Here is a 55728-nt window from a genome sequence, read left to right as displayed (position 1 = left end):
TGAAGAAAAAGTCGATCACCATGGGTAAAGGATGTTAAAAAGTGTTCACCATGTCCCCGAACACCTGTCTACCATGTCCCCGGACTGTACACCCACGGGGAGAGGGAGAAAACATTAAAAAAGGCAACTTTCGTTGCCTTTTTGCTTTTACCTACAGCTTCGGACCCGCGCTCACCAGCGCAGCGCCCGCCGGGGTATCGGTGTACTTCTCGAAGTTCTCGATAAACAGCTTCGCCAGAGATTCCGCCTTCTCGCGCCACTGTTCCGGCGATCCGTAGGTATTGCGCGGGTCGAGGATACGCGTGTCCACACCCGGCAGTTCCGTCGGAATGGCCAGATCGAACATCGGCAGCGTGAAGGTTTCGGCGTTATCCAGAGAACCATCCAGAATGGCGTCGATAATGGCGCGGGTATCTTTGATAGAGATACGTTTGCCGGTGCCGTTCCAGCCGGTATTCACCAGGTAGGCCTGCGCGCCGGATGCCTGCATGCGTTTCACCAGCACCTCAGCGTACTGCGTCGGGTGAAGCGACAGGAAGGCTGCACCGAAGCAGGCGGAGAAGGTTGGGGTTGGCTCCGTGACGCCACGCTCGGTACCCGCCAGCTTGGCGGTAAAGCCAGAGAGGAAGTGGTACTGCGTCTGGCTGGCGGTCAGGCGGGAAACCGGTGGCAGCACGCCGAACGCATCCGCCGTCAGGAAAATCACCTTCGTGGCATGGCCCGCTTTTGACACCGGCTTCACGATGTTGTCGATGTGGTAGATCGGGTAAGAGACGCGGGTGTTTTCGGTTTTTGACGCATCGTCGAAGTCGATAGAGCCGTCGGCACGCACGGTGACGTTTTCCAGCAGCGCGTCGCGGCGGATCGCGTGGAAGATATCCGGCTCGGCCTCTTCAGACAGGCGAATGGTCTTCGCGTAGCAACCGCCTTCGAAGTTAAACACCCCGTCATCGTCCCAGCCGTGTTCGTCATCGCCAATCAGACGGCGTTTTGGATCGGTGGAGAGCGTAGTTTTCCCGGTGCCGGAAAGACCGAAGAACACCGCTACGTCGCCTTTCTCGCCGACGTTCGCCGAGCAGTGCATAGAGGCAATACCGCGCAGCGGCAGCAGGTAGTTCATGACCGAGAACATCCCTTTCTTCATTTCGCCGCCATACCAGGTACCGCCGATCAGCTGAATACGTTCGGTCAGGTTGAAGGCAATGAAGTTTTCGGAGTTCAGACCCTGCTCTTTCCACTGTGGGTTAGTGCATTTCGCACCGTTCATCACGATGAAGTCAGGTGTGAAGTCCTGCAGCTCTTCGTCGGTCGGACGAATAAACATATTCTTAACGAAATGCGCCTGCCAGGCCACTTCGGTAATGAAACGCACGGAAAGGCGGGTATCGGCGTTAGCGCCGCAGAAAGCGTCGACAATGAACAGACGCTTACCGGAAAGTTGATGGGTGACGAGCCCTTTCAGATGCTGCCAGGTTTCCGGGGAGAGCGGTTTGTTGTCGTTCTTCCCTTTGCCCTTGTCAGCCCACCACAGCGTATCGCGGGTAGTTTCGTCTCGGACGATATACTTATCTTTCGGCGAACGACCGGTAAAGATACCGGTATCGACGGCGATAGCACCAAGGTTCGTCAACACACCGCGCTCGTATCCTTCCAGTGCTGGATTGAGCTCTTCCTGATACAGCGTATCGTAATCGGGGTTGTAGACGATTTCCTGGACGTCGTGAATACCATAAGCCTTGAGATCTTGCGGGGTTAAACCAGTAACACGCATATCACTGCTCCTTAGCCAATATGTACTGCCTGAAATTGTAGGGTTTTTCTGGGGATGTTAACCGCGACGGGGCTCATAGATTTGTGCATCTGGATAAAACCCTTACTAACGGAAAACGCTGCGACTCCAGTCACAGTGCAGGCGGATTATCGCAGGAATCGCTTTTTGGTTGGGGAAAATGTTCCGAAAAGGTTAAGAGGTGGTGATTTTATCGGAGAGAATGTGAATGTAATCGCATACATGTAAGTAAATTACGTAAGAGTTACACAGGGAAAACGATTCAGCTTTTGGGGGATTTTTGCCCCTCACCCTAACCCTCTCCGCAAAGGGGAAAGGGCAGGGTGAGGGGTAGCGTATTAATGAACCTGCGGATCCGCCGGAGAGGCGTTATTGCGGATTTCAGCGATATCCATTGAATTGAACACGTAGTGCGTACCGCAGTAGTCACAGTGCATATCAATTTCGCCGTCTTCAGCCATGATGCTGTCGATCTCTTCATCCGGCAGAGTTTTCAGTGCGCCAGCGCAGCGCTCGCGCGAGCAGGTGCACTTAAACTCCACGGACTGCGGATCGTACACGGTCACTTCTTCTTCGTGGTACAGACGCCACAGCACGTCGGTCGCCGACAGGTTGAACAGTTCTTCCGCCTTGATGGTTTCGGTCAGCGTCGCCAGATGCTCAAAGTCATTGGTCTGCGCGTCCTGCGCTGGCAGAACCTGCAGCAGCATGCCGCCCGCAGCAGGCTGGCCGTCCACTTCACCGGTACGGATGAACAGACGCGTCGGCAGCTGTTCGGAGCGCATGAAGTAATCTTCCAGGCAGGCTGCCAGGGTATCGCCTTCCAGACCGACCACGCCCTGATAGCGTTCACCTTCCTCCGGGGAGATGGTGATCACCAGGTAGCCATTGCCCACCAGCGTTTTGAGATCAGCATTTTCAGGAACGTCGCCCTGAACGCGCGCTACGCCGCGCATCTGCTGCTGGTTATTGCCGTTGATCACTGCCAGCGTCATCGGGCCGTCACCCTGCAGCTGCACGGTGATATCACCTGCAAACTTCAGCGTTGCGGTCAGCAGGCTGGTGGCAACCAGCAGTTCGCCCAACAGGGTCTTCACCGGCAGCGGGTAGTTGTGGTTTTCCAGAATCTGTTTCCAGGTTTCGGATACGGTGACCAGCTCGCCGCGCACGGCGAATTGTTCAAACAGATAGCGGTGTAATTGGTCGTGTTGGGCCATTTTCATCTCTCGTGCGGGTGAGGGTTACTCGCTCTCACCGTGTTTAAATTTCATCAGATCGCGGCGCTCTTTTTTATCCGGTCGCCGGTCCGGGTGGGGCATGGTCAGCGCATTCATTTTGCGCGCCAGCGCGGTCTTCTCTCGCTTTTCAACGCTTTCAGCCGTCTCTTCGTAAAGCAGTACGGCTTCCGATGCGGGCCGCCGCTGTTCGGTAATGGCTTTAATCACTACCGTACGTTCGTCGTTGCCCTGGCGCAGCGTTAAGATGGCGTTCAGCTCAACCAGCTTGCTCGGCTTGCTGCGCTGGCCGTTGTAATGCACTTTACCGCCATCAACCATTTCACGGGCAAGGGCGCGCGTTTTATAAAAACGGGCTGCCCACAGCCATTTATCCAGTCTTACCCCATCTGAGGGCTTTTCTTTCATGGCGTCTCCTTCACGGCCAGTGAGGGGATCATCTGGCGGTAGTCGTTCAGTCCCGGATGGCGCAGATAGCTTTTTTCAGCCAGGCCAGAGTCAGGATTAGTGACGCCCAGACAGTAGCGAATGCCAAACGTTGCCGCAGAATCCAGAATAGGCTCGCTGTCGTCAATGAACAGCGTGCGCTCCGGCTGCAGGCCGGTCTCTTCCTTCACCGCATGCCACAACCGCTGATCCTCTTTCGGATAACCAAATGTGTGGGTGGAAAGTAATAAATCAAGGTGCGACGCCAGTCCCGTATGCTCCAGCTTCACGGCCAGGTTATGTGGATGCGCGTTAGTCAGCAAAATACGGCGCTTGCCGCTTGCTTTCAGCGCGTCCAGGAAGGGAACCGTATCTTCGCGCAGCACGGCGCGTGGTCCCTGGGCAGTGGTCATGGCACAAATATCCAAACCGAGGCGCTCGCTCCAGTAGTCCAGACAGTACCAGTTTAGCGTATGTTGCACCGCGCTATATTGCGAACGAATGAACGCCTGCGCTTCTGCCGGGGAGATACCCTGCTGCTCACCATAGGTTTCCGGCACCAGCTTTTGCCAGAAATAGTTATCAAAGGCGAGATCGAGCAGCGTGCCGTCCATATCCAGCAGAACGGTGTCGACCTGCTGCCAGTCGATATCAAGATGCATAGGGGGGAACTCCAGCCAGAAGAAACGTGCGCGACAGGGTAGCACATCTTGTCGCGCAACGACGTTATCAGATCAGGCTCTCAGAGGAGGGGATCAGCTTAGGATTGAGGCAATTCTCATAATATTGCTGGATCTCCGCCAGACGCGTGCGGGAGCGCTGGTAGCGGCGCAGGGCCATAAAACCGTTCCAGAAAATGGCGATCAGCATGGCGATCATCAGCAGAGAGGTGCCAATGTAACGCCACAATCCTGCGCTGTCCGGCATCCGGTGCAGGCCGATATGGCGCGTGCCGTTGGCGTCGGTGTAGATGCTTGTGACAATCCCTTCGGCACTGAACGGCGTTTGCATCAGCATCTGCGCCAGACGCTGGAACTGGCTCCACTGCTCCTGGGCCGGGTAGTCATAAAGCGCTACCTGCGGGTAAGGCTGATCGACCAGGTCGCTGCCTTCATCGCTGGCAATCACAAAGCCGCCCGGTGCCGGACTGTTGAGCGCCTGAGCCGCCCGGGTGGTTTCGCGCATCATAAACGGCGATGTCGAGGTGGCGACCAGGTTATCAAGCGATTCCGCGCTGACCGGACGCAGCAGCACGTTGACGCCATCCAGTCGTCCCGCCTCGGCGCGTTTCACCAGCGAGTCCCAGTCTTTACTGTTCCCGAGGTTAACCAGCGCGTTCTTGAGGCGTATGCACTCATCCTGCGAGGAGCATAAGTCCTGGGTTTTCAGGACAATGTCGCCAAAATCATCCAGCAGAATCATGCCTGATTTCTGAATAGCGGAACGCAGCGCGGGGCTGACGCGTGAATCATCGTCCGGTTTAGGGTGCAGCTGGCGGTTGACCGTCTGGGTCAGCGCCGTGGCTTTATTCACTACTTCGGATTCCGGCAGCGGCAGCGGCGGGGCGTCGTTCCAGATAATTTGCGAACAGTCGAACGGCGTGAACGGTGAATTCTGGCGCGTGTTCCACGCCCCCGGGGTATGGATATTACACATTCCGGTGCCTTTCAGGCGCAGCGTATCGCCCACCCGTACACCCGCTTCATCGAGCTGGTTGACGCTGGTCGCCTCGATGGTCTGCGCGCCTTTGATCCACGACAGGGTAAATTTGATGGGCATATCCAGCGGCACGAAAAGCAGCAGCATGATAAACACCAGCCCGGCGCCGGCGGCGATGACCGTGCTGCGGAGCCAGTGCTGAAGCGGGAAATTTTTCACTTCATCATGCAGAGAAAGGAAGCGCCCCTGTCGCACAACGTGGCGGTCAAGATAGATATCAATATCGGTTTTCTGCCCTAAATCCTGCGCAATCCACGGTTGCCAGTGGCGCGGGTAGATCAGGTCGATAATCCCGAGTGAGATATTGTTGAGATGCTCCTGATCGTTCTCACCGAACAGGCCCCAGCGCTTTGGCGTGCCACGCAGGCAGTGGATCTCCCGCAGCGAGGTTTTGGCCGGTGGGGCAAAGAGCCCCCACAGCCCGGCCGCAAGAAGCAACACCGCGCCACCCGCCAGCCATGGGACAAAGACGTCCGGCGTCAGCAGGCAGACAAAAAAGAGCAGGAAAGCGGCAACGATCAGGATGGCTTCACGAATACCGTCCGGACGGCTCAGGGCGTACTCTTCATGCGTCTCCTGACGAATATTCAGCAGCTCAATCTGCTCGGTCTCTTCACCACGAATAGAGGCCTGCGTTGAACTCGCGCGTTCCAGCGCAAAGCGCGGGGCTTCGTGAAGATAGTCATTCAGGGTATGGCCGTTGAGCGAGATTACCAGCGGCAGCGAATCGGTGTGAATCAGCTCAACGCTGTTTTCGTCGTTAATGTACTGCTCCCAGGACGGAGGCAGATGCACCTCAACCGAATCCAGGTAGTAGCGCCACTTGTTGGGGTCGTCAGTCGTAATGCCGTAGCGCGTGATGGAGCGCGTCACGCAGAGCACGGTGTCACTTTGCGCGTTAAGCTTAAGCGCCACAGGTGCAGTCGTGGCTCCCGTCGGCCCAGGCGTTAACTGAGAACGGTTCAGCGTTTCGAGATAGTTTTCAACTGCATCGCGCTCGTCTTGCGTCAGTTTACGCGTTGTCGCACCCGCGAAGGCATTTAAAAAGGGCAGCCGGTAACGGCGCTGTATGCGTCGCCTGTACAGCCACCCTGCAATCAATGCGCTGACCAGCATAGCAGCGAGAACAATCAAAATGGTGCTCATGCTTTCCCCATCTTACTTATCTTACAGGTGTAGTCAGTAGCACCTTTACATTGAATGAGAGTCTGTGGCTGGCTATCGGCAAGTATGGAGTCGAACTTGAGCATTCTAAAGCGCATCCCAGTGACCGGTGATGATAGCAAAGCCTGTCATGGCGCGATATCAGCAAATTCCTGGAAACATTTCAAGCTCTTGACATTTGTTTTGAATTGAGGATTGAACCCTGCTGCGTTGCATAAATGTAAATAAAGAACAATTGACATTGCCGAAACCGTGCGGCATATCGCACAATAAAGCCAGTTCACACTGCTAAGACCCCATCAAGATGAGCAAACCACTACAAAAACCCACCATTCTGCACGTTGAAACTGTCGCCAAATCGCGCCTGTTTAACGTCGAGAGTGTGGATCTGGAGTTCAGCAACGGTGTGCGTCGTGTTTATGAGCGTATGCGCCCCTCTTCGCGCGAAGCGGTGATGATTGTCCCTATCGTCGACGATCATCTGATTTTGATCCGCGAATACGCCGTGGGGACGGAATCTTACGAGCTTGGGTTCTCGAAAGGGCTCATCGATCCGGGTGAAACGGTCTTTGAAGCAGCAAACCGCGAGCTGAAAGAAGAGGTGGGTTTTGGCGCGAACGAACTGTCGTTCCTGAAAAAACTGAGCATGGCGCCGTCCTATTTTTCCAGCAAAATGAACATTGTGGTGGCTGAAGATCTCTATCCTGAATCGCTGGAGGGAGATGAACCAGAGCCGCTGCCGCAGGTTCGCTGGCCGCTGGCGCATCTGATGGATCTGCTTGAAGACCCTGACTTTAACGAGGCTCGCAACGTGAGCGCGCTGTTCCTGGTTCGCGAGTGGCTGAAGGGGCAAGGGCGGCTGTAGGCCATAAAAAAGCCGGGTGGCGGCTTCGCCTTACCCGGCCTGCAATTCTTTGCCCGGTTTTTACCGGGCATTTTTATGCTTAAAACAGCTCGTGCGTCTCGCCGTTATCAATAATCTCTGTACCCACCTCATGCACCGCCTGTGTGGTTGGCTGCGTACCTTCGATGAAATACTCGGCACGGCTATTACCGCCGTTAGCGAGCTGGCCGGTGCTGCGGTCAATATTGACCGTCACCACGCCCGGTGGCGGCGTCAGCGGCTGCTCCGGCACGCCTTCAAGAACGGATTTCATGTAGGCATCCCAGGCTGGCTGCGCGCTTTTGGCGCCGCCTTCGTAGCCGGAAATCTGATCTTTAATCGCGCCGGATGCCGTGGTACGGCCTAAATCACGGCGATGATCGTCGAAACCGATCCAGACTGACGTCACCACACCCGGCCCATAGCCGGAGAACCACGCATCCTTCGAGCTGTTAGTTGTCCCGGTTTTACCGCCGATATCATGGCGCTGCAGATCGCGCCCTGCTCGCCAGCCGGTACCCTGCCAGCCGGGTTCACCGAAGATGTTGGTGTTCAGCGCGCTCTTGATCAGGAACGCCAGCGGCGTGTTGATCACGTGCGGGGCGTACTCCTGCGCGCCGGTCTGCGCCACCAGCGACTGGTTAGCCTGCTCCAGCTGCGGCTGCGGCAAGACGATATTTGGCTGCTCCTGAGAAACGGCAGGGTCTTCCATGTCCTTGTTTTCGAGCACCTCGGATTTCGGCGTGTTGCCGTAAATGACCGGAATATCACACTCAGGGCAGGCAATTTTCGGCTTCGCTTCAAACAGCACGCCGCCCTGGTCGTTCTCGATTTTGCTGATGAAGTACGGGTCAACCAGGAAGCCGCCGTTGGCCATCACCGAGTATCCGCGGGCGACCTGAAGCGGCGTAAAGGAGGCTGAGCCCAGCGCCAGCGACTCGGTGCGAACGATGTTCTGCGCCGGGAAGCCGAAGCGCTGCAGGTACTCTGCCGCATAGTCGACGCCCATCGCGCGCATGGCACGCACCATCACCACGTTTTTCGACTGCCCCAGACCCTGGCGAAGACGAATAGGACCGGCATACTCCGCAGGAGAGTTCTTCGGCTGCCAGTCGGAACCGGCACCGGCATCCCAGCGGGAGATCGGCACGTCGTTGAGGATGCTGGCAAGGGTCAGTCCCTTATCCATCGCAGCCGTGTAGAGGAACGGCTTGATGTTGGAACCCACCTGACGCAGCGCCTGCGTGGCGCGGTTAAATTTGCTCTGGTTGAAATCGAACCCGCCGACCAGCGCCATTACCGCCCCGTTCTGTGGGTTGATGGAGACCAGAGCCGAGTTCACATCCGGTACCTGCGCCAGCCACCAGGCATCGCCTGACTTGCGCACCCAAATCTGCTGCCCGGCCTGTACCACGTCGGTCACCTTGCGCGGCGTTGGCCCCTGCAGGGTGTCCGAACGGTATGGACGCGCCCAGCGAATACCGTCCATGCGCAGGGAGACGGACGTGCCGTCCGCCAGCGTCGCAACGGCTTCCTGAGGATCGGCCTGCGTCACTACGGCTGGAAGGAGCGGACCATAGGTTGGCAGCGCTTTCAGCGTGCTGGTGATTTTTTTGCTGTCCCATGCGCTTTCGCCCACTTTCCAGAGCACGTTCGACGGTCCGCGATAGCCGTGACGCATATCGTAGTCCATCACGTTATTGCGCACCGCGTCCTGAGCCGCCTGCTGCACTTTACGGGTAACGGTGGTGTACACGCGATAGCCATCTTCATAGGCCTTGTCGCCATAACGACTCACCATCTCCTGGCGCACCATTTCGGTCAGATAAGGGGCAGAGAAGGCGATCTCAGGGGCGTGATAATTGGCGTCAATGACGTCGTTACGCGCCTGGTCGTACTCGCTCTGGCTGATATAGCCTTCGCTCAGCATACGTGACAGGACGACATTACGACGTGAGGTAGCGCGATCGAGCGAGTAAAGCGGGTTAAACGTGGACGGCGCTTTTGGCAGACCGGCAATGGTTGCCATTTCGCTTAGGGTGAGTTGTTCAACAGGCTTACCGAAGTACACCTGCGCGGCTGCCCCCACGCCATAGGCACGGTAGCCCAGATAGATTTTATTGAGGTACAGCTCAAGGATCTCGTCCTTGTTCAGCAGTTGCTCAATACGGATCGCCAGGAACACCTCTTTGATCTTACGCGTCAGCGTCTTTTCAGGGCTGAGGAAGAAGTTACGCGCCAGCTGTTGCGTAATGGTGCTCGCCCCCTGGGAGGCGTGACCGGAGAACAACGCAATGCTTGCGGCACGGAAAATCCCGACCGGATCGACACCGTGGTGCTCGTAGAAACGGCTGTCCTCCGTGGCGATAAAAGCTTTCACCATCACGGGGGGAATTTGGTTTAAGGTCAGCGGGATACGACGCTTCTCGCCATACTGCGCCATCAGCTCGCCATCGGCGCTATAGACCTGCATTGGGATCTGGAGACGCACATCGCGGAGCGTGGCGACATCAGGTAGCTGTGGCTCAATATATTTGTACAAACCGTAAATCGAGCCTGCTCCCAGCAGAATGCAACAGACTGCAAGGATGAATAAATACTTTACGAACTTCACCGGAGATTTCCCATTTGGTTTCACTTGGGCAGTTTCTAAACAATCGCGCGGTAGTATAAAGGCAAGCCTGATTCATTGATATAGCCGTCAAGGCGACGGGCGATAAGGAGATCGTGAAGCATGGCTTTCAAAACATGGCAAACGGGCGTTCATATTCAACAGGATAAGGTCCTGATTACGGCACTGGTCCGGGAGAGAGGCGGCTGGTGCTTACGCCGCTGGTGGGCCATTTCTCTGGCCGAAGGCATCATTCGTGACGGCAAAATTTGTCAGCCAGAAGCGCTGGCCGATGCCTTACGCGACTGGCGAAAAGCGCTCCCGCACTACCACCGGGTATTTCTCTCCTTTCCTGCTGCACGGACTCTGCAAAAAACGTTGCCCCGACCGGCTCTTGCATTGCGCGACAGCGAGCAGCTCTCGTGGATGGGGGCTGCGCTTTCGCGCGAACTGGAGATGTCGACAGAGTCCCTCTGTTTCGACTACACCCAGGACACCTTCAGCAATACGTTTCACGTGACTGCCGCACAAAACAAAGAGGTTGAAACGCTTCTTGATCTGGCGAAAACGCTACGTTTGCGGCTGGCGACCATCACCCCGGATGCCAGCGCGCTGACGAACCTGCTGCCTGCGGTAGCGCCGACGCAGTGCGTCGCCTGGCGAGATGCGCACCACTGGCTGTGGGCTATGCGCCATCAGTGGGGGCGTCGTTATACCACTGAAGCAGAAAACATCACTGAGCTGGCGGCGCTGCTGGCCCTCAACCAGAATGACATCGCGCTCTTTGATGCCGAACGAACCCCATGGGAAACGCTGCAGCGCTGGCATGCGCCTCTTCCCGAATGCGGGGCTGACTATACCGTCGCGCTGGCGCTGGCCATGAGCGAGGTGCCTGAATGAACGTGACCAACCTCCTGCCCTGGCGTCAGCAGCGGCGCGCGCGATGTCTGCGTTTCTGGGGCGGCGTATTTGTCGGCGCATTGCTGCTCATGCTGATGGCCGTTTTTAGCGTAAGGATGAATCATCTGATAACGCTGCGCGCGCTACAGGCTCAACTGGCGGGTACGCAGTCCGTGCAGCGTGGTCTTGTGTCTCGCCAGCGGCCCACCCCAGAGGTGCAGAACCCTGCGGGCACGCCGCAACGCCGCGCATGGCAACCGGTGCTGGAGTCACTTTCTGAGGCCATGCCTGCGCAGGTATGGCTGACAGAGCTGCGTTATCAGCCTCCTGCTCTGATGTTGATCGGCTATGCCACTACCCTGCAGGCGCTTTCTGCCTTGCGTAATGGGATGGAGCACATAGACGGCTTTACGCCCGGTTCTGAGGGGGAACTCCGGCAGGATAGCCAGGGGCGCTGGATGTTCACTCTGCACCTGAAAAGCGAGGGGTAATGCGTGGAGACCTTGCTAGAACGCTGGTGTGAAAGTCGTCCCTGGTGTCGGCTGGTCTGCGGGGGGCTGGGTATTCTCCTGATGGGCCTGACAGCATGGGGTGTATTGCTCCGGCCAGCAGAGAGGCAGTGTGCGGATCAGCGGCAGCAGGTGAGCCAGGCGGCGCGGACTAACGCGTCGCTGTGGCCCACCGCCAGTCAGGTGCCGTTTAGCCCGCAAACCCGGACGGCACTGGAGGTAAAGCCCTTTTCACCGCTCGATTTTCAGGGGGAGGGTACAAGGCTCCTTCACTGGAAGCCGTTGCAAAACGGTGGTGAACTGGCGCTGGAGGCGCAGTGGCAGGCGATCCCGCCTCTTTTTTCCCGGCTGGCGCAGCGGGATGTGCGGGTCGCTGCTTTCACGCTTGCGCCACAAAGTACGGCGTTACGCCTGAGGCTGGAGCTGGAACATGCGAAATAGCGCGAGATACCTGCTGGTTTGCTCGGCGCTGCTGTTGACCGGCATGCGCGATCCGTTTCGCCCGCCGGACGACCCCTGCGCCACAGCCGAACTGGCACAGTGGCACTACCGCGGAATGGTGGGAGGGCAGCAGCGCGTTGGTATTTTGCTGGATGGGCAACGGCGCTGGCATCGTCTGAAAGAGCACGAACGTTTCCCGGCGGGCTGGCGGATAACGGCCATCAATGAAACGGAACTGGTTATTGATGTGGGTGACACATGCGATCCCGAAGAATGGGCGTGGCAACGAGAAGGAAAGGATAAAAATGAAGTTAAGGATAGTGCTGTTGCTGCTGGCGTTCAGCCGCCCGCTGTGGGCCGCCGCGCCAAAGCCGGTCACGCTGGTGGTGGATGACGTGCCGGTGGTTCAGGTGCTACAGGCGCTGGTTGCGCAGGAGAACCGTAATCTGGTGGTATCGCCGGATGTCGGCGGCACGCTCTCGCTTAACCTGACGCGCGTTCCCTGGCGGCAGGCGTTACAGACGGTAGTCACCAGCGCCGGACTCGTTTTACGAGAGGAGGGCGGTATTTATTATGTCCATACCGCGGCCTGGCAGCGTGAACAGCGGGAACGTTTAGAGCAGGAGCGAGCGCGTCGACAGCTTGATGCTCCGCTGGTCTCGCACAGCATCCCATTTTCTTATGCGGATGCCGGAGAACTGCAAAAAGCGGCTGAAAAGCTCCTGAGCCCAAAGGGGAGTTTATCTGTCGACAAACGCACCAACCGTCTGCTCATCAGGGATAACCAGGCGGTGCTGGAGGCGCTGCAGCAGTGGGCGGCTCAGATGGATATTCCCGTCGAGCAGGTCGAACTGGCGGCGCACATTGTCACCATTAATGAAAAAAGCCTGCGAGAGTTGGGGGTGAAGTGGAATCTTGCCGAGGCCACTGAGGCGGGCAAGGTTGGACAGCTCACGACGCTTGGCAGCGATCTTTCCGTGGCCAGTGCTACCACGCATGTGGGGTTTAACATCGGGCGGATTAACGGCAGGCTGCTGGATCTGGAGCTCTCTGCGCTGGAGCAAAAACAGCAGGTCGATATCATTGCCAGCCCGCGGCTGCTGGCCTCGCACATGCAACCGGCCAGCATTAAGCAGGGGAGTGAGATCCCGTATCAGGTTTCAAGCGGTGAAAGCGGGGCGACCTCGGTGGAGTTCAAAGAGGCGGTACTCGGAATGGAGGTCACGCCGGTAGTATTGCCCGGTGGGCGCGTGCGCCTGAAGCTACACATCAGTGAAAACATGCCGGGACAGGTGCTGCAGCAGGCCGATGGCGAAACGCTTGCCATCGATAAGCAGGAGATAGAAACCCAGGTGGAGGTAAAAAGTGGAGAAACGCTGGCGCTGGGGGGAATTTTCTCGCAAAAGAACAAAACCGGCAGTGACAGCGTGCCCGGGCTTCGGAGCATCCCCTGGTTGGGACAGCTTTTTCGCCATGATGGAAAAGATAATGAGCGGCGTGAGTTAGTGGTGTTTATTACGCCACGTCTGGTCGGTATTCACTAACGGGTAACGATCCCCGCAATGATTTTGCATTCAGTTTGTTGCAGATGTTTGACGTGGGGCATGAATTAGCATACAAGGAGTACCGATTTGAGTTGGACTTACGTCTTATTACCTTATGCGTCCGGCGCGGTGATTTAATCAGTTGCCAAACAAGCCGGAGTATTGAGATAATTTTTAGTCTGACTCTCGCTCTATTGCATATGAGGTTTCAGTTCATGTCCTGCTACGCCGGGTGTCTGCGAAGCGGGGATTACCATTAACGAATAGTCTTAGTAGTACCGATAAAATGGCAGAGAAACGCAATATCTTTCTGGTTGGGCCTATGGGTGCCGGCAAAAGCACTATTGGGCGTCAGTTAGCTCAACAACTCAATATGGAATTTTACGATTCTGATCAAGAGATTGAGAAACGAACCGGAGCTGATGTGGGCTGGGTTTTCGATGTAGAAGGCGAAGAAGGTTTCCGTGACCGAGAAGAAAAAGTGATCAACGAACTCACGGAAAAACAGGGCATCGTACTGGCAACAGGCGGCGGCTCTGTGAAATCTCGCGAAACCCGCAACCGTCTCTCCGCCCGTGGCGTAGTGGTCTATCTTGAGACGACCATTGAGAAACAGCTGGCACGTACGCAGCGCGATAAAAAGCGCCCGCTGCTGCAGGTTGAAACGCCACCACGCGAAGTTCTGGAAGCGTTGGCCGACGAACGCAATCCCCTGTATGAAGAGATTGCCGATGTGACCATTCGTACTGACGATCAGAGCGCTAAAGTGGTTGCAAACCAGATTATTCATATGCTGGAAAGCAACTGATTCTGGCTTTATATACACTCGCCTGCGGGTAAAAGCATTAAAGGTGGATGTCGCGTCATGGAGAGGATTACAGTTACTCTCGGGGAACGTAGTTACCCTATCACCATCGCGGCTGGTTTGTTTAACGACCCAGCTTCCTTTTTACCACTAAAAGCGGGTGATCAGGCGATGCTGGTCACCAATGAGACGCTGGCTCCGCTTTATCTCGACCGCGTGCGCCACCTGCTTGAGCAGGCAGGCGTAAAAGTCGACAGTGTGATTCTGCCCGATGGCGAGCAGTATAAAAGCCTGACGGTACTCGATACCGTCTTTACCGCATTGCTGCAAAAACCGCACGGTCGCGATACAACACTGCTTGCCCTGGGCGGCGGTGTTGTGGGCGATCTGACCGGCTTTGCGGCCGCAAGCTATCAGCGTGGCGTCCGTTTTATTCAAATCCCGACCACGTTGCTGTCTCAGGTCGACTCCTCTGTCGGTGGCAAAACGGCAGTCAACCATCCCCTCGGCAAAAACATGATTGGCGCGTTCTACCAGCCTGCGTCGGTGGTGGTGGATCTCGACTGCCTGAAAACCCTGCCGAAACGCGAGCTGGCCTCTGGCCTGGCTGAAGTGATCAAATACGGCATTATTCTGGATGGCGAGTTCTTTAACTGGCTTGAAGAGAATATGGATGCGCTGCTGCGCCTGGATGAGGCGAAACTGGCATACTGCATTCGTCGTTGTTGTGAGCTGAAAGCAGAAGTTGTCGCGGCAGACGAGCGTGAAACCGGCTTACGTGCTTTACTGAATCTTGGGCATACGTTTGGCCACGCCATTGAAGCCGAAATGGGTTACGGCAACTGGCTGCACGGTGAAGCCGTCGCGGCTGGCATGGTCATGGCAGCCCGCACCTCTGAACGTCTTGGGCAGTTTAAACCGGAAGAGACGGCACGTATCATTGCGCTACTTGAACGTGCAGGTTTGCCGGTAACCGGGCCGCAGGAGATGTCGGCGCAGGCGTATTTACCCCACATGATGCGCGATAAAAAAGTATTGGCAGGTGAGATGCGTCTTGTACTCCCGCTTGCAATAGGGAAGAGTGAAGTGCGCGGCGGAGTGTCGCACGATGTCGTTCTTGGCGCCATTGCTGATTGCCAGCAGGCGTAACAACTAGAAAGGTCAGGCCACTGTTATCGGTGGTCGTTTAGCTTCAGGCGAAATGCAAAGACGTAGGCATAAGCCTTTGAGTGGGGTGTTAAATGGATGAATTCAAACCAGAAGACGAGCTGAAACCCGATCCCAGCGATCGTCGTACTGGTCGTTCTCGTCAATCTTCAGAACGTGATAACGAGCCGCAGATCAACTTTGACGATGTTGATCTGGATGCAGACGATCGTCGCCCTTCGCGCAGCCGCAACGCGCGTGATGAGCGAGAAGAAGAGGATTATGAGTCCGAAGAAGATTCAATGGACGAACAGCCTGTAGAGCGTCGCCCGCGTAAACGTAAAAAAGCCGCTGCGCAGAAACCGGCCTCCCGTCAGTACATCATGATGGGACTTGGCGTTCTGGTGCTTGTGCTGCTGATTGTTGGCATTGGTTCCGCGCTGAAAGCACCGTCCACCAACTCAACCGAACAAACCGCCTCCGCAGAGAAGAGCATCAACCTCTCCGGTAATGATGCGACGGATCAGGCGAATGGTGCACAGCCAGCGCCGGGCACCACTTCCGCTGAGCAGACTGCCAGCAACACAACGACGCCGCAGGATGTTTCTCTGCCGCCCGTTTCATCAACGCCTGCTCAGGGCCAGGCACCTGTCACGCCCGAAGGCCAGCAGCGTGTTGAAGTTCAGGGAGACCTGAACAATGCGCTGATGCAGCCGCAAAACCAGCAGCAGGTTGATAACGTTGTGGTTAACTCTACGCTGCCAACTGAACCTGCAACCGTCGCGCCGATCCACGGTGCTACCGCGCAGCCGCAGACGGCAGCAACGGAAACTAAACCGCGCCAGACGCAAACTGCGACGCGTCCTGAACGTAAGCAGGCGGTCATTGAGCCTAAGCGTGAAACCAAGCCTCAGGTCGTGGTAAAAGCGCCTGAAGTGAAAGCCGCACCGGCACAGCCGAAACGCACTGAAACGGCTGCCGTGAGCGAGCCGGCCAAAGCGCCAGTCACGCAGACTGCGCCGAAAGCGACGGCAACCACAACGGCACCTGCTGCCACCGCTGCGCCTGCCGCAACGGCGACGGCTTCCAGTGCTGCAGCAGGTAAAACAGCTGGCAACGTCGGTTCGCTGAAATCTGCACCGTCCAGCAACTACACGCTGCAGTTGAGCAGTTCGTCTAACTATGACAACCTCAACGGCTGGGCGAAGAAATCGAATCTGAAAAACTACGTGGTTTATCAGACAACCCGTAACGGACAGCCGTGGTACGTGCTGGTGAGCGGTGTGTATGCTTCCAAAGATGAAGCGAAGCGCGCCGTGGCGACACTGCCAGCAGACGTTCAGGCGAAAAACCCGTGGGCGAAGCCGATTCATCAGGTGCAGGCCGATCTGAAGTAATGTTTAAAGCGCAGGATGCTGTCGGAGCTTTCTCCACAGCCGGAGAAGGTGTAATCAGTTAGTCAGCATGAAAAAAAATCGCGCTTTTCTGAAATGGGCAGGGGGGAAATACCCCCTGCTCGATGATATTAAAAAGCACCTGCCAAAAGGCGAGTGTCTTATCGAGCCCTTCGTGGGTGCGGGATCGGTGTTCCTGAACACCGATTTTTCTCGTTATATCCTGGCGGATATCAACAGCGACCTTATCAGCCTCTATAACATCGTTAAGCTGCGTACAGATGAGTATGTGGAAGAGGCGCGCAAGCTGTTTACGCCAGAGAACAACAGCCCTGACGTTTACTATCAGTTCCGCACGGAATTTAATCAGAGCCAGGATCCGTTCCGCCGCGCGCTGCTGTTCCTTTACCTCAACCGTCATGGTTACAACGGCCTGTGCCGGTATAATTTGCGCGGCGAATTTAACGTGCCGTTTGGTCGTTATAAGCGCCCGTACTTCCCGCAGGACGAGCTATATCATTTTGCGAAGAAAGCGCAGAATGCAGAGTTCCACTGCCTCTCCTATGAAGAGTGCATGGAACTGGCAGGCGTAAACTCGGTGGTCTACTGCGATCCGCCTTATGCGCCGCTGTCTGCGACGGCGAACTTCACCGCCTACCACACCAATAGCTTCAGCCCGGCCGAACAGGCCCGCTTGGCGGAGATGGCGGAAAAACTGGTCAGCAAAAGAATTCCGGTTTTAATTTCAAATCACGATACCCCTGATACGCGCGAATGGTACAAAGCCGCGAAGCATTTTCAGGTTAAGGTGCGGCGTAGCATTAGCAGCAACGGCGGCACACGTAAAAAGGTGGACGAACTCCTGGCTCTTTATCGCCCCTGAGCCGTTTTGCCCGCCGGTAAACACATTTCAAGGAGATGCGGATGAAACAGTTTTTGATTGCCCCCTCAATTCTGTCGGCCGATTTTGCCCGCCTGGGTGAAGACACGGCGGAAGCTCTCGCAGCTGGCGCAGATGTCGTCCATTTCGACGTTATGGATAACCACTACGTTCCCAATCTGACCATCGGTCCGATGGTGCTCAAGGCCCTGCGTAACTACGGCATTACCGCACCGATTGACGTTCACCTGATGGTGAAGCCTGTCGACCGCATCGTGCCTGACTTCGCCGCAGCGGGCGCCAGCATTATCACTTTCCATCCGGAAGCCTCCGAGCACGTTGACCGCACGCTGCAGCTGATCAAAGAGAACGGCTGTAAGGCGGGGCTGGTGTTTAACCCGGCAACACCGTTGAGCTATCTCGATTACGTGATGGACAAGCTGGACGTGATTTTGCTGATGTCCGTCAACCCGGGTTTTGGCGGCCAGTCGTTCATCCCTCACACGCTGGATAAGCTGCGCGAAGTGCGCCGTCGCATTGACGAGTCTGGCTATGATATTCGTCTGGAAGTGGACGGCGGTGTGAAAGTGAATAATATTGGCGAAATTGCGGCAGCGGGCGCGGATATGTTCGTTGCAGGTTCGGCAATTTTCGACCAACCGGATTACAAAAAAGTCATTGATGAAATGCGCCGCGAGCTGGCGAAGGTAAGTCATGGATAAATTGCAGGCAATTCGGGGTGTGGCATTCGACCTCGACGGCACGCTGGTGGACAGCGCGCCGGGCTTAACGAGCGCCGTCGATCAGGCGCTGTATGCACTGGAACTGCCCGTTGCGGGCGAAGATCGTGTGATTACGTGGATTGGCAACGGTGCCGATGTCCTGATGGAGCGCGCGCTGACGTGGGCTCGTCAGGAACGCGCGTCGCAGCGTTCCGCGCAGGGGAAACCAAGCGTCGATCATGCCGATATCCCGCAGGATGAGCAGCTGCGTATTCTGCGCAAGCTGTTCGATCGTTTCTACGAAGAGGCCGTCGAGGAGGGGAGCTTCCTGTTCCCGGACGTCCAGGAAACCCTGAGCGCGCTGCACGCAAAAGGCATCCCGCTGGGACTGGTGACCAACAAGCCGACGCCGTTTGTTGCGCCGCTGCTGGAAGCGCTCAATATCGCGAAATATTTTTCCGTGATTGTAGGCGGGGATGACGTGCAGAACAAAAAGCCGCATCCGGAACCGCTGTTGCTGGTGGCAGGAAAATTATCCTTAACGCCTGCGGAGCTGCTCTTTGTCGGGGATTCGCGTAATGATATTCTGGCTGCCCGAGCGGCGGGGTGTCCTTCCGTCGGTTTAACCTATGGCTACAACTACGGTGAGGCCATTACGCTGAGTGAGCCGGATGTTGTGTTCGACCACTTCAAAGATTTGTTGCCCGCACTCGGGCTTTCGCACAGTGAACATCAGGAATTGAATAATGACTAAGCCCATCGTTTTTAGTGGCGCACAGCCTTCAGGTGAATTGACCATTGGTAACTACATGGGTGCGTTGCGTCAGTGGGTCAGCATGCAGGATGACTACCATTGCATTTACTGCATCGTAGATTTGCACGCTATCACCGCGCGTCAGGATCCTGAGAAGCTGCGCAAAGCCACCCTGGACACCCTGGCCCTCTATCTGGCCTGCGGTATCGATCCTGAAAAGAGCACCATTTTCGTTCAGTCTCACGTGCCGGAGCATGCGCAGCTGGGCTGGGCGCTGAACTGCTATACCTATTTCGGTGAGCTGAGCCGCATGACCCAGTTCAAGGATAAATCTGCCCGTTACTCTGAAAACATCAACGCTGGCCTGTTCGACTATCCGGTGCTGATGGCGGCCGACATCCTGCTGTACCAGACCAACCAGGTGCCGGTGGGTGAAGACCAGAAGCAGCACCTGGAGCTGAGCCGTGATATCGCCCAGCGCTTTAACGCGCTTTACGGCGACGTATTCAAAGTGCCAGAGCCGTTTATCCCGAAATCCGGCGCGCGCGTGATGTCGCTGCTGGAGCCAACCAAGAAGATGTCCAAGTCTGACGATAACCGCAACAACGTTATCGGCCTGCTGGAAGATCCGAAATCGGTGGTGAAAAAGCTCAAGCGCGCTGTCACGGACTCCGACGAACCGCCTGTGGTGCGCTACGACGTGCAGAACAAAGCGGGCGTCTCCAACCTGCTGGATATCCTCTCGGGCGTCACTGGCCAGAGCATCCCTGAACTGGAAAAACACTTCGAAGGCAAGATGTACGGCCACCTGAAGGGTGAAGTGGCAGAGGCCGTTTCCGGCATGCTGACCGAACTGCAGGAGCGCTACAATCGCTACCGTAACGACGAAGCCTTCCTGCAGAAGGTGATGAAAGAGGGCGCAGAAAAAGCCAGCGCGCGCGCGTCCGAAACCCTGAAAGCGGTGTACGAGGCGATTGGGTTTGTGGCGAAACCTTAAGCCGCCACCCGACAAATACGGACTCAATAAAAAAACCGGGAAATCCCCGGTTTTTTTACGCCTGAAAAACGCTTACTGCTGTGCCGCCGGGCCGCAACCGCCGATGATCTTCGAAATGGAGATCGCCGGGTGCAGCAGGTAATCGTAGCTGCAGTTATTTTTAGTATTTTGAACGTGACCGGTGCAGGCGGTCAGAGTCGATAACAGGCCAACCAGAACGGCGGCTTTTGCCAGCTTGAACATACGCATTCCTTGTCTAAAAATCTTAAATTGGATGTAACACGAGGGAATAAATGGAAAAGTTCCACTATGCGAGCGGTATGTTATCGACTGGGGTATGAAGGGAGTAGTCCGCTTAAGGACTACTCGAAGGGGGGAGAATATGCGTTAGTGATTCGAGAACCAGTTCAGCTTATCGCGCAGTTCAACCACGCGACCCACCACAATCAGCGCCGGGCTTTCGACCTGCTGCGCCAGTTCACCGAGCTGCGTCAGCGCGCCATTCACCACGCGCTGCTTGATTGACGTCCCGTTTTCCACCAGCGCAACGGGCATATCAGCCTCCATGCCGTGTTCCAGCAGTTTCGCCTGGATGGTGGCGGCCTGGTTCAGCCCCATGTAGAACACCAGCGTCTGCTTTTCAGCGGCCAGGTTATGCCAGTCCAGTTCGCTGCCGGTTTTCAGGTGGCCCGTAACCAGACGCACGCTCTGAGCGTAGTCGCGATGGGTCAACGGAATGCCTGAGTAGGCTGAACAGCCGGACGCCGCCGTTATGCCCGGCACCACGGAGAACGGAATGCCTGCATTGCACAGGGTTTCCAGCTCCTCGCCGCCGCGGCCAAAGATAAACGGATCGCCGCCCTTAAGGCGCACCACGCGTTTTCCCTTTTGCGCTTCACGCAGCAGGATCTGATTAATCTCCTCCTGCGGCACGCAGTGGTAGCCTGCCCGTTTACCGACGAAGACGCGGTCGGCGTCGCGGCGCACCAGGTTCATGATGTCATCGGAGACCAGGCGGTCATACACCACGATATCCGCCTGCTGGATCTGCTGGAGCCCTTTCAGGGTCAGTAAACCCGCATCTCCCGGACCAGCCCCGACCAGCACCACTTCACCTCGGTGATCCAGCGGCTCGCTCAGCAGCTGCTCGGTCGTCTCTTCAACCGCTTTCGCGTCCTGATTCGCCAGCGACTGCGCCAGCCTGTCGTTAACGAAAAATTTCTCCCAGAAGCGACGACGCTCACCCACGGTTGAGAAGGTTTGCTTCACGCGGGAGCGAAGTTGCCCAGCGTAGTGGGCTATCTGGCCGAGATGCTGCGGCAAAATAGCTTCCAGTTTTTCCCGCAGCAGGCGGGCAAGTACGGGCGAGCGGCCGCCGGAAGACACCGCGATCATCAGCGGTGAACGGTCGATAATCGACGGCATGATAAAGCTGGCCTCTTTCGGCGCATCCACCACGTTGCAGAAGATCCGGCGCGCTTCGCAGGCGTCGCTGACGCGCTGGTTCACTTCATCGTCATCCGTCGCGGCAATGGTCAGCCAGCAGGTATCCAGCAGGGACTCATCAAACTCCCCCTGCACCAGCGTGAGCATCCCTTCCTGCGCCCAGACGTCAAACTGCGGAGCGAAGGTGAGGGCATTGACGGTCAGTCGGGCTCCAGCATCCAGCAACAGGCGCGCTTTGCGTTCAGCCACATCGCCGCCGCCCACAAGCAGGCAGTCGCGATGGCGTAATTGACAGAAAATCGGCAGGTGGTCCACGACGTTACCTCACAGCATTCAAGGAGGGGGTAAGAATTGACGTCAGGATAACAGCAGGAATCGTACAGAACATACGGTTTTTCCTGCCGTTACCCATAAGGGGTCATAAGCCTTTCCTATTGGAAAGGCGGAGGTTTACGCTTTGAGCTGCACCTTGCCGTCCTTCACGCGGGCGTCGTAGTGCTTCACGGAGAAGCTTTCATCTTCCATGCAGTGCCCGTCGGTTAAGCGGAAACGCTGCTTTTTCAGCGGGCTGGCGACCCACAGCTCACCCTGGTGTTCAGCAATCAGACCGCGGGAGAGCACGCTGGCCTCAAAGAACGGATCGATATTGCTGATGGCAAAGACCTGTTCATCGTGGCGAGGGCGGAAAATAGCTACCTGCTCGTTACCCAGCAAAGCACAGACGCCGGTTGCTGGCAGAATGTCGTTAATGTTGCAGATGTTTACCCACTGGCTCATGCGTTTTCCTCCACCAGCATCACCGGAATGCGTTCATACGGGGTTGCAGGACGATGCTGTTCGCGCTCCGGCACCACCTGTACGTTCGGGTCGCGCTGGGTGCTGTTGATAAAGTGTTTGAAACGCGTCTGCGCCGCCGGGGTGTTGACGGTTTCGGTCCACTCGCAGATCACCGCCTCGCGCAGGCGAGCCATCTCGGACTCAAGCTGTTCGTTCAGACCCAGCTTGTCGTCAATGATGACCGACTTCAGGTAGTCGATACCGCCTTCGAGATTATCCAGCCAGGACGCGGTACGGGTCAGCTTATCGGCGGTACGAATGTAGAACATCATGAAGCGGTCGAGATACTTGATCAGCGTGTCGCGATCGAGATCCGCCGCCAGCAGATCCGCGTGGCGTGGTTTCATCCCGCCATTGCCGCACACGTACAGGTTCCAGCCTTTCTCGGTGGCGATGATCCCTACGTCTTTACCCTGCGCTTCCGCACATTCACGGGTACAGCCGGAGACGCCGAACTTCATTTTGTGCGGGGTACGGATGCCTTTGTAGCGGTTTTCCAGCTCGACGCCGAATCCCACGCTGTCGCCCACGCCGTAGCGGCACCAGGTGCTGCCCACGCAGGTTTTCGCCATACGCAGCGCTTTGGCATACGCGTGACCGGTTTCGAAGCCCGCTTCAATCAACTGACGCCAGATTTCCGGCAGATCATCCTTCTGCGCGCCAAACAGGCCGATACGCTGGGAACCGGTGATTTTGGTGTACAGATTAAATTCACGGGCGATACGGCCCACGGCGACCAGCCCTTCCGGGGTGATTTCGCCACCAGCGGAACGCGGAATGACGGAGTAAGTACCGTCTTTCTGGATGTTCGCCAGGAAGTTATCGTTGGTGTCCTGCAGCGGCGTGTGTTCTGGTTTGAGCACGTACTCATTCCAGCAGGACGCCAGCAGGGAGCCGACGGTCGGCTTACACACTTCACAACCGTAGCCCTGGCCGTGTTTCTCCAGCAGTTCGTCGAAGGACTTGATGCCTTCCACACGGATCAGGTGATACAGCTCCTGGCGAGAGTAAGCGAAGTGCTCGCAAAGGTTGTTGTTCACTTCGATGCCCTGTTTCGCCAGTTCAGCGTTCAGCACCTGAGTCACCAGTGGAATACAGCCGCCGCAGCCGGTACCGGCTTTGGTTTCGGCCTTCAGCGCCGCAACGGTGTGGCAGCCTTTGTTGATGGCGGAGATCAGCATGCCTTTGGTGACGTCGAAGCAGGAGCAAATCTGCGCGCTGTCAGGCAGTTTATCTACGCCGATAGATGGTTTACCGCTGGAGGCGTGCGCCGGCAGGATCAGCGCGTCCGGGTTTTCCGGCAGCTCAATGGCGTTCAGCACCAGCTGGAGCAGGTTACCGAAGTCGCTGGTATCGCCCACCAGCACCGCACCGAGCAGGGTTTTGTTGTCCTGGCTGACGATAAGGCGTTTGTAGACCTCTTTGCTTTCGTCCAGATAGACGTAGCTGCGGGAGTTCGGGGTGCGGCCATGCGCATCGCCGATACCGCCTACGTCCACGCCCAGCAGCTTCAGCTTGGCGCTCATGTCTGCGCCGGTGAAGGCGTTTTCGCTACCGAGGATATGGTCCACGGCGACCTGCGCCATTTTGTATCCTGGCGCCACCAGACCGTACACGCGGTTATTCCAGCTGGCGCACTCGCCGATGGCGTAGATATCCGGATCGGAGGTCTGGCAGGTATCGTTAATCATGATCCCGCCGCGCTGCGCTACCGCCAGGCCGCACTGAGTGGCGAGCTTATCGCGCGGACGAATACCGGTGGAGAAGACGATGAAGTCCACTTCCAGCTCGCTGCCGTCGGCAAAGCGCATGGTTTTACGCGCCTCTGTGCCTTCCTGCACGATCTCTTTGGTGTTCTTGCTGGTGTGAACCTTCACACCCATGCTTTCGATTTTACGACGCAGCTGGTCGCCGCCCATGTGGTCCAGCTGTTCCGCCATCAGCATCGGGGCAAATTCGATAACGTGGGTTTCAACGCCGAGGTTTTTCAGCGCGCCTGCCGCTTCCAGGCCCAGCAGGCCACCGCCAACAACCGCACCGCGTTTGCTTCGACGTGCGCAGGATTCAATGGCGTTGAGGTCTTCAATGGTACGGTAAACGAAGCAATCCTGGGTTTCCGACCCTTTAATCGGCGGGATCCACGGATACGAGCCAGTTGCCATGATCAGCTTATCGTAAAAAACCGTACGCCCGGCGCTGGAGTGGATCACTTTCTCCTGACGGTTGATGGTGATAGCGCGTTCGCCCACCAGCACTTTTACGCCATGCTTCTCGTAGAAACCTTCGCGCACCAGAGAGAGCTCTTCGGCGGTATGGTGAGAGAAGTAGGAAGACAAGTGCACACGGTCGTACGCCTTGCGGGGTTCTTCACAGAACACGGTAATATCGAACTGGTCAGCATCGGCTTTATCGAGAAGATCCTCAATAAAGCGGTGGCCGACCATGCCGTTACCGATGATAGCGAGTCTGACTTTGCTCATTTTTGCCTCGATTTCTTTTCTATTACTGCCTACCTTAACGATTCAGCAGAGGCACTTATTGATGCAAATCAAATACGCCTTCACCTACCCCTTAGTGGGTATATCTATGATTTGTCAGGTTTTTTATAAGTAACGGATATTGTTTGATTTTTGTGCTTGCTTGTTTTTCGCACAAATTTGACGGGGTTTTTTACGAATCGGCAGTCAGAGCGGGTAAGCAGGTTAAAACCCCTTTGCAGAACGCAAAGGGGTTTTGACGATTAGTGGGTAGTCGTTGCCGTATTGTGCTGGCGGTGACGGGTCACGAAGCCCAGAATGAAACACATGATAAACACCACGGCATACAGACCGTTAGCGGTGTGCAGCGCGGCCAGCGGGCCGCTGTGCGCCACAATCGGGCCCGTGACCACGAAGGTCAGCATGGTGCCGATGGTGCCGCAGGTCAGCACGAAGTTCACCAGCTTTGGCGAAGCCACTTTGGTCTGCAGGGAGCCCAGGGTGATGATTGAGGTGTAAATCGCGCTGGAGAAGAAGCCCAGGGTCAGGATGAACCATGGCATATGCTCCGGGGCACCGTTGATGAACAGATACATCAGCACGGTCGCCAGACCCGCCAGGACGGTCAGAATACGTTGCAGGTCGAAGAAGCGCAGGATGAAGCTAAAGGCCCACATGCCGAACATGTAAGACATCCAGAAATCGCTCACCAGTTTGCCCGCGTCGTTCAGGCTCATCCCCAGACCTTTGGCGTATTCAGGTACCCACGAGATAAAGCCCAACTGACCTAGGATGTAGCACAGGGCGGCAATGGAGAGGAACAACACGCCGATACCCCATTTTTCTTTCGCCACCGGCTCTGAGGTGGCCTGCGCTTTTTTGCCCAGCACCGGGAAGTCACAGCCGAAGGTCAGAATGAAGATCGCGACATAGACCAGACCGATACAGGCGTATACCCAGTACCATTCAATGCTGCGCGCGAGCAGATACGCGGCGACCATCGGGAAAATCATCCCGGCCATGCTGAAGAAGGAGTCGGTAAACAGCAGGCGCGCGCCGCGCTGGCGGCCTTCATACATGTGCGTAATAAGGAACGTACCGATCGACATCGTGATCCCGCTGACAAGGCCCAGCACGAACATGGCGGCGGAGAACAGGGCGATGCTGTGGCCCAACATCAGGCCCGCCACGGCGGCAACCATCAGCACGAAGCCGAAGCGCAGCTGGGTTTTCAGCGGGACGATTTCCATCAGCCAGGCATTCAGGAAGATTGAGATCAGGATCCCCGCGTTGAGGAAGGTGAAGGTGTTACTCATGCTGGAAACGGGCAGCTGGAAGTAGTCTGCGATATTTCCCATCACCATCCCGGTGACGATCACCAACGCGCCGGTCAGGGCGTAGGAGAAGAAGCTTATCCATGTGAGCTTGATGCGATTGCTGTTAGTCATGTCTGGCCTGTTCAGAAAAAGAAAAGCGCCGGTAGGGCGCTGAGAGCGGGCAGATTTTAGTCGCTAAAGTGATCTATTCCTATCTTTTAAGGGAAATGAATATGCCATTGCAGGTTTTAGTGTGATCTAAATCACATTAAATGGCGGTATAACCAATCGTTTGCGCAGTAATAATTGTTTCAATTTCGTAAAATTAGGTAAAAGGCTGGTCTCGGTTCATACTGCTCTTTAGAATCAAGCCATTCGCTTTTTATACTGCGCTTTGTTAAGGAATTCTCATGCTCAAATCAACACTGGCGGCTGTCGCAGCTGTGTTTGCTCTTTCTGCCGTTTCCCCTGCTGCGCTGGCAGCCAAAGGGGACCCTCACGTTCTGCTGACCACCTCTGCCGGGAACATTGAGCTGGAACTAAATAGCCAGAAAGCTCCGGTTTCTGTGAAAAACTTCCTCGACTATGTGAACAGTGGTTTCTATAACAACACCACCTTCCACCGCGTGATCCCTGGCTTCATGATTCAGGGCGGCGGCTTCAACGAGCAGATGCAGCAGAAACAGCCTAACCCACCCATCAAAAACGAAGCGGACAACGGCCTGCTGAACAAGCGCGGCACCATCTCCATGGCGCGCACGGCGGATAAAGACAGCGCCACCAGCCAGTTCTTCCTCAACGTGGCGGATAACGCTTTCCTCGACCACGGCCAGCGCGACTTCGGCTATGCGGTCTTCGGTAAAATTGTGAAAGGGATGGACGTGGCGGACAAAATCTCTCAGGTTCAGACCCACGATGTCGGTCCATACCAGAATGTGCCGTCTAAGCCAGTGGTGATTCTCTCCGCGAAAGTGCTGCCGTAATCGTTCTCCCACACGGGCATATCCTGCCCGTGTCTTTCAGCCCTCCCTGCGAAAGCGCGTTTTGCTGCTTATACTTGTGGCAAACGGACTATTCAGGGAGGCGTTAAGTGAAAAAACTCACCGATAAGCAAAAATCCCGTCTCTGGGAGCAACAGCGTAACGTCAATTTTCAGGCCAGTTGTCTCCTTGAAAAAGGTAATGGTCCTTCAGAGCCCGGCATTGAGACGCTGGAGCTTGGGCCCTCAGCGCCCGGGCTACCGCATCTGTGCCTCATTCATCGCCATCTGTATCACAGAGAGATGAAGCAGGCAGGCGAATTCCGTACCGACGATATTTTTAAGGGTGACATTCCCTTCTGCCATTTTGAGTACATCGAGACGATGGGTAACGAACTGATGGCGGCGCTGGAAAGTGATAAGTATCTTGTGGGTCTTGAAAAAGCGGCGTTTGTTGAAAAAGTGAGCCATTACTACTGTGAAATCAACATGCTGCATCCCTTTATGCGCGGTAATGGCATAGCTCAGCGCGTCTTCTTTGAGCAGCTGGCCATCCACGCGAATTACGCGCTGGACTGGCGGGATATTGATCCCGAGCAGTGGGTGGCGGCGAACCGAAGCGGGGCCACGGGCGATTTGACCGCGCTAAGCGCTATCTTTACCAAAGTAGTGAGCGAAGCGCGGGAATCTGAGTAGAATAGGGCGGCATTTTTTTCGGGAGCCGCCATGATTCTGCTGATTGATAACTACGATTCCTTCACCTGGAACCTTTACCAGTATTTTTGTGAACTGGGTGCAGAGGTGGTTGTCCGCCGCAACGACGAATTCAGCCTGTCTGATATTGAGGCGCTGGCTCCGCAGAAAATTGTCATTTCGCCGGGACCGTGTACGCCGTCGGAATCGGGCATTTCTCTGGACGTTATTCACCACTATGCCGGCAGGCTGCCGATCCTGGGCGTCTGCCTCGGTCATCAGGCGATTGCCCAGGCATTTGGGGCTACCATCGTGCGTGCCGCGAAAGTGATGCACGGCAAAACCTCGCCGGTCACCCACACCGGCACGGGCGTATTTACAGGGCTCAATAACCCGCTAACCGTGACGCGCTACCATTCGCTGGTGATTGACCCACCGACGCTGCCCGACTGCTTTGACGTGACCGCCTGGAGCGATACGCAGGAGATCATGGGGATTCGCCACCGCGAGTGGGATCTCGAAGGCGTGCAGTTCCATCCTGAAAGTATCCTCAGCGAGCAGGGGCACGCCCTGCTGGCAAATTTCCTCAATCGCTGAATATCTGTTGCCTTGTTGTGAGTTTTTATGCATATTTTGTGATTATATTTTCACAATGAATGTGACATAAAATGGATGGGCATGACATGGCAACTGAACAACCAGCAATTACCCGCGCGACATTCGATGAAGTGATTCTGCCGATTTATGCACCGGCTGAGTTTATCCCGGTGAAGGGGAAAGGCAGCCGCGTCTGGGATCAGCATGGCAAGGAGTATGTGGATTTCGCGGGCGGTATTGCGGTCACGGCGCTGGGCCACTGCCATCCTGCGCTGGTGGACGCGCTGAAAACCCAGGGCGAAACCCTGTGGCACACCAGCAACGTGTTCACCAACGAACCTGCGCTGCGCCTGGGTCGCAAGATCATTGATGCCACGTTTGCCGAGCGCGTGCTGTTTATGAACTCCGGCACCGAAGCCAACGAAACCGCCTTTAAGCTGGCGCGCTACTACGCCACCACGCGCCATAGCCCGTACAAAACTAAAATCATCGCCTTCCATAACGCCTTCCACGGACGCTCTTTCTTTACCGTCTCCGTTGGCGGCCAGCCGAAGTATTCCGACGGCTTCGGTCCGAAACCAGCCGACATTGTCCACGTGCCGTTTAACGATCTGCACGCGGTGAAAGCGGTGATGGACGACCACACCTGCGCAGTGGTGGTGGAGCCGATTCAGGGCGAAGGCGGCGTGACCGCGGCAACCCCGGAATTCCTGAAAGGGCTGCGCGAACTGTGCGACGAACATCAGGCGCTACTGGTGTTTGATGAAGTGCAGTGCGGGATGGGGCGTACCGGAGAGCTGTTTGCCTACATGCACTACGGCGTCACGCCGGATATTCTGACCAGCGCCAAAGCGCTCGGCGGCGGTTTTCCGGTGAGTGCGGTACTGACGACCCAGGAGATTGCCTCTGCGTTCCACGTCGGGTCTCACGGCTCGACCTACGGCGGTAACCCGCTGGCGAGCGCCGTGGCAGGTGCCGCGTTCGACATCATCAACACGCCAGAGGTGCTGAACGGCGTTAGCGCGAAGCGCGAGCTGTTTGTGCAGCATCTCCAGCAGATTAACAATAAGTACGACGTATTCAGCGAGATCCGCGGCATGGGGCTGCTGATTGGTGCGGAGCTTACGCCGCAGTACAAAGGCCGCGCGCGCGATTTCCTGCACGCAGCCGCCCACGAAGGGGTGATGGTGCTAAATGCCGGGCCTGACGTGATGCGCTTTGCGCCATCGCTGGTGGTGGAAGATAAGGATATAGAAGACGGGTTAACCCGCTTTGCCGCAGCGGTCGAGAAGATCGTAAAAGGCTAATACTCGGTTCGCTTTAACCGCCGCGTTAACCAAATGCCGTGATGCGGGCGCTGACGCCATGCCACCGACGAAATGGTGTGCATGGTGTTCAGATGTCCCAGCACGCGCTGCAAATGCTGCTCCAGGGTGCTCATCGGGCCGTGGGTCAGCGTCTCCGGTGCCTCCAGAATGTTCGAATCCCCCGACTCGCCCGGCGCGTCATACTCCAGACGTTGCTGACACCGCTGCAGGGCAATTTCACAGGACTGCAAATAGCGCTGCGCCAGATTCGGCGTCAGCATGGTGTGCTCGCGCGCCAGCGTGGTCATGGCGTTAATGTGCTCAACGATAAACTGGCTGTGCGTGACCCACAGCTTCATGTCCGCCAGATAATGCGCGTTAAAGCCCGGCTCCTGCATCGCCTGGTTGAGCGAGTTAAACAGGGCGTTGTGCGCCTGGTTGACCTTCATCCGCTGATACGCCAGCGGGGAAGGCTGCGGATCGTCGCTCAGGATCAGGCGAATGGCCTGCTGGTCGGCCTCCAGCGCGTCGTGGGCGTTCTGCCTCAGCAGCCCGCTCTGCCACTGCGGCCACAGCCAGACCATGCCGCCAAAGGCGATCAGGCAGCCAATCAGCGTGTCGATCAGGCGGGCAACGATGAACTGTTCGCCGTTAAGCGTCAGCAACTGAAGGGTATATACCGCCGTCACCGTAAAGCCCACCATCGCCCAGCCGTAGTTTTTGCGAATGATTAGATAGCTTACCAGGGTGATCGCCAGCATGCCCGCCAGGGTATAGCCCTCGGGCACGTGAAAATGCAGCGTCACGCCCGCAATAATCAGCCCCGCCATCGTGCCGCCTGCCCGGTGCAGAATGCGCACCCGCGTGGCGCCATAGCCGTTCTGGGTAACAAACAGCACGGTCATTAAGATCCAGTACGGTTTCGGCAGGTGGAGCGCCATGCCCATCAGGCTGGCGATACTGAGCATGACGCTAATCCTTGCAGCGTTGCGCAGAGCGGAAGATTTCAGAGACAGGTAGCTTCTCAGCGCCGGCAGCAGCGGCAGACGTTTCTGTTTATCCGCCATCAGGTCACGGGAATAAAGCGGGCGCTGGGTGCGCAGCACACGGGCGATGCGGCTGAAGTGCCAGGCGGCAAACTGGCCGACCGGGTTATCCGGGTGCTGACGGGCGATTTTCTCCAGCGCGCCGAGCTGTTTGTCCATGTTAAAGCGCGTGGGGTAGCGGTGGTAGAGAATATCATCGGCCAGCACCCGCAGGCGCGCGGAGACGGTTTGTGCGTTCCAGCGGATCACCGCTTCGGCATGGCTGCGCTCAACCAGCTTTTGCACCTCCTGCGGGTGGTGAAGGCTAACGGAGATATGCTCCTGAAGATCCAGCCCCACCTGAAAGGTGCGCAACAGCCGTTTATATTCGTGGTTCTTGTTGGCGGCGAGCATATGCAGCTGCTGATAGCACTGGCTTATCAGGTCTACCACCTTTTGCTGGCGCGTCAGCAGCGGCGGTAAGGATTTTTCCGGATCCGTATGCTGGGTGAGCAGGGTGTATTTGGCTTCACAGTAATCCGCAAGCTGCACGTAGAGCAGGCTCAGAGATTCGCGCAGCGGCTGCTCCCGCCACAGCCAGAACCAGAACCAGTTAAACAGCCCGTACCACAGCGTGCCGAGGGCGTAGATCAGCAGCGGCTCCCACACAGGCATATTACCGGCGAGGCTCAGGGTGAAGATGGCCGCAATGAGTGACGCGGGAAGCAGACGGGCATGGAGCGAGCTGATTTCGGCGGTGACGCCGAGGGTCATCGCCAGCACGGTCAGGATCAGCGGCAGGGGAATATCACGAGCCAGCAGAAGCTGCACCGCGAGGCTACAGCCAGCAAACAGCGAGCCGCCAATTATCAGACGTTTGAAAAAGCGTTTATGGGGCGTGTCCAGACCGGCAATGTTGCAGCAGGCGGGGACGAGAGAAAACAGCAGGCCCTGCTGAAGATGTCCCAGGATCAGGCCCACGGCCACGGGAAGACACAGCACCAGCGTTTGTCGTAGTGCGTAGTTAACTTCCGGGTGATAGATCAGCCTGCGCCACATGGGGAAAAGAGACAAAAACGGCGTGACACCTCGCGATGGCACGCCGTTTAGGCAGGATTAACGGGTTCCGTAAACCACGATGGTTTTACCGTGGGCGGAGATCAGGTTTTGATCTTCCAGCATTTTCAGAATACGGCCCACCGTTTCGCGGGAGCAACCGACGATCTGACCGATTTCCTGACGGGTAATTTTAATTTGCATGCCGTCCGGGTGGGTCATCGCGTCTGGCTGTTTCGCCAGGTTCAGCAGAGTCTGCGCAATACGGCCAGTCACGTCCAGGAAGGCGAGGTTACCCACTTTCTCTGACGTCACCTGCAGACGGCGCGCCATCTGGGAAGAAAGACGCATCAGGATGTCAGGGTTAACCTGAATCAGCTGACGGAATTTCTTATAAGAAATTTCAGCCACTTCACATGCTGTCTTTGCACGAACCCAGGCGCTACGTTCCTGGCCTTCTTCAAACAGGCCCAGTTCACCGATAAAATCGCCCTGGTTCAGATAGGAAAGGATCATCTCTTTGCCTTCCTCATCTTTGATCAGCACTGCCACCGAGCCTTTGACGATGTAATACAACGTTTCCGCTTTTTCACCCTGGTGAATCAGCGTGCTCTTCGATGGGTACTTATGAATGTGGCAATGAGACAAGAACCATTCGAGAGTCGGGTCTGTTTGCGGTTTGCCAAGCACCATGCGCTGTTATCCTCTGTTATAAGCTGTCACCAGAGTCATCAGATGCATCCGGACTCTGGGGTTGCAATCGAATTCTTACCCATACCCTGGGAAGTCGGCTGTCGTAACGTTTCGCAGCCAGTAAAGTTTGATGTCCTCTGCATACATGTGTAACGTCAATGTATTACTGTAGCATCCTGAGTGTTTTAGCATAGCTTTTGCCGCGTGTCTCCTGGTGTCTCGCTTCAGCATGATGCAGGTCGCCTTCCATTGCGAGAAATGTAACGCACGCGTAATCTGTCACCAAAAATGCAACGTTGGAGTTAATGAATATGCAAGCGCGCGTGAAGTGGGTTGAAGGTTTAACGTTCCTGGGCGAGTCCGCATCAGGACACCAGATTTTGATGGATGGTAACTCCGGCGATAAAGCTCCAAGCCCAATGGAAATGGTGCTGATGGCGGCAGGCGGATGCAGCGCGATCGACGTGGTGTCGATTCTGCAAAAAGGTCGTCATGACGTGACGGATTGTGAGGTCAAACTCACGTCAGAACGCCGCGAAGAGGCGCCACGCCTGTTCACCCACATTAATCTGCACTTTGTTGTCACCGGGAAAGAACTGAAAGACGCGGCGGTCTCACGCGCGGTGGATCTCTCTGCGGAGAAATACTGCTCTGTGGCGTTAATGCTGGAGAAAGCGGTAAAAATCACCCATTCGTATGAAGTGATCGAGGCTTAATTATTGGGGCATCGTGCGTGTTGATGCCCTCACCCTAACCCTCTCCCACGGGGAGAGGGAACATGTTCACGCGATCTGCTTCCCTTCCATCAGTCGCTCCACCAGCGGCGTCATGATCAGCTCCATTGCAAGCCCCATTTTTCCACCGGGAACCACTAACGTATTCATGTGGGAAATAAACGAGCCCTGCAGCATCGCCAGCAGCCAGGGGTAATCAATGCCTTCAAGATTGCGGAAGTGGATCACCACAAAGCTCTCATCCAGCGACGGGATGCTTTTCGCCGCGAACGGATTGGAAGTGTCCACCGTCGGCACGCGCTGGAAGTTAATGTGCGTGCGGGAGAACTGCGGCGTGAGATAATTGATGTAATCTTCCATGGAGCGCACCACCGAGTCCATTACCGCCTCGCGCGAATGGCCGCGCTCGCTCATGTCGCGCGTCAGCTTCTGGATCCACTCAAGGTTAACAATTGGCACCACCCCCACCAGCAAATCCACGTGGCGCGCCACGTCGTGCTGAGGCGTCACAACGCCGCCGTGTAGCCCTTCGTAAAACAGCACGTCGGTCGGTTCCGGCAGCGGCTGCCAGGGCGTGAACGTGCCGGGGACCTGGTTCCAGGGTACGGCTTCGTCGTAGGTGTGCAGATACTTACGGGACTGCCCGGTACCGCTCTGACCGTATTCGCGGAAGGTTTGCTCCAGCAGGCCGAAATCATTGGCTTCCGGGCCAAAGTAGCTGATGTGTTTACCCAAATCGCGTGCCTTGCGGATCGCCATGTCCATCTCAGGCCGCGTATAGCGGTGAAAGCTGTCGCCTTCGACCTCCGCCGAACGGAGATTCAGCTGGGCGAAAATCTTGCGAAAAGCGAGGCTGGTGGTGGTGGTTCCCGCACCACTCGACCCCGTAACGGCAATAATGGGATGTCTGGCAGACATAGCAACTCCCTGACGGAAAAGGTTGGAAGATCAGCCGTGAAACGCGTTGCGGGGCATGATATTGACCGTCTCATGCAGTTCTGACCACACCAGCACCACGTCGCCGCTTTTCAGCTGGCGTTTTACATCGTTGACCTTTTGCTCAAGCGAACGCTCATGTTCACCATAATCGGTGCCTTCGCGCAAGACAAAGCTTTCAATCAGATTATCGAGCGTTTCGGGAGCCAGATCCTGCCAGGGAATAATCATTATTTACCGTCCAGATATGCCGTTAACCAGTCGGGAATTCGCGTCTCAAGCCACATTTTTGGCCGACGCAGCGTGCCGCTAACAAAGCCGACATGTCCGCCGAATTGGGTGAGCTGATACTCCACGTTGGCCGGCAGATGATCGGGCGCCGGGATCGAGTGATGATCCATAAACGGATCATCTTTGGCGTGGATAATCAGCGTGGGTTTCGTGATTAGATTCAGTAAAGGCATGGCGCTGCACTGACGGTAATAGTCAATCGCATCGGCAAAGCCGTGAATTTTCGAGGTGATCAAATCATCAAACTCGCGCAGGCGCTTCACGCGTTTGAGCTGTTGCAGCGTCACAGGCAGCGTATCCGGATAGGCCTTCAGCTTGCGCGCGGCGTTGGCTTTCAGCAGGTTGAGCAGGTAGCGCTGGTAGACCCGCGAAAACCCCTTTTCCATATGATAGCTGCACTGCTCCAGCATAAATGGCGCAGAGACAATGACCGCCGCATCCAGCGGTACGGCGTCGCTCTCCTTCGCCAGCAGGCAGGCCAGCATATTGCCGCCCAGCGAATACCCCACCGCTGCCGTTGGCGCCTCGCCGAAATTGTCTCTTAGCCAGCGCAGGAACCAGGTGCCGTCCTCGGTTTCACCCGAGTGATAAATACGTTTCTGACGATTAGGCTCGCCGCTGCATCCGCGAAAATGCATCACCACCCCAAGCCAGCCGCGGGCTTTCGCCGCCTCAATGAGACCGTGTGCGTAAGGGCTGTGCAGGCTGCCTTCCAGACCGTGAAACACCACCAGACGGGGTTTATGTCTGGCCCGATCCGGATCTTCGCTCCAGGCGAGATCTAAAAAGTCGCCGTCCGGCAAATCCAGGCGCTGCCAGTGCGGGGTGAACTGCACCTTGCGGCGGATCAGGCGCGGCAGCATGGTTTGCAGGTGGGGGTTAGCCACGCCGCGCATGGGCACGAACTCTGCGCTCTCTTCGGCTGCAATGTCGAAGTCTGATGGAATGATTTGGGTCATAAGGGCGATGCTGATTCTTGTCAGAAATTTACTATACCTTCCGAATTGTACCCCGTTTAGCCCGTTTTTCCGAAGCATGAACTGATCCCGATCACAAATCTTTACCTTGATTATTACTCTCAGGCTAATGATTCCTCTCTACGCTTAATTGATGCCTTTCTCGCCAGAGCGCAGACTTTACTCAACGTTAAGCAAATCAGAATGATGTGCTGAATCAGGAGGTTAATAATGTTATCTGGGCAAACACCCACCCGGCAATGGAACACCCGACGCAGTGAGAAAGCGCGTCGTCTGGCATCCGTACCGGTGCAGGGCAAGGTACTGCCAACCGGCGATCTTGTCGCCATGCTGGAAAAACTGATCGCCCCGGGCGACAAAGTCGTGCTGGAAGGCAACAACCAGAAGCAGGCGGATTTCCTTTCCCGTTCACTGGCGGAAGTAAACCCGCAAATCGTGCACGATCTGCATATGATCATGCCGAGCGTGGGCCGCAGCGAACATCTGGACATCTTTGAGAAAGGCATTGCCCGCAAGCTGGACTTCTCCTTCTCCGGGACGCAAAGCCTGCGTATCTCTCAGCTGCTGGAAGACGGTCAGCTCGAAATCGGTGCGATCCACACCTACATCGAACTCTACTCACGTTTATACGTCGACCTGTCGCCAAACGTGGCGCTGATTGCCGGTTTTAAAGCGGACCGCAAAGGCAACCTCTATACCGGTGCGAGTACCGAAGATACCCCGGCGCTGGTGGAAGCCGCCGCGTTCCACGACGGTATCGTCATCGCACAGGTAAACGAGCTGGTGGACGACGAGTGCGACCTGCCGCGCGTGGATATACCGGGCTCGTGGATTGACTACGTGGTGGTTGCCGACAAGCCGTTCTTTATCGAACCGCTCTTCACCCGCGATCCGCGCCTGATTAAACAGGAACATATCCTGATGGCGATGATGGCGATTAAAGGCATCTACGCTGAACACCAGGTGCAGTCCCTGAACCACGGGATTGGCTTTAACACCGCAGCGATCGAGCTGCTGCTGCCAACCTACGGCGAACAGCTCGGACTCAAAGGCAAAATCTGTAAACACTGGACGCTGAACCCGCATCCAACGCTGATCCCGGCCATCGAAAGCGGCTGGGTGGAGAGCGTCCACTGCTTCGGCGGCGAACTGGGGATGGAAGAGTACATCCGCGCCCGTCCGGACGTGTTCTTTACAGGTGCTGATGGCTCCATGCGTTCTAACCGCGCCTTCTGCCAGCTGGCAGGTCAGTACGCGGTCGATATGTTTATCGGCTCGACGCTACAGGTTGACGGCTACGCCAACTCCTCCACCGTGACCCGCGGTCGTCTTTCCGGCTTCGGCGGTGCGCCAAACATGGGCCACGATCCGCACGGTCGTCGCCACGCCACACCGGCCTGGCTGAACATGATCACCGAGCCTGACCCGATGCAGCGCGGTAAAAAACTGGTTGTGCAGATGGTGGAAACCTTCCAGGCGGGCGTGAAGCCAACCTTCGTGGAAAAACTGGATGCCGTCGACGTCGCGAAAGCCTCCGGTATGCCGCTGGCGCCGGTCATGATTTACGGCGATGACGTCACCCACGTGCTGACGGAAGAGGGGATTGCTTACCTCTACCGGGCGAAAGATCTGGAAGAGCGTCGCGCCATGGTCGCCGCCGTGGCGGGTATCACCGATATCGGTCTGGGCGTTGACGCCAAACGCGTGGCGGAACTGCGCCAGAGCGGAAAGGTTGTGTATCCGGAAGATATGGGTATTCGCCGCACCGACGCCACCCGCTCTCTGCTGGCTGCGGGCAGCGTGGCTGACCTCGTTGAGTGGTCCAGTGGCCTGTATAACCCACCTGCGAAATTCCGGAGCTGGTAATGAAACTTCTGCCCCAGCTCCAGGTTGAAGGCGGTGCCGAATGGCTGGCGCGAACCGCCACGCAGTGTCTGATTGACGAAGCACGTTTAAGCCCGAAGCCCGGTCTGGTGGACAGCCGGGGGAACGGCGCGCACCACGATTTATCGCTTGCGCTGATGGAGCGCTCCGCTCACAGCCTGACCCCCACGTTTCAGGCGCTGGCGCAGCAGAGCTGGCAGCGTCCGGCGGATATTGCCCTCAGGCAAACCGTTGGCCGCCTGGGTCGCGAAGGTGAACGGCAGATGATGGCCGCTACCGACGGCGTGAACACGCACCGTGGCGCGATCTGGGCGCTGGGGTTGCTGGTGAGCGCGGTGGCGATGCTCGGCGGCGATGCCCGGGCGCAGGTCGTCGCGAACACCGCCGCTCAGCTGGCGAAGCTGCCGGATGATGCGGCGCCGAAGGTGTTCAGCAAGGGGTTACGCGCCACGCATCGCTACCGCGTGCCGGGCGCACGTGAAGAGGCGCAGCAGGCGTTTCCGCACGTTATGCAGCGCGCGCTGCCGCAGCTTCGCCGCAGCCGTCTCAACGGCAGCAGCGAAACGCAGGCCAGACTCGACGCGCTGATGGCGATCATGACCTCGCTCACCGATACCTGCGTGCTGTCGCGCGCTGGCATGGAGGGGCTGGACGCCATGCAGAACGGCGCCCGTGCGGTGCTGAACGCCGGAGGATGCGCAGCGCTCGCGGGGCAGCAAGCGCTGGCGCGGTTAGACCGTCAGATGCTGTCGCTCAACGCCTCGCCGGGTGGAGCCGCAGACCTGCTTGCCGCCACGCTGTTTCTTGACCGCGTCGAAACGCCCTATTCAAAGCATTAAGAGGATGTTATGGAAAAAATCACATTGACCGTGCCCGCCAGCCGCGAAGTAAGCGGCAGGGCGCTGGCAGGGGTAGTCGGTTCCGGGGATATGGAGGCGCTTTTCACCGCCGAACCGGGCCAGACCTTAACCATTGATATCACCACTTCAGTAGACAACAGCCGTGGACGCTGGGAGGCATTGTTCAACCGCCTGCAAACCGTCAGCAGCCTGCCCGCAGGCAAGCTGACTATCCACGACTTCGGCGCGACGCCGGGCGTGGCGCGCATTCGTATCGAACAGGTCTTTGAAGGGGTGAACCATGCGTGATGACAGCAGCTTTATCGAATTAAAAGCGCGCCAGCGTGCGCAGGCGCTGCTGGATGACGGCAGCTACCGCGAACTGCTGGATCCCTTTGAAGGCATTATCTCTCCGTGGCTTGGGCCGCAGGGGATTGTTCCGCAGGCCGATGACGGCATGGTCGTCGCGAAAGGCACCATCAATGGCCGGCCTGCGGTGGTGGTGGCGATTGAAGGCACCTTCCAGGGCGGCAGCATGGGCGAAGTATCCGGTGCCAAAATGGCGGCGGCGCTGGAGCTGGCGGCGGAAGATAACCGCAACGGCATTCCGACTCAGGCGGTGCTGTGCCTCGAAACCGGCGGCGTACGTTTGCAGGAAGCCAACCTCGGCCTGGCGGCGATTGCCGATATCCACGCCGCGATCGTTGACCTGCGCCGCTATACCCCGGTCATCGGGATTGTCGCCGGGACCGTGGGCTGCTTCGGCGGGATGTCTATCGCCGCGGCGCTGTGCAGCTACCTGATTGTGACCCGCGAAGCGCGACTCGGCCTCAACGGTCCGCAGGTTATCGAGCAGGAGGCGGGCATTGAAGAGTATGACTCCCGCGACCGTCCGTTTATCTGGAGCATGACCGGCGGCGAAGTGCGCTATGAAAGCGGACTGGTGGACGCGCTGGTGGGCGACGGCGTGAACGCGGTGAAAGCCGCGATGAACGAAGCCATTGCCAAAGGCGTACCGGCGAAACATCGCACCGATAACTACGACGATTACCTGAACCGTCTGACGAATTTCGACACCCGCAAACAGGCCGATGCCGAACAGATTAAAGCGCTTTTTGCCCGGGAGGTGAAATGATGAGTAATTCAAAAAGCCGTGGCGAGATCTGGCTGGAAAATCTCGCCCCGAACGCCAAACATATCGAGGGGCTATGCCCATCCGTCCGGGCGGCAGACGGCGAGCTTAACGGCGAAACGGTGCGCTTTGTCGCCGTGGTGCCGGATGCCAACAACCACTTCCCGCGCGCGGCGAAAGGGGAAGTCGGTCTGCTGGAAGGCTGGTGGCTTGCGAAAGTGGTCAGTGAAACCGTCGCGGCGGATGCTGACAAACCCGTGAAGCGCCCGATTGTGGCGGTGATCGACGTCCCAAGCCAGGCCTATGGCCGACGCGAAGAGGCGTTTGGTATTCACCAGGCGCTGGCCGGTGCGGCAGCAGCCTATGCAAATGCCCGCCTGGCCGGTCACCCGGTGATTGGCCTGATCGTCGGCAAGGCGATGTCCGGCGCGTTCCTGGCGCACGGCTACCAGGCTAACCGCCTGATCGCCTTTAACGACAAAGGCGTGCTGATCCACGCGATGGGCAAAGAGTCTGCGGCGCGCATCACGCTGCGTACCGTCGACGCGCTGGAAAAACTGGCGGCGACCATTCCGCCAATGGCCTACGACATCAGCAACTACGCCACGCTGGGGCTGCTCTCTAACCTGCTGGATATCAGCAACCCGGATGCCCCCTCCGATAACGATCTGACGCTGGTGAAATCCACCCTGCAACAGGCCATCAGTGACGCTCGTCAGGACACTACGTTGAAAAACCGTCTGGGTGCTGACAATCGCCGCAGCTCGGCGCTCGTACGTGAACGTATGCGAGCCAGCTGGTAAGTAAAAAGAGACCTGCCAGATGCATCACCCCGTGGGCGCGCCCGCTGCGTCCACGCGGGAACCTGCATCCTGAAAATAATAAACATCGCGCCAGTGCTTAAACTTTTTTACTACAGGTGATTTATGACTTACGTAATTGTTCATGCTCTTGCACCGATTTTCGTCATCATGCTGCTGGGATTCTGGGCCGGCAAGGCAAAGATGGTCGATAACAAAAATGTTTCCCTGCTTAATATCTTCGTAATGGATTTTGCACTGCCTGCCGCGCTGTTTAGCGCCACCGTGCAAACGCCGTGGACCGGCATCGTGGCCCAGTCGCCGCTGATCCTGGTGCTCACCCTGGCGATGTGGATCACCTATGCGGTCATCTACTTCCTCGCCACTCAAGTCTTTAAAAAATCCCCGCAGGATGCGGCTGTGCTGACGCTGACCGTCGCCCTGCCAAACTATGCGGCGCTTGGCCTGCCGATTCTGGGCAGCGTGCTGGGTGAAGGATCTTCCACGTCACTGTCCGTCGCGGTCTCTATCGCCTGTGGTTCAGTGCTGATGACCCCTTTCTGCCTGCTGATTCTGGAGCGTGAGAAAGCGCGCGCCGAAGGCAATAACTCGGGTTCAACGCTTTCCATGCTGCCGGTGCTGATGTGGCGTTCTATTAAAAAACCGATCGTGATGGGCCCGCTGCTGGGTGTGATCCTGTCCGCTATTGGCATCAAAATGCCGGAACTGGTGCTTGCCGCGATTAAACCGCTGGGACTGTCCGCGACCGCTGCGGCGCTGTTCCTGACCGGGGTGATCCTCTCCGCGCGTAAACTTCAGATCAACACCATGGTGATCACTTCCACTATCGCCAAGCTGCTGATCCAGCCAGCGATCGCCTGGGGTATCGTTTTAATCTTCGGTCTGCACGGCTCCGTGGCGATCACCGCCATCCTGATGATTGCGCTGTCCGCGGGCTTCTTCGGCGTGGTGTTCGGCAACCGTTTTGGCGTGCAGTCGCCGGATGCTGAAGCCGTGCTGCTGTTAAGCTCCGTACTGTGTATCCTGTCGCTGCCGCTGTTTATCTCGCTGACTTCAGGAATGTAATTATGACCACAACATTACGCCCGCATGACCTCATCTGGCTTACCGCGCATGACGCGCTGGAAGGCATCACCGAATCCTGGGTGGAGGCGGCCTGGCATACCGGCCTGCCGGTCGTGGTGCGGCGTGATGTTGATAGCGAAGGCCGTATTCCCGTTGGCGTACGCGGATTGCGTCGCGACCAGCGGGCGGCCGGTTGGGTGAAGCCGGAAAACGTGTTGCGCGTGGTTTCGCCCGAGGATCTGAGCGTTGCCGCCGACCTGCTGCGTTCGCCCTTTATAACCCAGCCGCCGGTTCAGGTGGCGCTGCAGCTGGCTCAGCAGGCGTGGCCGTGGACGTGGGGCATTACCGGCAGCACCGGCTACGCGCTGGCAACCGGTATTCCGGTTATTCATGCCGACAGCGATCTTGATCTGCTGATCCGCGCTCCGCAGCCGATTTCCCCCGATGCTTTTAGCGCATGGCAGCCGCAGCTGAGCCGCGCGCTGTGTCGGGCGGATACGCAGGTCGATACCTCCGAAGGAGGTTTCGCGCTGGCGGAGTGGCTGCGCGACGGCAAAACGCTGCTGAAAACCCGCCGCGGACCTCGCCTGGTGGCGGACCCGTGGCACAGGGAGGCGTGATGAAAATACTGTTTACTTTTCCGGGGCAGGGCACGCAGCATGAAGGCATGCTGCAAAACCTGCCGGGAGTGGCGCTGGAACAGGCGCGAGAGGTGCTTGGCGCCGAAGTGGATACGCTGGACAGTGCAGACTCGTTAACCCATACCCGTGCGGTTCAGCTTTCGCTGCTGATTGCCGGCGTGGCCTGGGCGCGCGAGCTTGAGCGTCGCGGCGTGTCGCCGGATATCGTCAGCGGGCTGTCCATCGGTGCTTATCCTGCGGCGGTTATTGCGGGTGCGCTGGACTTCGCGGACGCGTTGAGGCTGGTAGCGCTGCGCGGTGACCTGATGGAGCAGGCGTATCCCCACGGCTATGGCCTGACGGCGATTATGGGGTTGACCCTGCCGCAGGTGGAGACGCTGATTGAAGGCACCGGAACCTATATTGCGAACCTGAATGCCGAAACGCAGATCGTGATCGCCGGAACCGATGACGGGATGGCGCAGGTAGCCGAGCGCGCGCTGGCGAAAGGGGCAAGCAAGGCCAAACGGCTAGCGGTGAGCGTGCCGTCGCACTGCGCGCTGCTGGCGGAACCTGCGCAGAAGCTGATAGCGGCGTTTGAGGCCGTCACGCTGGCTCGTCCACGCTGCGCCTACCTGAGCGGCAGCACAGGCCGCGTGCTCTGGCAGCCGGAAAGGATCGCTGATGATTTAGCGATGAATATGGCGCGAACCGTGCGCTGGCAGGAGGCGGTGATTTCCGCTAACGAGCGCGAAGCGAGACTGGCAATTGAGATGCCGCCCGGCGGCGTACTGACCTGCCTGACTCGGCAGGCAGCGTGGGAAGGAGAGACCATTTCGCTGGAGCGCAGCGGGGTGGACGTGGCAGTGCATCTGGCGGGTCGGCTTCAGCGATGAATTTTTTGCCCGGTGGCGGCTGCGCCTTACCGGGCCTACGACTGCACGAACGTAGGCCGGGTAAGACGCAACGCGTCGCCACCCGGCAAGGCATCACGCACTATCCTGCAAGCTGCGCGCATACATCCGCCCTTCCGCAGCCAATGCCCGCAGGCTCGGATCCTGCTCGCGGTTGCGGGCAAAGACAATCGCAATCAACTGCTGCATCTGGTACGGCTCCGCCAGCTTCAGGAGTTGCACCGAATTCTCGTAGACCTTTTTCATCCTGCCCGGCATCAGCGTAAATCCAACCCCCGCCTGCACCAGACTCAGCATCGAGAAGATGTCATTCACGCGGGTGACGATTTCCGGCTCGAACCCGGCGATATGAAACGCTTCCTGAAACCCGGCATACGTGGCGAACCCTTCTGCCAGGGCGACAAATTTCTGATCTTTGTAATCACGCAGATCCGCGGGCCCGCGGGTATTCAGCGTGGCGGAAGCCGGTGCGGCAAGGAAAATATCATCATGGAACAGAGGAAGCACTTCGAGGCTGTTACGGTCGATATCGCTTTCGGAAATAGAGATTAAAATCGCATCCAGCGACCCCTCATCCAGCATATGGAGCAGGGTGTCGTTGGAGCCCATCGTCAGGTCCATCTCCAGATCCGGACGGCGCAGCTTCATGCCCATAATCAGGCGCGGCACGGTTTCCAGCGTCAGAGAGTAGAGCGTGCCGACGCGCAACCGCCCCTGGCCGATACCGGCAATTTTACGGGACTCTTCCACGCCGCGCGCCATCACCTGCATCACCTCCTGACAATACTCCAGCAGCGTCCACGCGGAGGGGAGGGCAATCAGGTTACGCCCTTTGTGAGCAAAGAGCGGGCAGCGGACGTTCTCTTCCAGCGTGTGCAGCGCGCGGTGCACGCTGACGCCGCTCAGGCCCAGCGTTTCGGCAGTACGTGCGATATTGCCCTTCTCCATGAACGTCATGAAGATGCTGAGCTTACGGAATGTAATCTCGCTCGTGGTATCGAAACTCATAGCCCTCCCGGTGGATCAGTCAGCCTGCAGCATCGCTTCCAGTTGTTCCTGCGCGTCCAGCCATGCCATTTCGCACTCTTCGAGGCTGGATTTGGTTTTGGCCTGAGTTTGCAGACAGTCCGTCAGCTCTGCTTTGCGGCTCTGATCGTACAGCTCGCTGTCGCCCAGCTTCTCTTCGACGGCGGCAAGCGTGGCGTTGAGCTTTTCCATCTCTTTTTCAAGACGGGCAATCTCTTTACGCAGCGGCTGGGTCTGGGTGCGCAGTTCCGCTTCGCGGCGCTTCTGGTCTTTACGCGACTGTGCGCTGTTGACGTTGTCTTTCGCTGACTCTTCCGGCTGGTTTTCCTGCTTTTGTACGTCCGTCAGCCACTGCTGGTAATCTTCAAGATCGCCGTCGAACGGTTCGACTTTGCCGCCGTGTACCAGGTAGAGATCGTCGGTGGTGGAGCGGATCAGGTGGCGATCGTGCGACACGACAACCAGTGCGCCTTCGAACTCAATCAGCGCTTCGGTCAGCGCCTGACGCATGTCGAGATCCAGGTGGTTGGTCGGTTCATCAAGCAGCAGCAGGTTGGGTCTCTGCCAGACGATCAGCGCCAGCACCAGACGGGCTTTTTCGCCGCCCGAGAAACGCTCGGTGTTTTCGGTCACCTTATCGCCCTGGAAGCCGAAGCCGCCGAGGTAGTCGCGCAGCTTCTGCTCCATCTCCTGTGGCGCAAGACGCGCCAGATGCTGAATCGGGGATTCATCCGCGCGTAAAAATTCCAGCTGATGCTGGGCGAAATAGCCAAGCTTAATGCCCTTCGCCAGGCCGATTTCACCGCTGGTTGGGTTAAGCTCGCCCGCGAGCAGCTTAATTAACGTTGATTTACCGGCGCCGTTGCGCCCCAGCAGGCCAATGCGCGAACCCGGCACCAGGTTAAGCTTGATAGAGTCGAGGATGATGCGATCCCCATAACCCGCGCTGACCTTTTCCATCTTCAGCAGCGGGTTCGGCAGGCTTTCCGGCGCGCGGAAGCTGAAGTGGAACGGGTTATCCACGTGTGCCGGGGCAATCATCTCCATGCGTTCCAGCATTTTAATGCGGCTCTGGGCCTGCTTGGCTTTTGACGCTTTAGCTTTGAAGCGATCCACGAAGCTCTGCAGGTGCGCCACGCGCTGCTGTTGGCTTTCATACATCGACTGCTGCTGAGCAAGGCGCGTCGCGCGCTGGCGCTCGAAAGAGCTGTAGTTGCCGGTGTACTCGAACATGGTTTGCTGTTCGATATGAATGATTTTATCCACCACCGGGTCGAGGAAGTCGCGGTCGTGGGAGATGAGAATCAGAGTGCCCTGATAGCTCTTGAGCCACTTCTCGAGCCAAATAACCGCATCGAGATCGAGGTGGTTGGTCGGTTCATCCAGCAGGAGCAGGTCTGAGCGGCAGATCAGCGCCTGCGCCAGGTTGAGGCGCATGCGCCAGCCGCCGGAGAAGTCGCTAACCGGGCGTTCAAGCTGTTCATTGCTGAAGCCCAGGCCGTGCAGCAGGCTGGAGGCGCGGGAGCGAATGGTCCACGCGTCGATGGCGTCCAGCTTGCCGTGAACGGTAGCGATGGCGTGACCGTCGTTGCGCTCGTTGGCCGCGTTGAGTTCCGCTTCGAGCTTACGGTACTCGCGATCGCCGTCGATAACATAGTCGAGCGCCGGTTCGCTCAGGGCTGGCGTCTCCTGGTTTACCCACGCGAGCTGCCAGTTCCCCGGGAAGGTAAAGTTACCGCCATCCGCGCTAATCTCGTTTTTCAGCAGCGCCAGCAGGGTGGATTTACCGCAGCCGTTTTTGCCGACCAGACCCACTTTCTGGCCCGGGTTGATGGTAGCAGTGGCGTTATCCAGCAGGACGCGCACGCCGCGACGAATTTGTAACGAGGAGAAAACAATCATAGAAGCGCCGTATGTTCCGACTATGTTAATTTGTCATTATGATAATGTAAGGTGTGGGCCATTTTCCCCACCGGGCCGCCATGGTAGCCTAAAACGACAACAATACACAAAAACAGAACCGGGAGGGGAGTGATGTCTCAGACAGCGAAAGTGCTGCTGCTGTATGCCCATCCGGAATCTCAGGACTCGGTGGCGAACCGGGTGCTGCTTAAGCCGGCCACACAGCTCAGTAACGTCACGGTGCACGATCTCTACGCGCACTATCCTGATTTCTTTATCGATATTCCTTACGAGCAGGAACTGCTGCGTCAGCATGACGTGATTGTATTTCAGCATCCGCTCTATACCTACAGCTGTCCGGCACTGCTGAAAGAGTGGCTGGACCGCGTGCTGAGCCGGGGCTTTTCCAGTGGGGTGGGGGGGAACCAGCTGGCGGGAAAGTATTGGCGGAGCGTCATTACCACCGGTGAACCCGAAAGCGCTTACCGTCACGACGGGCTGAACCGCTATCCCATGAGCGACATCCTGAGGCCGTTCGAGCTGACGGCGGCCATGTGCCGCATGCACTGGATGAGCCCGATTATTGTTTACTGGGCGCGGCGTCAGGATCCGAAAGCGCTCGCAAGCCACGCCAGAGCCTACGGCGAATGGCTGGCATCACCGATTTCGGCAGGAGGTCGTTAATGGAAGGATCGAATTTACTCCTCGCCGGGGTGTTGTTTTTATTTGCCGCCGTCGTCGCGGTGCCGCTTGCCGCCCGTATCGGCATCGGGGCGGTGCTGGGGTATTTGCTCGCAGGGATCGCCATTGGCCCATGGGGACTGGGTTTCATCAGCGACGTGGATGAAATTCTCCACTTCTCGGAGCTCGGCGTGGTGTTCCTGATGTTCATCATCGGCCTCGAACTGAACCCCTCGAAGCTGTGGCAGCTTCGACGCTCTATCTTTGGCGTGGGCGCCGCGCAGGTGCTGTTTAGCGCCGCGATTCTGGCTGGCCTGTTAATGCTGACCAACTTTTCCTGGCAGGCGGCGGTGATTGGCGGGATTGGTCTCGCAATGTCGTCGACGGCGATGGCGCTGCAGCTGATGCGCGACAAGGGGATGAACCGCAATGAGGCCGGACAGCTGGGCTTTTCGGTGCTGCTGTTCCAGGATTTAGCGGTGATCCCGGCGCTGGCACTGGTGCCGCTGCTGGCGGGCTCGGGCGACGATCACTTCGACTGGGCAAAAATTTCCATGAAGGTGTTGGCCTTCGCGGGCATGCTGATTGGCGGACGTTTCCTGCTACGTCCGGTGTTCCGCTTTATTGCCGCCTCGGGCGTGCGCGAGGTGTTTACCGCCGCGACGCTGCTGCTGGTGCTCGGCTCGGCGCTGTTTATGGATGCGCTGGGGCTGTCGATGGCGCTGGGCACCTTTATTGCCGGCGTGCTGCTGGCGGAGAGTGAATATCGGCACGAACTGGAAATTGCCATCGATCCCTTCAAAGGGCTGCTGTTAGGCCTGTTCTTTATTTCGGTGGGAATGGCGCTCAATCTTGGCGTGCTTTATACCCATCTGCTCTGGGTTGCGGTGAGTGTTGCGATCCTGGTGGCGGTGAAAATGCTGGTGCTGTACGTCATGGCGCGTATCTACGGGTTGCGCAGTTCGGAACGCATGCAGTTTGCCAGCGTGTTGAGCCAGGGTGGCGAGTTTGCGTTTGTGCTGTTCTCCACCGCCTCCTCCCAGAAGCTGTTTAAAGATGACCAGATGGCGCTGCTGCTGGTGACGGTAACGCTGTCGATGATGACCACGCCTCTGCTGATGAAGATGGTGGATAAACTCCTGTCGCGCCGCCTGAATCCGGCAGACGATGAAGATGAAGCGCCGTGGGTAGAAGACGATAAGCCGCAGGTGATCGTCGTGGGCTTCGGCCGCTTCGGGCAGGTGATTGGCCGCCTGTTGATGGCGAACAAAATGCGCATTACGGTGCTGGAGCGCGATATCAGCGCGGTCAACCTGATGCGCAAATATGGCTACAAGGTCTATTACGGCGATGCCACTCAGCTTGAGCTTCTGCGCTCGGCCGGGGCGGAAGCCGCGGAGTCTATCGTCATCACCTGCAACGATCCGGAAGATACGATGAAGCTGGTGGAGCTATGTCAGCAGCACTTTCCGCACCTGAATATTCTGGCGCGTGCCCGAGGGCGTGTTGAAGCTCACGAATTGTTGCAGGCAGGTGTGAAACACTTCTCCCGTGAGACGTTCTCCAGTGCGCTGGAACTGGGGCGCAAGGCGTTAATCTCCCTGGGGATGCATCCTCACCAGGCGCAGCGCGCCCAGATGCACTTCCGCCGGCTGGATATGCGCATGCTGCGCGAATTAATGCCTGTGCATACCGATACCGCTCAGATCTCCCGCGTGCGGGAAGCGCGGCGCGAGCTGGAGGAGATCTTTCAGCGAGAGATGCAGCAGGAACGACGCCAGCTCGACGGCTGGGATGAATTTGAATAAAAGGTAACGAAAGATGGCTGTACGTAAACGCTTTATCGCGGGTGCAAAGTGCCCGTCTTGCCAGGCTCAAGATACGCTGGCCATGTGGCGCGAAAATAATATTGATATAGTTGAGTGCGTTAAGTGCGGTCACCAGATGCGTGAGGCTGACAAAGAAGCACGCGATCACGTTCGCAAAGAAGAGCAAGTGATCGGCATTTTTCATCCAGACTAGCGATATGCTCTGAGTTTTTTTAAGCTTAAGGGTACACGGGTGCAGATTTCCGCTACAATCTGCGCCAGCAATTTTCCCACGCTCAGGAGATATCATGAAAGTAGCAAAAGACCTGGTGGTCAGCCTGGCCTATCAGGTACGTACAGAAGACGGTGTGTTGGTTGATGAGTCTCCGGTGAGTGCGCCGCTGGACTACCTGCATGGTCACGGTTCCCTGATTTCCGGCCTGGAAACTGCGCTGGAAGGTCATGAAGTTGGCGATAAATTCGACGTTGCTGTAGGCGCGAACGACGCTTACGGTCAGTATGACGACAACCTGGTTCAGCGCGTTCCTAAAGACGTGTTCATGGGCGTTGACGAGCTGCAGGTTGGCATGCGCTTCCTGGCTGAAACTGACCAGGGTCCAGTTCCTGTTGAAATCACTGAAGTTGAAGACGACCACGTTGTGGTTGACGGCAACCACATGCTGGCTGGCCAGAACCTGAAGTTCAACGTAGAAGTTGTTGCGATCCGTGAAGCGACCGAAGAAGAGCTGGCTCATGGCCACGTTCACGGTGCGCATGGTCACGACCATGATCACGATCACGGCCACGACGGCTGCTGCGGTGGTCACGGCCACGACCATGGTCATGACCACGGCCACGGTAAAGGTGGTTGCGGCAACGGCGGCTGCGGTTGCCACTAATTCCGTCATGCGGAAAATAAAAAAGCGGGATAATCCCGCTTTTTTTACGCCTCAATAATGAGGTGGTGGCGTCTCTTCCGACTGAGAGGCAATATTTGACGGCTGCGTCGCCTTCAGCTTTTCCGTAAGCAGGCGCATATGATCCCGCAGTTTCGCCATTTCGAGTTCGTGCGCGGTCACGGTCTGGTTAAGCTCTTCGATGGTGATGTCCTGAAAAGCCAGGCGGCTTTCCAGCTCAGCCATTCTCGCTTCTATCATTGTGTCCTTCATCATTCACCTCGTTTATATCTGATACGCCATATTGGCCCAGCGGCGGCGCAGTTTAACTGAGTTTATCCTTAAGTGCAGTCTCTATCCCGTTGGCAAGAAACTTATTTAAACAAAAATAGTCTGAAAAGTGGCGAGAATTGGAAGTGTCTGTCTGTAGATTTCTTCCGCAACGTTTTATAGTACGTCACTCATTTACGTTTAACGCTGGGGTGAGAGTCCCCAGGCCCTGGAGATATGGATGAAATCACTGTTTAAAGTAACGCTGCTGGCGACGACGATGGCTGTTGCACTGAACGCGCCGCTGTCATTCGCTGCTGATACTGCTGCGAAGCCTGCTGCCACTGCAGACAGCAAAGCGGCGTTCAAAAATGACGACCAGAAATCCGCCTACGCACTGGGCGCATCTCTGGGCCGCTACATGGAAAACTCTCTGAAAGAACAAGAGAAACTGGGCATCAAACTGGACAAAGCCCAGCTGATCGCGGGTGTTCAGGACGCCTTTGCTGATAAGAGTAAACTGTCTGACCAGGAAATCGAACAGACTCTGCAGGCGTTCGAAGCGCGCGTGAAGGGTGCCGCTCAGACCAAGATGGAAGCGGACGCTAAAGACAACGAAGCGAAAGGCAAAGCCTACCGCGACACTTTTGCTAAAGAGAAGGGTGTGAAAACCTCTTCTACTGGTCTGGTGTACAAAGTTGAGAAAGAAGGTACCGGTGATGCGCCTAAAGACAGCGACACCGTTGTGGTGAACTACAAAGGTACGCTGATCGACGGTAAAGAGTTCGACAACTCTTACACCCGTGGTGAACCTCTTTCCTTCCGTCTTGACGGTGTGATCCCAGGCTGGACTGAAGGCCTGAAAAACATCAAAAAAGGCGGCAAAATCAAGCTGGTTATCCCACCGGATCTGGCCTATGGCAAAACTGGCGTTCCGGGTATCCCGGCTAACTCTACGCTGGTCTTCGACGTAGAGCTGCTGGACATCAAACCAGCGCCGAAAGCGGATGCGAAACCGGAAGCGCAGGCAGATCAGAAAGCTGCGACAGACGCTAAGAAGTAATGTGATGCAAACCGCCGCCTTTTAAGGCGGCGGTTTTTTATTGTGGGGCAGATATAATTAACACTGGAAAGCGTTAGGCACGCTGTATTAATTTAGTTGTCCGTGTAGATAATGAGCCTGCCCTGAAAACCTAACGACAGGCTCCTGAAAAGGAGTGTTTTTTTCATGTCCAGGTCGCTTTTAACCAACGAAACCAGTGAACTTGATTTGCTGGATCAACGTCCTTTTGACCAGACCGACTTCGATATTCTGAAATCCTATGAAGCGGTAGTGGACGGGTTAGCGATGCTCATTGGTTCCCACTGCGAAATCGTATTGCACTCCCTGCAAGATCTGAAGTGTTCCGCCATCCGCATTGCTAATGGTGAGCATACCGGCCGTAAAATTGGTTCGCCAATTACCGACCTTGCATTGCGTATGTTGCATGACATGACCGGCGCGGACAGCAGCGTCTCAAAATGTTATTTCACCCGCGCCAAAAGCGGCGTGCTGATGAAATCAGAAACCATCGCGATTCGAAATCGCGAGCATCGTGTGATTGGGCTGCTGTGCATCAACATGAACCTTGATGTGCCATTCTCGCAGATCATGAGCACCTTTATTCCGCCAGAAACGCCAGACGTTGGCTCTTCTGTTAACTTTGCCTCCTCCGTTGAAGATCTCGTCACGCAGACTCTTGAGTTCACCATTGAAGAGGTCAATGCTGACCGCAACGTATCGAACAACGCCAAGAATCGCCAGATCGTACTCAATCTCTACGAGAAAGGGATTTTCGACATTAAAGATGCCATCAACCAGGTGGCCGATCGTCTGAACATCTCCAAGCATACGGTTTACCTCTACATCCGTCAGTTCAAAAGCGGCGATTTCGTGGGGCAGGATAAGTAATGCGTTTTGCATTAATGGTGACGGGCCCGGCGTATGGGACTCAACAGGCCAGCAGCGCGCTGCAGTTTGCGCATGCGCTGCTGGCGGCCGGACACGAACTGGCGAGCGTCTTCTTCTATCGGGAAGGGGTGTATAACGCGAACCAGTTTACGTCGCCGGCGAGCGACGAGTTTGATCTGGTCCGCGCCTGGCAGGCGTTAAATGAAAAGCAGGGCGTTGAGCTGCATATCTGCGTGGCGGCGGCGCTGCGTCGCGGCGTGACGGATGCAGACGAAGCCGAGCGCCTGGGATTATCAGGCGCTAACCTGCAGCCTGGTTTTTCGTTGAGTGGTCTGGGCGCATTGGCTCAGGCGGCGTTAACCTGCGACAGAGTGGTGCAATTCTGATGAAGCGTGTGGCATTTGTTTTTACTTCTGCGCCGCACGGCAGCAGCTCTGGCCGCGAAGGCCTGGATGCGCTGCTTGCGACATCGGCGTTAACAGAAGATATCGGTGTCTTCTTTCTGGGGGACGGCGTGCTTCAGCTTCTGGCGGGCCAACAGCCGCAGGCCATTCTGGCGCGCGACTACATCGCCACCTTCAAAGTGCTGCCGCTTTACGATATCGAAACCTGCTATGTCTGTGCCGACTCTTTAACGGCGCGCGGTTTAAGCGATAAGACGCCTTTTGTGCTGGATGTGACGACCTTACCTGCCGCAGCACTGCGTGAACAACTATCCCACTACGACACCATTCTGACTTTCTGAGGCTTCCATGCTCCATATTCTCAGCCATTCACCATGGCAATGTGATATCGACACGCTGTTGAGCATGCTGCGCGAAGGTGACGATCTGCTGCTGATTCAGGATGGCGTGCTCGCTGCACTTGAAGGTGGACGTTTCGTTGAAATTCTCACGAACGCCCCCATAACGGTCTCTGCGCTGAAGGACGATCTGGATGCGCGGGGTCTTTCTGGTCAAATTTCAGCCAAAATTGACGTGGTTGGCTATACTGATTTCGTCAATCTTACTGTGACGCACGCCAGTCAAATGAACTGGTGATTTGAGATCGCTGTATATTTCTTGACACCTTTTCGACGTAGCCCTAAAATTTCGCGTCCTCATATTGTATGAGGTCGTTTTATTACGTGTTTACGAAGCAAAAGCTAAAACCAGGAGCTATTTAATGGCAACAGTTAACCAGCTGGTACGCAAACCACGTGCACGCAAAGTTGCAAAAAGCAACGTGCCTGCGCTGGAAGCCTGCCCGCAGAAACGTGGCGTATGTACTCGTGTATATACCACCACTCCTAAAAAACCAAACTCCGCACTGCGTAAAGTATGCCGTGTGCGTTTGACTAACGGTTTCGAAGTGACTTCCTACATCGGTGGTGAAGGTCACAACCTGCAGGAGCACTCCGTGATCCTGATCCGTGGCGGTCGTGTTAAAGACCTTCCGGGTGTTCGTTACCACACCGTTCGTGGTGCGCTGGACTGCTCAGGTGTTAAAGACCGTAAGCAGGCTCGCTCCAAGTACGGCGTGAAGCGTCCTAAGGCTTAATGGTTCTCCGTTAAGTAAGGCCAAACTGATTTATCTTAATGTCAAACTAAACTCGTAGAGTTTTGGACAATCCTGAATTAACAACGGAGTATTCCCATGCCACGTCGTCGCGTCATTGGTCAGCGTAAAATTCTTCCAGATCCGAAGTTCGGATCAGAACTGCTGGCAAAATTTGTAAATATCCTGATGGTAGATGGTAAAAAATCTACTGCAGAAGCAATCGTATACAGCGCGCTGGAGACCCTGGCTCAGCGTTCTGGTAAAAATGAACTGGAAGCTTTCGAAGTCGCTCTCGACAACGTTCGCCCAACTGTAGAAGTTAAGTCCCGCCGCGTTGGTGGTTCTACTTATCAGGTTCCAGTTGAAGTTCGTCCGGTTCGTCGTAATGCCCTGGCAATGCGTTGGATCGTTGAAGCTGCTCGTAAACGCGGTGATAAATCCATGGCTCTGCGTCTGGCGAACGAACTTTCTGATGCTGCAGAAAACAAAGGTACTGCAGTTAAGAAACGTGAAGACGTTCACCGTATGGCAGAAGCCAACAAGGCGTTCGCACACTACCGTTGGTAATCCCTTCGGAGTATTAGTCACCAGGCGGGCGCTTCAGAGAAGCTGCCCGCTCTGGGTAACTTAACTGAACGCCTAAAGAAACAAACGAGGAATCAAATGGCTCGTACAACACCCATCGCACGCTACCGTAACATCGGTATCAGTGCGCACATCGACGCCGGTAAGACCACTACTACCGAACGTATTCTGTTCTACACCGGTGTAAACCATAAAATCGGTGAAGTTCATGACGGCGCAGCCACCATGGACTGGATGGAACAGGAGCAGGAGCGTGGTATTACCATCACCTCCGCAGCGACTACTGCATTCTGGTCAGGTATGGCTAAGCAGTACGAACCGCATCGCGTAAACATCATCGACACCCCGGGCCACGTTGACTTCACCATCGAAGTAGAACGTTCCATGCGTGTTCTTGACGGCGCGGTAATGGTTTATTGCGCAGTTGGTGGTGTTCAGCCACAGTCTGAAACCGTATGGCGTCAGGCGAACAAATATAAAGTTCCACGCATCGCGTTCGTTAACAAAATGGACCGTATGGGTGCTAACTTCCTGAAAGTTGTTGGCCAGATCAAAACCCGTCTGGGCGCGAACCCTGTTCCGCTGCAGCTGGCAATTGGTGCTGAAGAAGGCTTCACCGGCGTTATCGACCTGGTGAAAATGAAAGCCATCAACTGGAACGATGCAGACCAGGGCGTTACCTTCGAATACGAAGATATCCCGGCTGAGATGCAGGACCTGGCTGACGAATGGCACCAGAACCTGATCGAATCCGCTGCTGAAGCTTCTGAAGAGCTGATGGAGAAATACCTGGGTGGTGAAGAACTGTCTGAAGAAGAGATCAAAAAAGCTCTGCGTCAGCGCGTTCTGAACAACGAAATCATCCTGGTAACCTGTGGTTCTGCGTTCAAGAACAAAGGTGTTCAGGCGATGCTGGATGCGGTAGTTGACTACCTGCCATCCCCGGTTGACGTTCCTGCGATCAACGGCATCCTGGACGACGGTAAAGATACTCCGGCTGAGCGTCACGCAAGTGATGACGAGCCGTTCTCTGCACTGGCGTTCAAAATTGCTACCGACCCATTCGTTGGTAACCTGACCTTCTTCCGCGTTTACTCTGGTGTGGTTAACTCTGGTGACACCATCCTGAACTCCGTGAAAGCGGCGCGTGAACGTTTTGGCCGTATCGTACAGATGCACGCTAACAAACGTGAAGAGATCAAAGAAGTTCGTGCGGGCGACATCGCTGCAGCTATCGGTCTGAAAGACGTGACCACTGGTGACACCCTGTGTGACCCGGATCACCCGATCATTCTGGAGCGTATGGAATTCCCTGAGCCGGTAATCTCCATCGCGGTTGAACCAAAAACCAAAGCTGACCAGGAAAAAATGGGTCTGGCTCTGGGCCGTCTGGCGAAAGAAGACCCATCATTCCGCGTATGGACTGATGAAGAATCTAACCAGACCATCATCGCAGGTATGGGTGAACTGCACCTGGACATCATCGTTGACCGTATGAAGCGTGAATTCAACGTTGAAGCGAACGTGGGTAAACCTCAGGTTGCTTACCGCGAAGCGATTCGCGCGAAAGTTACCGATGTTGAAGGTAAACACGCTAAGCAGTCTGGTGGTCGCGGTCAGTACGGTCACGTTGTGATCGACATGTACCCACTGGAGCCGGGCTCTAACCCGAAAGGTTACGAGTTCATCAACGACATCAAAGGTGGTGTAATTCCTGGCGAATACATCCCAGCCGTTGATAAAGGCATCCAGGAGCAGCTGAAAGCGGGCCCTCTGGCTGGCTATCCGGTTGTTGACATGGGTATCCGTCTGCACTTCGGTTCTTACCACGACGTTGACTCCTCTGAACTGGCGTTTAAACTGGCTGCGTCTATTGCCTTTAAAGAAGGCTTTAAGAAAGCAAAACCAGTTCTGCTTGAGCCAATCATGAAGGTTGAAGTAGAAACTCCTGAAGAGAACACCGGTGACGTTATCGGTGACTTGAGCCGTCGTCGCGGGATGCTGCGTGGTCAGGAATCCGAAGTAACTGGCGTTAAGATCCACGCTGAAGTTCCGCTGTCTGAAATGTTCGGATATGCAACTCAGCTGCGTTCTCTGACCAAAGGTCGTGCATCATACACCATGGAATTCCTGAAGTATGATGATGCGCCTAACAACGTTGCTCAGGCCGTTATTGAAGCCCGTGGTAAGTAATCCACAGGATTAAAACCTAAGTCCCGTGCTCTCTCCAGAGGGGAGAGCACTATAGTAAGGAATATAGCCGTGTCTAAAGAAAAATTTGAACGTACAAAACCGCACGTCAACGTTGGTACTATCGGCCACGTTGACCATGGTAAAACTACCCTGACCGCTGCAATCACTACCGTTCTGGCTAAAACCTACGGTGGTTCTGCTCGTGCATTCGACCAGATCGATAACGCGCCAGAAGAAAAAGCTCGTGGTATCACCATCAACACCTCTCACGTTGAGTACGACACCCCGACTCGCCACTACGCACACGTAGACTGCCCAG

58 protein-coding genes are annotated in these 55728 nt (G+C 56.5%); 39 read left to right on the top strand and 19 right to left on the bottom strand.

The features are described 5' to 3' along the window. Window positions 1-151: 151 nt before the first annotated feature. The 5 genes from pckA to AC2FAJ_RS22265 all read right to left on the bottom strand — a co-directional run bounded on the left by pckA (window position 152) and on the right by AC2FAJ_RS22265 (window position 6315). Window positions 152-1771: a phosphoenolpyruvate carboxykinase (ATP) gene (pckA, locus tag AC2FAJ_RS22285; RefSeq protein ID WP_041911911.1), complete on the bottom strand. Its 1620-nt coding sequence runs from the start codon at window positions 1769-1771 to the stop codon at window positions 152-154. A gap of 356 nt (window positions 1772-2127) precedes the next feature. Beyond that, window positions 2128-3012, bottom strand: coding sequence for an Hsp33 family molecular chaperone HslO (gene hslO, locus AC2FAJ_RS22280; protein ID WP_161495995.1), 885 nt, complete (start codon window positions 3010-3012; stop codon window positions 2128-2130). 18 nt (window positions 3013-3030) lie between these two features. After that, complete coding sequence (gene hslR / locus AC2FAJ_RS22275) at window positions 3031-3432, bottom strand: ribosome-associated heat shock protein Hsp15 (protein ID WP_207119891.1); 402 nt, start codon at window positions 3430-3432, stop codon at window positions 3031-3033. Then, window positions 3429-4112: a GMP/IMP nucleotidase gene (yrfG, locus tag AC2FAJ_RS22270; protein ID WP_060573440.1), complete on the bottom strand. Its 684-nt coding sequence runs from the start codon at window positions 4110-4112 to the stop codon at window positions 3429-3431. The genes hslR and yrfG overlap by 4 nt, the downstream gene beginning before the upstream one ends. Window positions 4113-4179: 67 nt before the next feature. Next, window positions 4180-6315: an intracellular growth attenuator family protein gene (locus AC2FAJ_RS22265; protein WP_028014667.1), complete on the bottom strand. Its 2136-nt coding sequence runs from the start codon at window positions 6313-6315 to the stop codon at window positions 4180-4182. A 322-nt stretch (window positions 6316-6637) separates the two neighbouring features. On the opposite strand from AC2FAJ_RS22265, the gene nudE reads away from it, so the two are divergent. Continuing rightward, window positions 6638-7198, top strand: coding sequence for an ADP compounds hydrolase NudE (gene nudE / locus AC2FAJ_RS22260; RefSeq protein WP_028014666.1), 561 nt, complete (start codon window positions 6638-6640; stop codon window positions 7196-7198). Window positions 7199-7277: 79 nt separating this feature from the next. Here the strand turns inward: nudE and mrcA are convergent, their stop codons facing one another. Then, window positions 7278-9830 (bottom strand): peptidoglycan glycosyltransferase/peptidoglycan DD-transpeptidase MrcA, encoded by a 2553-nt coding sequence (gene mrcA, locus AC2FAJ_RS22255; protein WP_028014665.1) that lies wholly within the window; start codon window positions 9828-9830, stop codon window positions 7278-7280. Between the two features lie 120 nt (window positions 9831-9950). Here mrcA and AC2FAJ_RS22250 point away from each other — a divergent pair, with 120 nt between their 5' ends. From AC2FAJ_RS22250 to trpS, 12 genes are all read left to right on the top strand, one after another. After that, the gene (locus AC2FAJ_RS22250; protein ID WP_319880940.1) at window positions 9951-10727 is read left to right on the top strand and encodes a DNA utilization protein HofM; all 777 of its coding nucleotides are present in this window, start codon (window positions 9951-9953) and stop codon (window positions 10725-10727) included. Continuing rightward, complete coding sequence (locus AC2FAJ_RS22245; protein ID WP_485454530.1) at window positions 10724-11218, top strand: PilN domain-containing protein; 495 nt, start codon at window positions 10724-10726, stop codon at window positions 11216-11218. The genes AC2FAJ_RS22250 and AC2FAJ_RS22245 overlap by 4 nt, the downstream gene beginning before the upstream one ends. Before the next feature lie 3 nt (window positions 11219-11221). After that, window positions 11222-11677: a HofO family protein gene (locus AC2FAJ_RS22240; protein ID WP_041911918.1), complete on the top strand. Its 456-nt coding sequence runs from the start codon at window positions 11222-11224 to the stop codon at window positions 11675-11677. Next, a complete protein-coding gene (locus AC2FAJ_RS22235; protein WP_041911919.1) occupies window positions 11667-12071 on the top strand; it encodes a HofP DNA utilization family protein in 405 nt (134 codons plus the stop codon). Before AC2FAJ_RS22240 ends, AC2FAJ_RS22235 begins: the two co-directional genes overlap by 11 nt. Then, window positions 11983-13221, top strand: coding sequence for a DNA uptake porin HofQ (gene hofQ, locus AC2FAJ_RS22230; RefSeq protein ID WP_485454529.1), 1239 nt, complete (start codon window positions 11983-11985; stop codon window positions 13219-13221). The genes AC2FAJ_RS22235 and hofQ overlap by 89 nt, the downstream gene beginning before the upstream one ends. A gap of 286 nt (window positions 13222-13507) precedes the next feature. Continuing rightward, window positions 13508-14029: a shikimate kinase AroK gene (gene aroK, locus AC2FAJ_RS22225; RefSeq protein ID WP_003861630.1), complete on the top strand. Its 522-nt coding sequence runs from the start codon at window positions 13508-13510 to the stop codon at window positions 14027-14029. 57 nt (window positions 14030-14086) lie between these two features. Next, entirely contained in the window at window positions 14087-15175 is a 1089-nt protein-coding gene (gene aroB, locus AC2FAJ_RS22220) for a 3-dehydroquinate synthase (protein WP_041911921.1), read from the top strand. Between the two features lie 92 nt (window positions 15176-15267). Continuing rightward, window positions 15268-16569, top strand: a complete 1302-nt coding sequence (damX, locus tag AC2FAJ_RS22215; protein ID WP_309257586.1) for a cell division protein DamX — start codon at window positions 15268-15270, stop codon at window positions 16567-16569. 67 nt (window positions 16570-16636) lie between these two features. Further along, window positions 16637-17449 carry an adenine-specific DNA-methyltransferase gene (dam, locus tag AC2FAJ_RS22210; protein ID WP_028014659.1) on the top strand — a complete coding sequence of 271 codons (813 nt, stop codon included), beginning with the start codon at window positions 16637-16639 and terminating at the stop codon, window positions 17447-17449. A gap of 41 nt (window positions 17450-17490) precedes the next feature. After that, window positions 17491-18168, top strand: a complete 678-nt coding sequence (rpe, locus tag AC2FAJ_RS22205; RefSeq protein WP_023333698.1) for a ribulose-phosphate 3-epimerase — start codon at window positions 17491-17493, stop codon at window positions 18166-18168. Then, complete coding sequence (gene gph, locus AC2FAJ_RS22200; RefSeq protein ID WP_041911923.1) at window positions 18161-18922, top strand: phosphoglycolate phosphatase; 762 nt, start codon at window positions 18161-18163, stop codon at window positions 18920-18922. The genes rpe and gph overlap by 8 nt, the downstream gene beginning before the upstream one ends. Then, a complete protein-coding gene (gene trpS, locus AC2FAJ_RS22195; RefSeq protein ID WP_041911924.1) occupies window positions 18915-19919 on the top strand; it encodes a tryptophan--tRNA ligase in 1005 nt (334 codons plus the stop codon). Before gph ends, trpS begins: the two co-directional genes overlap by 8 nt. Before the next feature lie 72 nt (window positions 19920-19991). Here the strand turns inward: trpS and AC2FAJ_RS22190 are convergent, their stop codons facing one another. The 5 genes from AC2FAJ_RS22190 to tsgA all read right to left on the bottom strand — a co-directional run bounded on the left by AC2FAJ_RS22190 (window position 19992) and on the right by tsgA (window position 26127). Beyond that, complete coding sequence (locus AC2FAJ_RS22190; protein WP_008503029.1) at window positions 19992-20162, bottom strand: YhfL family protein; 171 nt, start codon at window positions 20160-20162, stop codon at window positions 19992-19994. A gap of 144 nt (window positions 20163-20306) precedes the next feature. Further along, window positions 20307-21680, bottom strand: a complete 1374-nt coding sequence (cysG, locus tag AC2FAJ_RS22185; RefSeq protein ID WP_028014655.1) for a siroheme synthase CysG — start codon at window positions 21678-21680, stop codon at window positions 20307-20309. A gap of 135 nt (window positions 21681-21815) precedes the next feature. Continuing rightward, window positions 21816-22142 (bottom strand): nitrite reductase small subunit NirD, encoded by a 327-nt coding sequence (gene nirD / locus AC2FAJ_RS22180; protein ID WP_045259347.1) that lies wholly within the window; start codon window positions 22140-22142, stop codon window positions 21816-21818. Then, window positions 22139-24682, bottom strand: a complete 2544-nt coding sequence (gene nirB, locus AC2FAJ_RS22175; RefSeq protein WP_041911927.1) for a nitrite reductase large subunit NirB — start codon at window positions 24680-24682, stop codon at window positions 22139-22141. The genes nirD and nirB overlap by 4 nt, the downstream gene beginning before the upstream one ends. A 260-nt stretch (window positions 24683-24942) precedes the next feature. Then, window positions 24943-26127 carry an MFS transporter TsgA gene (gene tsgA, locus AC2FAJ_RS22170; RefSeq protein WP_045630315.1) on the bottom strand — a complete coding sequence of 395 codons (1185 nt, stop codon included), beginning with the start codon at window positions 26125-26127 and terminating at the stop codon, window positions 24943-24945. A gap of 278 nt (window positions 26128-26405) precedes the next feature. Here tsgA and ppiA point away from each other — a divergent pair, with 278 nt between their 5' ends. From ppiA to argD, 4 genes are all read left to right on the top strand, one after another. Beyond that, window positions 26406-26978 (top strand): peptidylprolyl isomerase A, encoded by a 573-nt coding sequence (gene ppiA, locus AC2FAJ_RS22165; RefSeq protein ID WP_032644556.1) that lies wholly within the window; start codon window positions 26406-26408, stop codon window positions 26976-26978. Window positions 26979-27085: 107 nt separating this feature from the next. Then, a complete protein-coding gene (locus tag AC2FAJ_RS22160; protein WP_126345929.1) occupies window positions 27086-27670 on the top strand; it encodes a putative adenosine monophosphate-protein transferase Fic in 585 nt (194 codons plus the stop codon). A 30-nt stretch (window positions 27671-27700) separates the two neighbouring features. Beyond that, entirely contained in the window at window positions 27701-28264 is a 564-nt protein-coding gene (gene pabA / locus AC2FAJ_RS22155) for an aminodeoxychorismate synthase component 2 (RefSeq protein WP_485454528.1), read from the top strand. A gap of 86 nt (window positions 28265-28350) precedes the next feature. After that, entirely contained in the window at window positions 28351-29571 is a 1221-nt protein-coding gene (gene argD, locus AC2FAJ_RS22150) for a bifunctional acetylornithine/succinyldiaminopimelate transaminase (RefSeq protein ID WP_485454527.1), read from the top strand. On the opposite strand, the gene AC2FAJ_RS22145 is transcribed toward argD, so the two are convergent. Next, window positions 29568-31655, bottom strand: a complete 2088-nt coding sequence (locus tag AC2FAJ_RS22145) for a YccS/YhfK family putative transporter (protein WP_485454531.1) — start codon at window positions 31653-31655, stop codon at window positions 29568-29570. The genes argD and AC2FAJ_RS22145 overlap by 4 nt on opposite strands. Window positions 31656-31712: 57 nt before the next feature. Then, on the bottom strand, window positions 31713-32345 hold the full coding sequence (gene crp / locus AC2FAJ_RS22140; RefSeq protein WP_000242758.1) for a cAMP-activated global transcriptional regulator CRP: 633 nt from the start codon (window positions 32343-32345) through the stop codon (window positions 31713-31715). A 311-nt stretch (window positions 32346-32656) separates the two neighbouring features. Here crp and AC2FAJ_RS22135 point away from each other — a divergent pair, with 311 nt between their 5' ends. Continuing rightward, the gene (locus AC2FAJ_RS22135; RefSeq protein ID WP_008503018.1) at window positions 32657-33061 is read left to right on the top strand and encodes an OsmC family protein; all 405 of its coding nucleotides are present in this window, start codon (window positions 32657-32659) and stop codon (window positions 33059-33061) included. Between the two features lie 66 nt (window positions 33062-33127). On the opposite strand, the gene AC2FAJ_RS22130 is transcribed toward AC2FAJ_RS22135, so the two are convergent. Genes AC2FAJ_RS22130 through AC2FAJ_RS22120 form a run of 3 tightly spaced genes read right to left on the bottom strand, consistent with a single transcriptional unit; the run spans window position 33128 to window position 35265 of the window. Next, window positions 33128-33997, bottom strand: a complete 870-nt coding sequence (locus AC2FAJ_RS22130) for a phosphoribulokinase (RefSeq protein WP_028014646.1) — start codon at window positions 33995-33997, stop codon at window positions 33128-33130. A gap of 30 nt (window positions 33998-34027) precedes the next feature. Beyond that, entirely contained in the window at window positions 34028-34246 is a 219-nt protein-coding gene (locus AC2FAJ_RS22125) for a YheU family protein (protein WP_013099053.1), read from the bottom strand. Beyond that, entirely contained in the window at window positions 34246-35265 is a 1020-nt protein-coding gene (locus AC2FAJ_RS22120) for a hydrolase (RefSeq protein WP_485454526.1), read from the bottom strand. The genes AC2FAJ_RS22125 and AC2FAJ_RS22120 overlap by 1 nt, the downstream gene beginning before the upstream one ends. A 228-nt stretch (window positions 35266-35493) precedes the next feature. On the opposite strand from AC2FAJ_RS22120, the gene mdcA reads away from it, so the two are divergent. The 8 genes from mdcA to mdcH all read left to right on the top strand — a co-directional run bounded on the left by mdcA (window position 35494) and on the right by mdcH (window position 42540). Further along, a complete protein-coding gene (gene mdcA / locus AC2FAJ_RS22115; protein ID WP_485454525.1) occupies window positions 35494-37149 on the top strand; it encodes a malonate decarboxylase subunit alpha in 1656 nt (551 codons plus the stop codon). After that, the gene (locus AC2FAJ_RS22110) at window positions 37149-38006 is read left to right on the top strand and encodes a triphosphoribosyl-dephospho-CoA synthase (RefSeq protein WP_485454524.1); all 858 of its coding nucleotides are present in this window, start codon (window positions 37149-37151) and stop codon (window positions 38004-38006) included. The genes mdcA and AC2FAJ_RS22110 overlap by 1 nt, the downstream gene beginning before the upstream one ends. Window positions 38007-38015: 9 nt before the next feature. Next, window positions 38016-38315, top strand: a complete 300-nt coding sequence (gene mdcC / locus AC2FAJ_RS22105) for a malonate decarboxylase acyl carrier protein (RefSeq protein ID WP_015571419.1) — start codon at window positions 38016-38018, stop codon at window positions 38313-38315. Then, the gene (locus AC2FAJ_RS22100) at window positions 38308-39141 is read left to right on the top strand and encodes a biotin-independent malonate decarboxylase subunit beta (RefSeq protein ID WP_485454523.1); all 834 of its coding nucleotides are present in this window, start codon (window positions 38308-38310) and stop codon (window positions 39139-39141) included. The genes mdcC and AC2FAJ_RS22100 overlap by 8 nt, the downstream gene beginning before the upstream one ends. Further along, window positions 39141-39941 carry a biotin-independent malonate decarboxylase subunit gamma gene (mdcE, locus tag AC2FAJ_RS22095; RefSeq protein WP_047362599.1) on the top strand — a complete coding sequence of 267 codons (801 nt, stop codon included), beginning with the start codon at window positions 39141-39143 and terminating at the stop codon, window positions 39939-39941. The genes AC2FAJ_RS22100 and mdcE overlap by 1 nt, the downstream gene beginning before the upstream one ends. A 123-nt stretch (window positions 39942-40064) precedes the next feature. Then, complete coding sequence (locus AC2FAJ_RS22090; protein WP_041911936.1) at window positions 40065-41024, top strand: AEC family transporter; 960 nt, start codon at window positions 40065-40067, stop codon at window positions 41022-41024. 2 nt (window positions 41025-41026) lie between these two features. Next, window positions 41027-41644: a malonate decarboxylase holo-ACP synthase gene (locus AC2FAJ_RS22085; protein ID WP_163333818.1), complete on the top strand. Its 618-nt coding sequence runs from the start codon at window positions 41027-41029 to the stop codon at window positions 41642-41644. Next, on the top strand, window positions 41644-42540 hold the full coding sequence (gene mdcH / locus AC2FAJ_RS22080; protein ID WP_062936177.1) for a malonate decarboxylase subunit epsilon: 897 nt from the start codon (window positions 41644-41646) through the stop codon (window positions 42538-42540). The genes AC2FAJ_RS22085 and mdcH overlap by 1 nt, the downstream gene beginning before the upstream one ends. Before the next feature lie 93 nt (window positions 42541-42633). Here mdcH and AC2FAJ_RS22075 read toward each other — a convergent pair whose 3' ends face one another. After that, window positions 42634-43566 carry a LysR family transcriptional regulator gene (locus AC2FAJ_RS22075; RefSeq protein WP_041911939.1) on the bottom strand — a complete coding sequence of 311 codons (933 nt, stop codon included), beginning with the start codon at window positions 43564-43566 and terminating at the stop codon, window positions 42634-42636. 15 nt (window positions 43567-43581) lie between these two features. Continuing rightward, window positions 43582-45486, bottom strand: coding sequence for an ABC transporter ATP-binding protein (locus AC2FAJ_RS22070; RefSeq protein WP_060573419.1), 1905 nt, complete (start codon window positions 45484-45486; stop codon window positions 43582-43584). A gap of 132 nt (window positions 45487-45618) precedes the next feature. Here AC2FAJ_RS22070 and kefG point away from each other — a divergent pair, with 132 nt between their 5' ends. The 4 genes from kefG to slyD all read left to right on the top strand — a co-directional run bounded on the left by kefG (window position 45619) and on the right by slyD (window position 48874). After that, entirely contained in the window at window positions 45619-46170 is a 552-nt protein-coding gene (gene kefG, locus AC2FAJ_RS22065; RefSeq protein WP_047362520.1) for a glutathione-regulated potassium-efflux system ancillary protein KefG, read from the top strand. After that, the gene (gene kefB, locus AC2FAJ_RS22060) at window positions 46170-47975 is read left to right on the top strand and encodes a glutathione-regulated potassium-efflux system protein KefB (protein ID WP_047362518.1); all 1806 of its coding nucleotides are present in this window, start codon (window positions 46170-46172) and stop codon (window positions 47973-47975) included. Before kefG ends, kefB begins: the two co-directional genes overlap by 1 nt. A 13-nt stretch (window positions 47976-47988) precedes the next feature. Continuing rightward, window positions 47989-48189, top strand: coding sequence for a YheV family putative zinc ribbon protein (locus AC2FAJ_RS22055; protein WP_003861689.1), 201 nt, complete (start codon window positions 47989-47991; stop codon window positions 48187-48189). Between the two features lie 94 nt (window positions 48190-48283). Next, window positions 48284-48874 (top strand): peptidylprolyl isomerase, encoded by a 591-nt coding sequence (gene slyD, locus AC2FAJ_RS22050; protein ID WP_003861691.1) that lies wholly within the window; start codon window positions 48284-48286, stop codon window positions 48872-48874. A gap of 51 nt (window positions 48875-48925) precedes the next feature. Here the strand turns inward: slyD and AC2FAJ_RS22045 are convergent, their stop codons facing one another. Continuing rightward, window positions 48926-49144: a protein SlyX gene (locus AC2FAJ_RS22045; RefSeq protein ID WP_028014642.1), complete on the bottom strand. Its 219-nt coding sequence runs from the start codon at window positions 49142-49144 to the stop codon at window positions 48926-48928. A 238-nt stretch (window positions 49145-49382) separates the two neighbouring features. Between AC2FAJ_RS22045 and fkpA the strand changes: the two genes are divergently transcribed. The 9 genes from fkpA to AC2FAJ_RS22000 all read left to right on the top strand — a co-directional run. Further along, window positions 49383-50204, top strand: a complete 822-nt coding sequence (gene fkpA, locus AC2FAJ_RS22040) for an FKBP-type peptidyl-prolyl cis-trans isomerase (RefSeq protein ID WP_023331457.1) — start codon at window positions 49383-49385, stop codon at window positions 50202-50204. A gap of 165 nt (window positions 50205-50369) precedes the next feature. Beyond that, window positions 50370-51092, top strand: a complete 723-nt coding sequence (locus tag AC2FAJ_RS22035; protein WP_014885489.1) for a helix-turn-helix transcriptional regulator — start codon at window positions 50370-50372, stop codon at window positions 51090-51092. Further along, on the top strand, window positions 51092-51478 hold the full coding sequence (gene tusD / locus AC2FAJ_RS22030; RefSeq protein WP_041911941.1) for a sulfurtransferase complex subunit TusD: 387 nt from the start codon (window positions 51092-51094) through the stop codon (window positions 51476-51478). Before AC2FAJ_RS22035 ends, tusD begins: the two co-directional genes overlap by 1 nt. After that, window positions 51478-51837 carry a sulfurtransferase complex subunit TusC gene (tusC, locus tag AC2FAJ_RS22025; protein WP_041911942.1) on the top strand — a complete coding sequence of 120 codons (360 nt, stop codon included), beginning with the start codon at window positions 51478-51480 and terminating at the stop codon, window positions 51835-51837. The genes tusD and tusC overlap by 1 nt, the downstream gene beginning before the upstream one ends. A 7-nt stretch (window positions 51838-51844) precedes the next feature. Beyond that, entirely contained in the window at window positions 51845-52132 is a 288-nt protein-coding gene (tusB, locus tag AC2FAJ_RS22020) for a sulfurtransferase complex subunit TusB (RefSeq protein ID WP_041911943.1), read from the top strand. A 124-nt stretch (window positions 52133-52256) separates the two neighbouring features. Next, on the top strand, window positions 52257-52631 hold the full coding sequence (gene rpsL, locus AC2FAJ_RS22015; RefSeq protein ID WP_000246815.1) for a 30S ribosomal protein S12: 375 nt from the start codon (window positions 52257-52259) through the stop codon (window positions 52629-52631). A 96-nt stretch (window positions 52632-52727) separates the two neighbouring features. Then, entirely contained in the window at window positions 52728-53198 is a 471-nt protein-coding gene (gene rpsG, locus AC2FAJ_RS22010) for a 30S ribosomal protein S7 (protein ID WP_003861706.1), read from the top strand. Window positions 53199-53294: 96 nt separating this feature from the next. Further along, entirely contained in the window at window positions 53295-55409 is a 2115-nt protein-coding gene (gene fusA, locus AC2FAJ_RS22005) for an elongation factor G (protein WP_028014637.1), read from the top strand. Between the two features lie 69 nt (window positions 55410-55478). Further along, the coding region (locus AC2FAJ_RS22000) for a GTP-binding protein (RefSeq protein WP_227509680.1) at window positions 55479-55728 on the top strand (250 nt) is incomplete at its 3' end.

The sequence above is a fragment of the Enterobacter cloacae complex sp. 385G4 genome, from assembly GCF_057320665.1.
This window is presented reverse-complemented; position numbering and strand designations above follow the sequence as displayed.

What these genes read in the sequence shown, in the direction of transcription:
- nudE (WP_028014666.1), top strand. Translation starts at nt 6,638, where the DNA reads ATGAGCAAACCACTACAAAAACCCACCATTCTGCACGTTGAAACTGTC.
- AC2FAJ_RS22130 (WP_028014646.1), bottom strand. Translation starts at nt 33,997, where the DNA reads ATGTCTGCCAGACATCCCATTATTGCCGTTACGGGGTCGAGTGGTGCG.
- rpsL (WP_000246815.1), top strand. Translation starts at nt 52,257, where the DNA reads ATGGCAACAGTTAACCAGCTGGTACGCAAACCACGTGCACGCAAAGTT.
- AC2FAJ_RS22245 (WP_485454530.1), top strand. Translation starts at nt 10,724, where the DNA reads ATGAACGTGACCAACCTCCTGCCCTGGCGTCAGCAGCGGCGCGCGCGA.
- hofQ (WP_485454529.1), top strand. Translation starts at nt 11,983, where the DNA reads ATGAAGTTAAGGATAGTGCTGTTGCTGCTGGCGTTCAGCCGCCCGCTG.
- kefB (WP_047362518.1), top strand. Translation starts at nt 46,170, where the DNA reads ATGGAAGGATCGAATTTACTCCTCGCCGGGGTGTTGTTTTTATTTGCC.
- hslR (WP_207119891.1), bottom strand. Translation starts at nt 3,432, where the DNA reads ATGAAAGAAAAGCCCTCAGATGGGGTAAGACTGGATAAATGGCTGTGG.
- AC2FAJ_RS22135 (WP_008503018.1), top strand. Translation starts at nt 32,657, where the DNA reads ATGCAAGCGCGCGTGAAGTGGGTTGAAGGTTTAACGTTCCTGGGCGAG.
- pckA (WP_041911911.1), bottom strand. Translation starts at nt 1,771, where the DNA reads ATGCGTGTTACTGGTTTAACCCCGCAAGATCTCAAGGCTTATGGTATT.
- rpe (WP_023333698.1), top strand. Translation starts at nt 17,491, where the DNA reads ATGAAACAGTTTTTGATTGCCCCCTCAATTCTGTCGGCCGATTTTGCC.
- AC2FAJ_RS22055 (WP_003861689.1), top strand. Translation starts at nt 47,989, where the DNA reads ATGGCTGTACGTAAACGCTTTATCGCGGGTGCAAAGTGCCCGTCTTGC.
- AC2FAJ_RS22045 (WP_028014642.1), bottom strand. Translation starts at nt 49,144, where the DNA reads ATGAAGGACACAATGATAGAAGCGAGAATGGCTGAGCTGGAAAGCCGC.
- AC2FAJ_RS22125 (WP_013099053.1), bottom strand. Translation starts at nt 34,246, where the DNA reads ATGATTATTCCCTGGCAGGATCTGGCTCCCGAAACGCTCGATAATCTG.
- rpsG (WP_003861706.1), top strand. Translation starts at nt 52,728, where the DNA reads ATGCCACGTCGTCGCGTCATTGGTCAGCGTAAAATTCTTCCAGATCCG.
- trpS (WP_041911924.1), top strand. Translation starts at nt 18,915, where the DNA reads ATGACTAAGCCCATCGTTTTTAGTGGCGCACAGCCTTCAGGTGAATTG.
- dam (WP_028014659.1), top strand. Translation starts at nt 16,637, where the DNA reads ATGAAAAAAAATCGCGCTTTTCTGAAATGGGCAGGGGGGAAATACCCC.
- damX (WP_309257586.1), top strand. Translation starts at nt 15,268, where the DNA reads ATGGATGAATTCAAACCAGAAGACGAGCTGAAACCCGATCCCAGCGAT.
- AC2FAJ_RS22190 (WP_008503029.1), bottom strand. Translation starts at nt 20,162, where the DNA reads ATGTTCAAGCTGGCAAAAGCCGCCGTTCTGGTTGGCCTGTTATCGACT.
- argD (WP_485454527.1), top strand. Translation starts at nt 28,351, where the DNA reads ATGGCAACTGAACAACCAGCAATTACCCGCGCGACATTCGATGAAGTG.
- aroK (WP_003861630.1), top strand. Translation starts at nt 13,508, where the DNA reads ATGGCAGAGAAACGCAATATCTTTCTGGTTGGGCCTATGGGTGCCGGC.
- fusA (WP_028014637.1), top strand. Translation starts at nt 53,295, where the DNA reads ATGGCTCGTACAACACCCATCGCACGCTACCGTAACATCGGTATCAGT.
- AC2FAJ_RS22090 (WP_041911936.1), top strand. Translation starts at nt 40,065, where the DNA reads ATGACTTACGTAATTGTTCATGCTCTTGCACCGATTTTCGTCATCATG.
- tusC (WP_041911942.1), top strand. Translation starts at nt 51,478, where the DNA reads ATGAAGCGTGTGGCATTTGTTTTTACTTCTGCGCCGCACGGCAGCAGC.
- mdcE (WP_047362599.1), top strand. Translation starts at nt 39,141, where the DNA reads ATGAGTAATTCAAAAAGCCGTGGCGAGATCTGGCTGGAAAATCTCGCC.
- mdcC (WP_015571419.1), top strand. Translation starts at nt 38,016, where the DNA reads ATGGAAAAAATCACATTGACCGTGCCCGCCAGCCGCGAAGTAAGCGGC.
- AC2FAJ_RS22110 (WP_485454524.1), top strand. Translation starts at nt 37,149, where the DNA reads ATGAAACTTCTGCCCCAGCTCCAGGTTGAAGGCGGTGCCGAATGGCTG.
- aroB (WP_041911921.1), top strand. Translation starts at nt 14,087, where the DNA reads ATGGAGAGGATTACAGTTACTCTCGGGGAACGTAGTTACCCTATCACC.
- AC2FAJ_RS22250 (WP_319880940.1), top strand. Translation starts at nt 9,951, where the DNA reads ATGGCTTTCAAAACATGGCAAACGGGCGTTCATATTCAACAGGATAAG.
- gph (WP_041911923.1), top strand. Translation starts at nt 18,161, where the DNA reads ATGGATAAATTGCAGGCAATTCGGGGTGTGGCATTCGACCTCGACGGC.
- ppiA (WP_032644556.1), top strand. Translation starts at nt 26,406, where the DNA reads ATGCTCAAATCAACACTGGCGGCTGTCGCAGCTGTGTTTGCTCTTTCT.
- AC2FAJ_RS22235 (WP_041911919.1), top strand. Translation starts at nt 11,667, where the DNA reads ATGCGAAATAGCGCGAGATACCTGCTGGTTTGCTCGGCGCTGCTGTTG.
- AC2FAJ_RS22070 (WP_060573419.1), bottom strand. Translation starts at nt 45,486, where the DNA reads ATGATTGTTTTCTCCTCGTTACAAATTCGTCGCGGCGTGCGCGTCCTG.
- AC2FAJ_RS22035 (WP_014885489.1), top strand. Translation starts at nt 50,370, where the DNA reads ATGTCCAGGTCGCTTTTAACCAACGAAACCAGTGAACTTGATTTGCTG.
- tusD (WP_041911941.1), top strand. Translation starts at nt 51,092, where the DNA reads ATGCGTTTTGCATTAATGGTGACGGGCCCGGCGTATGGGACTCAACAG.
- tusB (WP_041911943.1), top strand. Translation starts at nt 51,845, where the DNA reads ATGCTCCATATTCTCAGCCATTCACCATGGCAATGTGATATCGACACG.
- nirD (WP_045259347.1), bottom strand. Translation starts at nt 22,142, where the DNA reads ATGAGCCAGTGGGTAAACATCTGCAACATTAACGACATTCTGCCAGCA.
- yrfG (WP_060573440.1), bottom strand. Translation starts at nt 4,112, where the DNA reads ATGCATCTTGATATCGACTGGCAGCAGGTCGACACCGTTCTGCTGGAT.
- AC2FAJ_RS22145 (WP_485454531.1), bottom strand. Translation starts at nt 31,655, where the DNA reads ATGTGGCGCAGGCTGATCTATCACCCGGAAGTTAACTACGCACTACGA.
- AC2FAJ_RS22100 (WP_485454523.1), top strand. Translation starts at nt 38,308, where the DNA reads ATGCGTGATGACAGCAGCTTTATCGAATTAAAAGCGCGCCAGCGTGCG.
- fkpA (WP_023331457.1), top strand. Translation starts at nt 49,383, where the DNA reads ATGAAATCACTGTTTAAAGTAACGCTGCTGGCGACGACGATGGCTGTT.
- AC2FAJ_RS22120 (WP_485454526.1), bottom strand. Translation starts at nt 35,265, where the DNA reads ATGACCCAAATCATTCCATCAGACTTCGACATTGCAGCCGAAGAGAGC.
- mdcH (WP_062936177.1), top strand. Translation starts at nt 41,644, where the DNA reads ATGAAAATACTGTTTACTTTTCCGGGGCAGGGCACGCAGCATGAAGGC.
- AC2FAJ_RS22265 (WP_028014667.1), bottom strand. Translation starts at nt 6,315, where the DNA reads ATGAGCACCATTTTGATTGTTCTCGCTGCTATGCTGGTCAGCGCATTG.
- tsgA (WP_045630315.1), bottom strand. Translation starts at nt 26,127, where the DNA reads ATGACTAACAGCAATCGCATCAAGCTCACATGGATAAGCTTCTTCTCC.
- nirB (WP_041911927.1), bottom strand. Translation starts at nt 24,682, where the DNA reads ATGAGCAAAGTCAGACTCGCTATCATCGGTAACGGCATGGTCGGCCAC.
- crp (WP_000242758.1), bottom strand. Translation starts at nt 32,345, where the DNA reads ATGGTGCTTGGCAAACCGCAAACAGACCCGACTCTCGAATGGTTCTTG.
- mdcA (WP_485454525.1), top strand. Translation starts at nt 35,494, where the DNA reads ATGTTATCTGGGCAAACACCCACCCGGCAATGGAACACCCGACGCAGT.
- kefG (WP_047362520.1), top strand. Translation starts at nt 45,619, where the DNA reads ATGTCTCAGACAGCGAAAGTGCTGCTGCTGTATGCCCATCCGGAATCT.
- AC2FAJ_RS22075 (WP_041911939.1), bottom strand. Translation starts at nt 43,566, where the DNA reads ATGAGTTTCGATACCACGAGCGAGATTACATTCCGTAAGCTCAGCATC.
- slyD (WP_003861691.1), top strand. Translation starts at nt 48,284, where the DNA reads ATGAAAGTAGCAAAAGACCTGGTGGTCAGCCTGGCCTATCAGGTACGT.
- hslO (WP_161495995.1), bottom strand. Translation starts at nt 3,012, where the DNA reads ATGAAAATGGCCCAACACGACCAATTACACCGCTATCTGTTTGAACAA.
- AC2FAJ_RS22085 (WP_163333818.1), top strand. Translation starts at nt 41,027, where the DNA reads ATGACCACAACATTACGCCCGCATGACCTCATCTGGCTTACCGCGCAT.
- pabA (WP_485454528.1), top strand. Translation starts at nt 27,701, where the DNA reads ATGATTCTGCTGATTGATAACTACGATTCCTTCACCTGGAACCTTTAC.